Here is a 56,793-nt window from a genome sequence, read left to right as displayed (position 1 = left end):
ACTCGTCTGTCGGCTAGTATCCGCAGATGCATGCTTGACGGTCCCTCCACCCTGGCTCCTACATACCTCGTAGGAGCCGGGAGGAACATACAAGCCATGCTCGACTGTTGTTCCGGAGTCGAGCATGGCTCGACTCTACAGAAAGCAGAAACGCCGCCCTTTGGGCGGCGTTTTTTTTCAGCGACGGTCGGCGACGATGTTGCCGAAGGTGTCGGTGTAATCCTTGAACTCCGGGATGCGCTGGATCAGGTCCGCCGGAATCACGACCATGCCCTCCGGCGGTTGGATCTTCACCGGCTGCATGTTGGGATCGGCCGGTGCGGCCACCAGGGTGTTCTGGCGCAGCACCTGCAGTTTGCCGAACATGGTCTGCAGCATCTGTTTCTGCCCGTCGTCCAGCGGAATCTGGATCTCGTCCATCTTCATCGTGCCGTCGGCGAGGATGATGATGTTCGGCGCGGGCGGGCGACGCACGGTGACCATGCCTTCGCTGACGGAAATCTTGGGCTTGCCACGCTCGGCGCGGTGGTTGCGGTACTCCTGGTCACAGCCGGCCAGGCCGAGGCAGAGCAGGGCGGTCAACAGCAGAAACAGCTTCTTCATGACATTCGGTTCGGGGGCGTCCGGGGCCGCCATTGTAAGCCGGGCGGCGCACTACGGCCGGCAGCTGGACGCCGCTGCCGGCCGGGTGCGCTGATCTGTCACAGGCCTAGCGCTGGACCACGGTGTCCTTGCCGCAGTCGTCCACGTCGCCCTGGTCCATGGTCGCGTAGGGCTTGAATGCCGGCAGTTCACGTGCGAGCGCCTGCTGGCTGGCCAGCATCGCCGGAAGGCGGTCGCAGATGCGCTTGGCCTGGGCTTCGATCTTCTCGGCTTCGGCATTGATGCGCTTTTCGACACCTTCGCTGTCGCCACTGAAAATGCCCTTCAGCGCTTCGCCGGCAGCACTGGCACCCAGTTTGGCGCCGGCCAGGCCGACATCCATGCCGTCCATCGCGATGGCGACCACGTGGCCGCGGTAGTCCTGCAGATGACGGCGCTGGATATCGTTGGCGGCGATCTCCTTGCCCGCGATCAGCAGGCGGCCATCCGGCGTGATCTCCGCACGCGGCTGCTTGTCCGCCGAGATCTTGATGTTGCCCTGGGTGATATCCTTGCGGGCATCGTCCATCGCGTTCCTGACGGTCTCGCCGACGCCGCCTGTGGCTTCGGCCACACTCTTGCCAACGGTCTTGTCGGGTGCTGACGACGTGCCGCCGCAGGCGATCAGCGGCAGGGACAGCAGCACAGCGGGCAACAGGCGCAACAGGTTCATGGTGTTCCCCTGGTAGTGTCTGGAAGAGGGTTTACTTGCTGCGCGGCAGAGTGACCCGGCCGCTGACGTTGCGATGATCGACGTCACCGCTGCCGCTGTGGTCGACGGTCAGCGTGCCGCGCACGCCGTCGACGTTGATGTCGCCCGAGCCGTGGCTGCGGACATGCACATTGCCGCCGATGTCGGCCAGATCGACCCCGCCGGAGCCGACCACGCCCACTTCAACGCTGCCCTGCACGCGCTTGAACTCGATATCACCCGAGCCCACGGTATCCAGCCGCGCGTTGCCACGCACATCGCTGATCTTCAGGTCACCGGAGCCGACGGTACCGGTGCTGGCATCGCCGCTGATGTTGCGTACGGTGACGTCGCCGGAACCCAGCGACAGCAGATTCAGGGAGCTGCCGCCATCGATGTTGAGGTCGCCCGAACCCACTGCAGCGTGGATGCTGCCGCGGGTACCGCGGACCACGGCATCACCGGAACCCACGTCCACGCTCAGCGACTGTGCGTTCTCCACGCTGGCATCGCCCGAGCCGATCTTGAACTGCAGCGGCATGTTGTCCGGCACGCTGCCACGGATATCCAGCCAGGCGTAGCTGTTGCCCAGGCTGATGCCGCTTTGGCGGCCGTCGCGGCGCAGGCTCACCACCAGCTTGTCGCCGACCTTGCGCTGCTCCAGCACCAGCTGGTCCAGCCATTCCTGGCTGGACGCGCAGGCGCGGCCGTCCAGCTGGCCGCCGCCAGCGCTGGCGACCACCTTCAGGTCATGCTGATTGACCTCGAACACCACCGTCCTGGCACCAGCCACGTCCAGCTTCAGTGCGCGGGCAGCAGTAAACTTGCAGTTCGGAGCATCGGCGGCCAGCGCCGACAACGGCAACAGCAACAACGCAGAACAGGCGAGCAAAGAACGCATGGGTGGTGCCTCCGGATGGATGGGATCAGATCTCGCCGGCGCGCTTGCGCAGGCGGATGGCAAGGAAGATGAACACTGCACCGACGACGGCGCCGATCCACAGCTCCGGCATCGCCAGCGACTTCAGCTGCGAGGCGGGGGACATCAGGCTGACGACCGAGTCCAGATCGCGGCGCGATGCTTCGTCGGCGCCGAGGCGATACAGCAGGTCCATGCCGGGCACGCCGCCCAGCAGCAGGCGGCCGACGATGTTCTGCCAGAACCAGCCGGTGGTCAGGCCGAACAGCGGCATCATCTTTGTGGAGCTGACAATGATGCCGGCAAACAGCGGCAACATTACCGCCCACAGGAACGGCTTGCTCCTGGCCCATGCCGAGCACAGCAGCAGCCAGCCGGCGGTGGGCAGGGCCCACAGGGCATAGACCGGAATCCAGGCCAGGTGTCCAGCGGCCAGGGTCAGCGGGCTGGCCGGGCCCCAGATCAGGGTCATCGGGCTGCCGCCGTGCAGCAGTGCGACGGCGCTGATGATCAGCATGAAGCCGAACATGGTGAGGATGCCGGCGATGACCGCGATCAACGGTGCCACGATCAGTGCGCTGATCACCTTGGACAGCACGGTCTGCGTGTCCGACAGCGGCAACGACTTCCAGAACAGGATGCTGCGGTCACGACGATCGTCGTAGAGGGCGCCCAGGCAGTAGAAGAACACGACGAAGGCCAGCACCACGAACGGCCAGCTTGAACTGAGTACCAGAGTCAGATCCAGGCCGTTGCCAAGATCAGCAAGGTCCTTGGCACTGATGTCACGGGTGAGCAGGGCCAGGTTCAGGCCGTTGATGTTCACGTTCTCGCCATCGATGTGCAGGCCGCCGTCGCGTGCTGCACGGTTCAGCGCGAACAGGCCGAAGGCAATGCCGGCGATGCTCATCACCAGTGAGATCAGGCCCGCGATCAACGGGGCATACAGGAAGCCGCCGCGGTTCTCCCAGTACTCGCGCTTGAGCAGCCAGCGCAGGGTGCCGATCGGGCTGATGGGGTGGTTGACGGCATTCATGCGTAGGTCCCCTTCATGATGGCGACGAACAGGTCGGCCAGGCCCGGGATGCGGGTCTCGCCGAGAGAGGAAAGCTGGGTGCGCGGCACGCCATCGAACAGCATCACCGTCTTGCCGAACGCCAGGCTGCGCTCGTCGATCGGCTTCAGGGCGCGCGCGGTGTCCAGCTGGTCGGCATTGACCAGCAGCTCGGTATAGCGCTGGCCGACGTCGTCCATTTCCGCGTCGAGCACGATGCGGCCATCGCGGATGAACATCACGTCGCTGAGGATGTGCTCGATCTCCTCCACCTGGTGGGTGGTGACGATGATGGTTTTCTGTTCGTCGAAGTAGTCTTCCAGCAGGCGCTGGTAGAACTCCTTGCGGTACAGGATGTCCAGGCCGAGGGTCGGCTCGTCCAGCACCAGGATGCGGGCATCGATGGCCATCACCAGCGCCAGGTGCAGCTGCACGATCATGCCCTTGGACAGCTCGCGCACGCGCTGCTTCGGCTGCAGCTTGGTGTTGGCCAGGAAGCGCTCGCAGCGGGCGCGGTCGAAGCGCGGGTGGACGCCGGCCACGAAATCGATCGCCTCGCGCACCTTCAGCCAGCGCGGCAGCACGGCGACGTCGGCGATGAAGCAGATGTCGTTCATCAGTTCGTCGCGGTGCAGTCGCGGGTCGCGGCCGAGCACGCTCAGTTCACCCTCCACCGAGGTCAGCCCAAGAATGGCCTTCAGCGCGGTGGTCTTGCCGGCGCCATTGGGCCCGATCAGGCCGACGATGCGTCCGCTTGGAATGCTGAAACTGGCGTTGTCGAGGGCGACCGTGGTCTTGTAGGCCTTGCGCAGGCCTCGGGCGGTGATGACCGACTCACTTGCAGTGCTATTCATCAGACTTTCCCCTGGGGCAGCAATTCGTCGAGGCTCAGGCCCAGGCGCTGGATGCGCTCCAGAACCGCCGGCCATTCTTCGTTGAGGAAACGGTCGCGCTCGCTGCTGCGCAGCTGCGTGGCCGCCTGCTCGGTCATGAACATGCCCAGGCCGCGGCGCTTCTCGACCAGGCCTTCGTCGGCCAGCTCCTGGTAAGCGCGCGAAACGGTGATGGGGTTGAGTTGATAGTCGGCGGCCACCTGGCGCACCGAAGGCAGGGCATCGCCCGGCTTGAGGATTCCGTCGAGCATCATGGCGATCACGCGCTCCTTCAACTGACGGTAGATGGGAGCGCCGTCGCTCCACTGGATGTCGCTCATATTCAGCTCCGTGGGGTCAGCGGCTGGGCGAACGAGAAATACGGCATGGACAGCGCGCTGTGCAGCCGACGCGGGGGAGGGGGGGAGGAGGAGGGGGCGTTCCCTGCGGGGGAGAGAGTCGCGTCCTGCGCACTTTCAGCAGCGGCGGAAACAGGGGCGGTGGGCGTGGCCCACCAGGCCAGCACGAGCAGGGTCGAAACAGCGACGGCCGCGGGTGCGGTGAGGTTGCGACGGATCCGGACGTTCATGGCTTCCCCCTGTCTCAGGTGACTGGTGTTGTATGCAACTATAACACCGGCACGCCTACGTGCAACCCCTTGCCGTCCCCAACTGATGGCAGGGGTGGTCAGATTGCTGAAACATCCCTTTAGTCGATTGATTTAAAAGGGAAATGAATCTTCTGCAAGGGGCTTTTCGGGGCGGCCTTCCATTCAGTGATGTCCATGCTATGTCATCACTGCGCCTTCGATGGCGCCCGGGCAGCACATTCGCCACGCCGCGCAAAGCCCCGGATGGACCTGTGCCATCAGGGGCTCCAGAGCCCGGTGCTATAGTTCGGCCGATTCCCGGCCAGCACTGGCCGGGCCTTGTGAATGGCTACCGCGGACCGCCTCTGATGCCCCTGCCGACCGTTTCCACGTGCCGCCTGCGCGGCCTGTCCCTGCTGGCCCTGATGGTGGCCGGCGCCGCCGGTTCCGCCAGTGCGCTGGCGGCCGACCTGCTCGATCTGGAATACCGGCCGTTGGCCAGCAAGCAGCAGGTGAATCTGCAGCAGCGCTATCACGGGCAAGTGCTGCTGGTGGTCAACACCGCCAGCAAGTGTGGCTACACGCCGCAGTACGAAGGGCTGGAGGCGCTGCAGAAGCGCTATGCAGGCCGCGGTTTTGCGGTGCTGGGCTTTCCTTCCAATGACTTCAAGGGCCAGGAACCGGGTGACGAGAAGCAGATCCAGGACTTCTGCACCCTGACCTACGGCGTCAAGTTCCCGATGTTCGAGAAGGTGCATGTGGTCGGCACGCAGGCCACGCCGCTGTACCAGCGGTTGACCGCAGCGACCGGCGTTGCGCCGGCCTGGAACTTCCACAAGTACCTCGTGGGCCGCGATGGCAAGGTCATTGCCCAGTTCGCCAGCAAGGTGACGCCGGACGATCCGCAGCTGACCGCGGCCATCGACAAGGCGCTGGCGGCAGCCGCCACGCATTGATATCCGGCACGCATGCCTCGACATCGACGGCATGCGTGCGACAATGCTTCTTTTCGCGCCGACGTCGGCGCCCAGACACTTCCAGGAATGCAGCGAATGAAGATGGGAATGCGCGGCGCCGCGGCGTCGGTTCTGATTCTGGCGATGGGCACTTCGGGTGTCGCTCTGTCGCAACAACCGGCTGCCCCCGCAGCCGCCAAGGAGACCGCAACCTTGAATTCCCCCAAGCAGAAGCTCGGCTACGCCATCGGCCTTGATGTCGCCAAGTCGTTCACCCCGATCGCCGATGAGATCGATGTGGCCGCCCTGCGCACCGCCGTTGAGCGTTCGTTCGAGGGCCTGCAGCCGCAGATCACCCAGGAACAGGCCAAGGCTACCGATGCCGCCCTGCGCCAGGTCGTGATGGCCCGCAGCGGCCAGCAGGTGCCGGGCGTGGCACCGGGCTCGCAGCCGCCGAAGGTCGACCGCGTCAAGGTGTCGCAGATGATCGGCTCCTACTCGGTGGGTCCGTCGCTGGCGCAGCTGAAGGACGATATCGATGTCGCCTCGTTGTTTGACGCAATCAGCACCGGCCTGACCAAGGGCCAGCCGAAGATGACGGAAGCTGACGCGACCGCCACCATCCAGGCCTTCATGGGTGCCAAGCAGGCTGAAATGCAGGCCAAGGCCGCCCAGGCTGCGCAGACCAACCGCACGGAAGGCAACGCATTCCTGGCCAAGAACAAGACCCAGCCGGGCGTGGTGACCACCTCGTCGGGCCTGCAGTACCAGGTGATCCGCCCGGGTAGCGGCGAGCGCCCGCTGCCGAGCAGCAAGGTGCGCGTGAACTACGAAGGCAAGCTGCTCAACGGCACCGTGTTCGACAGTTCCTACGGCCGCCAGCCGGCCGAGTTCGGTCTGGACCAGGTGATCAAGGGCTGGACCGAAGGCGTCGCGCTGATGCCGGTCGGTTCGAAGTACCGCTTCTGGATCCCGGGCGAACTCGCCTACGGTGAGAACGGCACCCCGGGCGGCCCGATCGGCCCGAACGCGACTCTGACGTTCGACGTCGAGCTGCTGGGCGTTCTGCCGTAAGTCATTCAGGAGCGAATACGGATATGCGCGTTGCGATTTTTGGTACCGGCTACGTTGGACTGGTGACCGGTACCTGCCTGGCCGATGTTGGTCATCAGGTGGTCTGTGTCGATATCGACCAGGCCAAGGTGGATGGCCTCAACCAGGGCATCATCCCGATCTATGAACCCGGCCTGGAGCCGATGGTGAAGGCCAACCATGCCGCAGCGCGGCTGGCGTTCACCACGGATGCCGCGGCCGCCATCGATCACGGCCAGGTGGTGTTCATCGCCGTTGGTACGCCGCCGGACGAGGATGGCAGTGCCGACCTTCAATACGTGCTTGCCGTAGCCCGGACCATTGGTCGGCACATGAGTGTGCCGACCGTGGTGGTGAACAAGTCGACGGTGCCGGTCGGCACCGCCGACAAGGTGCGTGCCGCCATTGCCGAAGAGCTGGCCGCGCGTGGAGCGGACATCGCCTTCGACGTGGTGTCCAACCCGGAATTCCTGAAGGAAGGCGATGCGGTTGCGGACTGCATGCGCCCGGACCGCATCATCATCGGTGCGGCGAACGAAGAGTCGGTGGCGGTGATGCGTCGCCTGTACGCGCCGTTCAACCGCAACCACGACCGCGTGGTGGAAATGGACGTGCGTTCGGCCGAACTGACCAAGTACGCCGCCAATGCGATGCTGGCGACCAAGATTTCGTTCATGAATGAAATCGCCAACATCGCTGAACGCGTCGGTGCCGATGTCGAGCAGGTCCGCCAGGGCATTGGTTCGGATCCACGCATCGGCTGGCACTTCATCTATCCGGGCGCCGGTTACGGCGGCTCGTGCTTCCCCAAAGATGTGCAGGCATTGGCCCGTACCGCCCAGCAGTATGGCCTTGAGCCGAAGCTGCTCAATGCGGTTGAAGCGGTCAACGATGCGCAGAAGGGCCATCTGTTTGCCCTCATCCAGCGTCATTACGACAAGGGCGAGGACGAGGGCGTGCGTGGAAAGACCTTCGCCGTATGGGGTCTGGCCTTCAAGCCGAACACCGACGACATGCGTGAGGCCTCCAGCCGTCGACTGCTGGCGCAGCTGTGGGAAGGCGGTGCGACGGTGCGTGCCTACGATCCGGAGGCGATGCACGAGTCGCAGCGCATCTTCGGCGAACGCGATGACCTGGTGTTCTGCAACAGTGCCGATGAAGCGCTGCAGGGTGCTGACGCGCTGGTGGTAGTCACCGAGTGGAAGCAGTTCCGCAGCCCCGACTTCCAGAAGCTGCGCGAGCAGCTGAAGGATGCGGCGGTGTTCGACGGCCGCAACCTGTATGAGCCGGGCGAAGTGGAAGCCGCAGGTCTTGCGTACTACGGCATTGGCCGGGGGCGCTCGTTGCATGTCTGATCTGCCCACTGAACGCGAGCAGGCGCTGGAAGCGCGCCTGGTCGAGCTGGAAATGCGCGTGTCCTTCCAGGAACAGGCGCTGGCCGAGCTGAGCGACGCGCTGGCTGATGCCCGCATGCAGGGCATGCGCAACGCCGATGTGCTGCGCGTGCTGCTGGAAGACCTGGGCAAGGTCCGCAACGCACTGAATTCTTCCGATCCGGCGAGCGAACCGCCGCCGCCGCACTACTGATCCGAATCCTATGAGCGATACCCTCCGCGACCAGCTGATGGGCCTGGGCTTCAAGCCCGCGCCCAAGCCCGAGCGCAAGAATGATGGCCCCCGCCGTGATGGCCGCCCGCAGGGCAAGGGTGGCAACGGCAACGGCAATGGAAAGCCGCAGGGCGCAGGCAAGGGCGAGCACAAGCCCGGTGAGCGTCGTGGGCAGGGCCATGGCGCGGGCAAGCCCGGCGGGCATGCGCGCGGTGGCCAGAGCCAGCAGGGCCCGCGCAAGCCGCGCAGCACCGAAGAGATGGATCTGGCCAAGGCCTATGCCATCCGGGCGCAGCGGGAGAAGGAAGAGCGCATCGAGACCGAGCGCCTGAAGCAGGAAGAAGCACGCGTGCGCCGCGAGGCGAAGGCCAAGCTGGAAGAACTGCTGAAGGACAAGAGCCTCAACGCCGAGGCAGCGGACATCGCCCGCCACTTCCCGTATGGCGGCAAGATCAAGCGCATCTATGTGACCGCCGAACAGCTGACCGCGCTCAATGCCGGTGAGCTGGGTGTGGTCCAGCTCAATGGCCGCTACCTGCTGGTAACGGCCGACGTGCTGGCACAGTCCGAGGCGGTGTTCGCCGCCTCGGTGGCGCTGAAGGTCGATCCGAATGCGCCGGCCGAGGAAGATCCGTATGCGGATCCGCAGTACCAGGTGCCGGACGACCTGGTCTGGTAAAGGCGCAACCACCGCGGACGGCACTGCCCCCGCGGTTGGGGGGAAGGGATGACCGCTGATCCAAGCCGTGGCTACGTGCCGCACATTGACGGCCTGCGCGCGATTGCCGTGCTGGCCGTCATCGTGTTCCACCTGGACCCGGCCTGGTTGCCGGGCGGGTTCACCGGCGTAGACGTGTTCTTCGTCATTTCCGGGTTCGTGGTCAGCGCGTCGGTGCACCGGCTGCCGCCGTTGTCGCTGTGGCAGTCGATGCTGCGCTTCTATTCGCGACGCATCCGCCGCATCGCACCTGCGCTGATCAGCTGCCTGCTGTTGACCGCCGTCGGCAGCGTGCTGTTCATTCCCGAGTCCTGGCTCAGCGAGGCCAGTGACAAGACCGGGCTGATGGCATTCTTCGGCTTCAGCAACTGGGTGCTGGCGCTGATCGGCAACGATTATTTCGCGCCCAAGGCCGAATTCAATCCCTATACCCATACCTGGTCGCTGGGCGTGGAGGAGCAGTTCTACCTGCTGTTCCCGCTGCTGTTCCTGGCCTGGGCGCGCGGCGTGCGCGGGCGTTGGATCAGCCTTGGCCTGTTTGCCGTGGTCAGCGCGGCGTCGCTGCTGCATGCGGCGGTGCTGGGCCTGCGCGAGGCGCCGCCATCGTGGGCGTTCTACGCCACCACTACGCGGCTGTGGCAGCTGGGTGTTGGCGTACTGCTGTTCCAGCTGCTGCATGTTCGCCAGCCAGTGGATGCGGTGACGACGATTGCACTGAAGCGCGCTGCGCCCGTGTTCTCATTGCTCGCGATGGTGGCGCTGGCCTTGCTGTGCTGGGCATTGTGGACCGCACGGGCCGGACGTTCGCCGTGGCCTGATGGCCTGCTGCCGACCTTTGCGGCGGCAGGCCTGCTGTGGGCGCTGCATCATCATCCCCGGTCCTGGGTGGCACGCCTGTTGGCCAGCAGGCCGATGCGCTCCATCGGCCTGCTGTCGTACTCGCTGTATCTGTGGCACTGGCCGGTATTCGTGCTGATGCGCTGGACCGTGGGCCTGCAGACACCCCTGCAGATGAGCGCTGCGATGGCGCTGGTGCTGCTGCTGTCGTGGTTGTCGTGGCGCTGGGTGGAGCAACCGTTCCGGGGCCCCTTGGCGCAGCGTCTGCGCCCGGGTCGCTGGGTGCTGGCAGGTTCGGTTGTGCTGCTGGTCGCGGCCGGCACCCAGACGCTGCTGTACCTGCAGGCACCGCGGATATCACTGAGCACGGTCAGTCGGCATCCCGGCGACTGGTATCCCAACGGCAAGAGCGTGGCAGGCGACTATCCCGACTGCAACCTGGTGACCACCAAGCGACGCTTCGAAGGTGGCAGCATGCGGACCTATGCGCGTGGTGACTGCGATCGGCCGGTGCCTGCCGGTGCGCCGAAGCAGGTGTTCGTTGCTGGCGATTCGCATGCAATGGCCTACATCGAGCTGCTGCAGCGGCTGGCGCTTGAGAGTGGCTCGGAGGTGATTCTCTACGGTCGTGGTGGATGCCCGCAGGTGAGCCTGCAGAAGTGGCGCGGCGCGGGTGCCGGTTGCAGTGATTTCGACGCAGCGATGCTCGCCGATGTCACGCAGCGTGCGCAGCCAGGTGATGCCGTGGTGCTGGTGTCGCTGCGGATACCGCGCTTGTCCGATCAGTTCGTATTGTTCGATGCGCAGGCGCAGCTGGCGGGCGAGCTGACCCCGGAAGCCACTGCAGGGCGCGAGGCCGAAGTGGCCGAGGCGATCACCCAGTGGAAACCGTTGGCCGAGCGCGGTGTGCGAATTGTGCTGGAGGCGCCCAAACCGGTGCTGCCGGCGCCGCCGTATCGCTGCTCTGACCGCTTCAATTCACGCAACGAGGTCTGCCGCAATGGCCTGGACAGCACGCGTGAGGCGATGGAAACGCTCCGTGCGCCGATGCTGGGCAGCCTGCAGCAGGTGGTCGATGGCCTGCCAGGGGGTGTGCTGTGGGATCCGATGCCGGTGCTGTGTGATGACGTGCTGTGCCCGGCGCAGCGCGATGGCCGGCCGTTGTTCTTCGATGGCGATCACCTCAGCGCGCATGGCAACCGTGTGCTGCTGCCGTCGCTGCAGCAGGTACTGCTGCAGCAGTAGGACCGCGCCGGCGTCAGGCCTTGAAGCGGCTCCGGCGTGCGCGGATCAGTGGCAGGCTCGGTGCGAAGAAGCACAGCAGTGCGCCGACCAGGGCAAACGACACCGGACGAGAAACCGTCAAAGTCCAGCGCAATGATGAAGCGAAAAGGGGACGGAGGGGATTAAGTCGTTTTGGGCACAAACGACTTAATCCCCTCCGTCCCCTTTTTGTGTCATTCGGGGTCGTAGTCGAGGTTGGAGGCCAGCCAGCGCTCGGCCTGGGCGCGGTCCACGCCCTTGCGGCGGGCGTAGTCGCTGACCTGCTCGCGGCTGAGGCGGCCGACCACGAAGTACTGGCTCTGCGGATGGCTGAAGTAGTAGCCCGAAACGGCCGCCGTAGGCAGCATCGCAAAGCTCTCGGTCAGTTCCATGCCGGCGTTGGCTTCGGCCTGCAGCAGGTCGAACAGGCGCCGTTTCTCGCTGTGCTCCGGGCATGCCGGGTACCCTGGCGCCGGGCGGATGCCACGGTACTGCTCGTCGATCAGCGCCTCGTTGTCCAGCGTCTCGGCGTGCTCATGGCCCCAGAATTCGGTACGCACGCGCTGGTGCAGGCGCTCGGCCAGCGCTTCGGCGAAGCGATCGGCGAGGGCCTTCAGCAGAATCGCGTTGTAGTCATCGTGGTCGGCTTCGAAGCGCGCTACGTGCGCGTCGATGCCGATGCCGGCAGTGACGGCGAAGGCGCCGATCCAATCCTGCTTGCCGCTGTCGGCCGGGGCGATGAAATCGGCCAGGCAGAAATCCGGGCGCTCGGCCGGCTTGTCCACCTGCTGGCGCAGGAAGTGCAGGGTGGTTTCGCCCTGTGGGTGCTGCACGCGCACGTCGTCGCCGATGCTGTTGGCCGGCCACAGGCCGAACACGGCCTTGGCGGTCAGCCATTTCTCATTGACGATGCGCTCAAGCATCGCGCGGGCGTCCCTGTACAGATCGCTGGCCTGGGTGCCGACGATCTCGTCGGTGAGGATGGCCGGGAACTTGCCGGCCAGCTCCCAGGCCTGGAAGAACGGCGTCCAGTCGATGTAGTCGACCAGTTCGGCCAGCGGGTAGTCGTCAAATACGTGCAGGCCGGGCTGGTTCGGTGCCGGCGGCGTGTAGGTGTCCCAGCCGCCCTGGAATTTCTGCCCACGCGCGTGTTCCAGCGAAACCAGGCGCTTGGCATCGCCACGGTTGCGATGCCGCGCGCGGATCTCGGCATAGTCGGCCTCGTTGGCGGCGACGAAGGCCTCGCGCAGGTCACGCGAGATCAGCGACTGAGCCACGCCGACCGCGCGCGAGGCGTCCTTCACCCACACCGTGGGCGCCTTGTAATGTGGGTCGATCTTCAGCGCGGTGTGCGCGCGCGAGGTGGTCGCTCCACCGATCAGCAGCGGCAGGTCGAAGCCCTGGCGCTGCATCTCCCGGGCCACGTGGCTCATCTCTTCCAGTGATGGAGTGATCAGGCCGGACAGGCCGATCAGGTCGGCGTTGTGCTCGCGCGCGGCATCGAGGATCTTCTGCGCCGGCACCATCACGCCAAGGTCGACCACCTCGAAGTTGTTGCAGGCCAGGACTACGCCGACGATGTTCTTGCCGATGTCATGCACATCACCCTTCACCGTGGCCATGATGATCTTGCCGTTGCTCTTGGCGGTGTCGCCACTGCGCGCCTTCTCGGCCTCGATGTAGGGCAGCAGGTAGGCCACGGCCTTCTTCATCACGCGCGCGGATTTCACCACCTGCGGCAGGAACATCTTGCCGGCGCCGAACAGGTCGCCGACCACGTTCATGCCATCCATCAACGGACCTTCGATCACGTCCAGCGGGCGGCTGGACGCCTGCCGGGCCAGTTCGGTGTCTTCTTCCACGAAGGCATCCAGGCCGTGCACCAGCGCGTGCGCCAGGCGCTGCGCCACCGGCTTCTCGCGCCAGGCGAGGTCTTCGGTCTTCGCCGCGCCCTTCCTGCCCTTGTAGCGCTCGGCGATTTCCAGCAGGCGCTCGGTGGCATCGCTGCGGCGGTTGAGGATCACATCCTCCACGCGCTCGCGCAGTTCCGGTTCCAGTTCGTCGTAGATCGGCATGGCACCGGCGTTGACGATGCCCATGTCCATGCCGGCGGCAATGGCGTGGTACAGGAACACCGAGTGGATGGCCTGGCGCACCGTTTCGTTGCCGCGGAACGAGAACGAGACGTTGGAAACACCGCCGGACACATGGCAGTGCGGCAGCGTCTGCTTGATGATGCGGGTGGCTTCGATGAAGTCCACCGCATAGTTGTCGTGCTCTTCGATGCCGGTGGCGACGGCGAAGATGTTCGGGTCGAAGATGATGTCCTGCGGTGGGAAGCCGATCTCGTCGACCAGGATGCGGTAGGCGCGGGTGCAGATCTCGACCTTGCGTGCGCAGGTGTCAGCCTGGCCGCTTTCGTCGAAGGCCATCACCACCGCGGCCGCGCCATAGCGCAGGACCTTGCGTGCGTGCTCGCGGAACAGCGCCTCGCCTTCCTTCAGCGAGATCGAATTGACCACGCTCTTGCCCTGCAGGCACTTCAGGCCGGCCTCGATCACGCTCCACTTGGAGGAGTCGACCATCACCGGAATACGGGCGATGTCCGGCTCGGACATGATCAGGTTGAGGTAGCGGGTCATCGCCGCTTCCGAATCAATCAGGCCCTCGTCCATGTTGACGTCGAGGATCTGCGCGCCGCTGGCCACCTGCTGGCGGGCCACGTCCACCGCTTCTTCGTAGCGGCCTTCCTTGACCAGCTTGCGGAACTGCGCGCTGCCGGTGACGTTGGTGCGCTCGCCGACGTTGATGAACAGAAGGTCCGGAGTGATGACCAGAGGTTCCAGGCCGGACAGGCGGGTAGGGCGGACAGGCGTCATGGCAGGCGTCAGCTCAACAGCAATAGGGTGGGAAGTGCGGAACGGTGGCGGCGACATTCATGCGGCCTGCTCCTGGACACCGGGCAGGGCGCGCGGCGGCAGCCCGGCCACGGCCTCGGCGATTGCGCGGATATGGTCAGGGGTGGAGCCACAGCAGCCACCGACCAGGTTCAACAGGCCATCCTCGGCGAAACCGCGCAGGGTGCTGGCCATGTCCTCGGGCGTCTCGTCGTACTCGCCGAAGGCATTGGGCAGGCCTGCGTTGGGGTGTGCGCTGACGTAGCAGTCGGCGATCTGCGCAAGGGTTTCCACGTGCGGGCGCATCGCATCGGCACCCAGTGCGCAGTTCAGGCCGATCGACAATGGGCGCGCATGCGCGAGCGACGCGTGGAAGGCCTCGGCGGTCTGCCCGGACAGCGTGCGCCCAGAGGCATCGGTGATGGTGCCGGAGATCATCACGGGCAACCTTGCGCCGCGTGCATCGAAGGCCTCCTCCAGTGCATACAGCGCGGCCTTGGCATTGAGCGTGTCGAAGATGGTCTCGACCATGATGGTGTCGGCGCCGCCGTCGATCAGGCCGTCAATGGCTTCGCGGTACGTGTCGCGAAGCTCGTCGAAGCTGGTGTTGCGGAAGCCCGGATCGTTGACATCGGGGCTGATCGAGGCGGTGCGGCTGGTCGGGCCGATCACCCCGATCACGAAGCGTGGCTTGCCTGGTGTGGTTGCGGCTACTGTATCGCAGCAGGTGCGTGCCACCGCTGCGCCAGCCTTGTTCAACTCGTACACCAGGTGTTCGAGGTGGTAGTCGGCCTGGCTGACCGACGTGGCGTTGAACGTGTTGGTCTCGACCAGATCCGCGCCCGCTTCCAGGTAGGCGGTATGGATGTCGGCGACGATCTGCGGCCGGGTCAGCAGCAGCAGATCGTTGTTGCCCTTCAGGTCATGCCCTTCCTGCACGGCGTGGTCGCAAGCGGGGCCATGCACATGATCGTAGCCACCGGCGAAGCGCTCGCCGCGGTAGTCGTCTTCCTGCAGGCCATGGCGCTGGATCATGGTGCCCATCGCGCCGTCGATGATCAGGATCCGCTCGCGCAGGGCGTCGAGCAGGGCGTTGGCACGATCAGGATGCAACCAGGGCAGGGCAGGCATGGCGATCTCGGGCTCAGGGCTTGTTGGCGATCAGTGAAATCACTTCGAAGTGCGGCGGACGCTTTTCGCGGGTGACCGTCTCCAGGCTGGATACCTGCAGGCCGGCCTTGTCGACGAACCTGCGCAGCTCCTTGTCGCTGAAGCCGAGGTTGACGTGGCCGTAGGCCTCGACCGCCGCCTTGTGCTCGTGGCGGGCCAGGCTGCACAGCAGCAGGCGGCCGCCGGAGCGCAGCACGCGCGCGGCTTCGGTCACCGCCTGCGCCGGTTTGCTGGCGTAGGTCAGCGCATGCATCAGCACCACCAGGTCGAAGCTGCCGTCCTTGAACGGCAGCGCATGCATGTCGCCCTCGCGCACTTCCACATTGGGCAGGCGGCGCAGGCGCTCGCTGGCAGCGGCAACCACGCGCGCGCTGGTATCGATGCAGATGTAGCGCTTGGCATGCGGGGCGACGAGTTCGGCCAGCACGCCGTCACCGGAGGCGATGTCCAGCACGTCGCCGGTCTCCAGCAGCGGCAACGCGGTACGCGCGAGGGCTTCCCAGGTGCGGCCGGGAGAATAGTGGCGCTCCATGTCGCCGGCCACGCTGTCGGCCCAGTTCTGGTCGGAGGCACGGTGGGCCAGCACGGCGGCGACACGTTCAGCGTCCTGCCGCAGCAACGGGTCGTCGCTTCCATTGCTCAAGGCATGCCACAATGCACGCTGCGCCGGGTCCAGCTGGGCCTCGTCGAAGCGGTAATAGGCCGACACGCCCGCACGGCGGTCGCGGACCAGGCCGGCTTCCTTCAGGCGCGCCAGGTGGGTGGACACCCGCGGCTGTGCCAGCCGGGTGATCGCCGACAGTTCGGCCACGGTCAGTTCCTCCTGCTCCAGCAGCGCCAGCAGGCGCACGCGGGTGGCATCGGCGAACACCTTGAGGCGGGTCGACCAGTCTTCCAGATCCATAAATATCTACCTATCGCGATATAGAGATATATTCGCTGAGAACGCCTGCCGCGGTCAAGTCGCTGGCGTACGGAAACTGGCGGGCCCCGGTACAATCGAGGCACCTGGGCGCGCGGTGCGCGGCCCATAACTTCATGTACCCGGGAGGGTGTTGTGGATTTCAGCTTTACTGAAGAGCAGTTGATGCTGCAGGACGTGGCGCGGCGCATCGCGCAGGAAAAGATCGCCCCCAGCGCGGAGCACCATGACCGCACCGGCGAGTTCCCGCTGGACAACATCCGCCTGCTGGGCGAAAACGGCTTGATGGGCATCGAAGTGCCGACCGAATACGGTGGCGCGGGCATGGACCCGGTGGCGTACGTGTTGGCGATGGTGGAGGTCGCCGCCGCCGACGCAGCCCATTCGACCATCATGTCGGTCAACAACTCGCTGTTCTGCAACGGCATCCTCACCCACGGTACCGAGGAACAGAAGCAGAAGTATGTGCGTGCCATCGCCGAAGGCGAGGCCATCGGCGCGTTCGCGCTGACCGAGCCGCAGTCCGGTTCGGACGCCACGGCCATGCGCTGCCGCGCGGTGAAGCAGGCCGATGGCACCTTCGTCATCAACGGCAAGAAGAGCTGGATCACCTCCGGCCCGGTGGCCAAGTACATCGTGCTGTTCGCAATGAGCGAGCCGGACAAAGGCGCGCGCGGCATCACCGCCTTCATCATCGATACCGACAAGGCGGGCTTCGGTCGTGGCAAGACCGAGCCCAAGCTCGGCATCCGTGCCTCGGCCACCTGCGAGATCGAGTTCAACGATTACGTGGCACAGGCCGAAGACGTGCTGGGCCAGGAAGGCGAGGGCTTCAAGATCGCGATGAGCGTGCTCGATGCCGGCCGCATCGGTATCGCCTCGCAGGCCATCGGCATCGCCCGTGCCGCCTATGAAGCGACCCTGGCGTACGTGAAGGAGCGCAAGGCGTTCGGCGCGGCCATCGGTACCTTCCAGATGACCCAGGCCAAGATCGCCGACATGAAGTGCAAGCTGGACGCAGCGCTGCTGCTGACCCTGCGCGCGGCATGGGTGAAGGGCCAGGGCAAGCGCTTCAGCACCGAAGCAGCGGTGGCCAAGCTGACCGCCTCGGAAGCGGCGATGTGGATCACTCACCAGGCCGTGCAGATTCATGGCGGCATGGGGTATTCGAAGGAAATGCCGCTGGAGCGCTACTTCCGTGATGCCAAGATCACCGAGATCTACGAGGGCACCTCGGAAATCCAGCGCCTGGTGATCGCCCGCAACGAGACCGGACTGCGCTGAGTTCGACCGGCCGCGCCGCTGCAACGGCGGCGCGGCCAGTAGATCCACGCCATGCGTGGATACACGGTCTTCTTGGCCGAGCCATACCCGATCTGGTCCAATGCAAGCCGGTTTTTACGCGGTCTGCAAAGATGATCTATCGAGGTTGGGGATTCATGACGCTGGTGACGCCGATTGCAGCCATCCTGCTGCTGGCGTACTTCTTTCCGCATGAAGGCTCCAGGGGCAACACGCCGCTGCCCCAGGTTCTGTTGGGTGCAGGCATCGGCGCAGCGGTGAACGTATTGCTGGGTTTGTGGCTCAACCGTGCGCCCCGGCAGAAGGGTATGGCTGCACCCCATCATTTCTTCTTTGTGCCGATGCAATGGGCTGCATTGGCTCTCGTGGTGGTATGCGTGGTGGTTGCGCTGCTGCGCTGAGACGCCGGCTTGGCATGCGCCAACCTTGGTTGGCATGGATCCAGCGGCGCCAACCAAGGTCGGCGACTACCGGCTTCATGGCACGAATGAAAAAGGCCCCGGATCGCTCCGGGGCCTTTTCGTTTCAACTCACCGCCGGATCAACGATCCGGGCGGTGCGCGGCTTCCGCGTCGCGCTGGCGCTCCATGAATTCCTTGGAGGACTCATCCAGCTTGTCACCCAGCATGCGGCGCACGACCACGAAGAACACCGGGATCATCAGCAGGCCGAGCAGGGTGGCGAACAGCATGCCGCCGATCACGCCGGTGCCGATGGCGTGGCGGGAGTTGGCGCCGGCGCCGGTGGAGATCGCCATCGGGATCACGCCCATGATGAACGCGAACGAGGTCATCAGGATCGGTCGGAAACGCAGGCGTGCCGCCTCGATGGTGGCATCGCGCAGGGTCTTGCCTGCTGCGCGCTGCTCCACCGCGAACTCCACGATCAGGATCGCGTTCTTGGCGGCCAGGCCGATCACGGTGATCAGGCCGATCTTGAAGAACAGATCGTTCGGCAGGCCACGCAGCATCGACAGGCCGAGGGCGCCAAGCACGCCAAGCGGCACCACCAACAGCACCGCCACCGGGATCGACCAGCTTTCATACAACGCGGCCAGGCACAGGAACACCACCACGATCGACAGCACCAGCAGCAGCGTCGCCGCGTTGCCGGCCAGGATTTCCTGGTAGGACATGCCCGACCAGTCGTAGCCGAAGCCAGCCGGCAGATCGTCGTTGACGATGCCTTCCATGGTCTGCATCGCCTCACCCGAGCTGGTGCCCGGTGCCTGCGAGCCGACGATGTTGATCGCCGAGTAGCCGTTGTAGCGGCTCAGCGACGGCGGTGCCGACACCCATTCGGACTTGACCACCGTATTGAGCGGGATCATCGAACTGGTGCCATCGGCGTTCTTGGTCAGGCTGGAGGGGCTGTAGAAGCTCTTCAGCGATTCCTGGCCGGTGCGGTACGGACCATCGGCCTGCATGGTCACGCGCTTGATGCGGCCTTCGTAGAAGAAGTCGTTCACGTACACCGGGGCCAGCATCAGCTGGATGGTGCTGTACACGTCCGACACCGACATGCCCATCGACTGCGCCTGCACGCGGTCGACATGCAGCTGCAGCTGCGGGGCGTTTTCCAGGCCGTTCGGGCGTACGCCCACCAGATGATCGGGCTTCTGCGCAGCCTGGCCAAGCAGGATGTTGCGCGCCTGGGTCAGCTGCTCGTAGCCGGCACCGCTGCGGTCCTGCAGCCACATGTCGAAGCCGCCGAACTGGCCGAGGCCCTGCACGGTGGGCAGGTTGACCACGAAGATCTGCGCTTCCTTGATGCCGTAGAACGCGCCGTTCATGTTCTGGATGAACTCGGGCGCGGTGAACTTGCGTTCCTCCCATGGCTTCAGGCGGATGAAGCCCATGCCCACGTTCTCGCCGGAACCGACGAAGCTGAAACCGGCCACCTGCAGCATGCCTTCATAGCCATCCTGCTTTTCCAGGATGCCACGCATCTGCGCGAACACTTCGTTGGTCTGGCCCTTGGTCGAGCCCGGCGGCAACTGCACGATCGCCAGCGCATAGCCCTGGTCTTCTTCCGGCAGGAAGCTGCCCGGCATGCGGGTGAACAGGAAGCCGCACAGTGCGGTCAGCACCACGAACAGGATCATCCAGCGCGGTGCATGGCGCACCGCCGAAGTGATGTGCCCCACATAGGTATGGCTGATCTTGTCGTAGTACTTGTTGAAGGTGCGGTAGATGATGTTCGGGTTGTCGTTGTGCGTCGGCTTGAGGAAGGTCGCGCACAGCGCCGGGGTGAAGCCCAGAGCCAGGAACGCCGAGAACGCCATCGAGATGGCGATGGTCAGCGCGAACTGCTTGTAGATCTCACCGGCGGCGCCGCCCTGCAGGGCGGACGGGATGAACACCGCGGCCAGTACGACGGTGATCGCCACCACCGCGCCGGTGATCTGGGTCATCGCCTTCTGCGTGGCCGGCTTCGGCGCCAGGCCTTCCTCGGTCATGATGCGTTCGACGTTCTCGATCACCACGATCGCGTCATCGACCACGATGCCGATCGCCAGCACCATCGCGAACAGGGTCAGCTGGTTGATCGTGAAGCCGATCATCCACATGCCCAGGAAGGTGCCGAGCAGGGCCACCGGGATGACCAGGGTCGGGATCAGCGTGGCGCGGAAGTTCTGCAGGAAGATCAGCATCACCAGGAACACCAGGAACACTGCTTCAAACAGTGTCTTGACCACTTCCTGGATGGAGATCTTGACGAAGGTGGTGCTGTCGTACGGCGAGAACCAGGTCACCCCGGACGGGAAGCTGGGCTGCAGCTCGTCCATCTTGGCGCGCACCGCATCGGCCACGTTCAGGGCGTTGGCGCCCGGTAGCAGCTGGATGGCGAAGGCACCGGTCGGCTTGCCGTTGTACTGGGTGTCGAAACCGTAGTTGTTGGCACCGAAGGCAACGCGGGCGATGTCCTTCATCAGCACCCGCGAACCGTCCGGATTTGCCCGCAGGATGATGTTCTCGAACTCCTGCGGCGAACTGAAGCGGCCTTCAGCCGAGACCGTGGCGGTGAAGTGCTGGCCTTCCGGCGACGGGTCCGAACCCAGCGCACCGGCAGCGAACTGCACGTTCTGCGCACGCACCGCGGCGAGCACCTGGCTGGCCGACAGGCCATAACCCTGCATCTTCTCCGGGTTGAGCCAGATGTTCATGGCGTACTCGGAACCGAACTGCTGGGTGCTGCCGACGCCGGGAATACGCGAGACCTGATCGAGCACGCGCGAACCGACGATGTCGTTCAGGGCGTCACGGTTGATGGCCGGCGTATCGGACTGCAGCGCGATCACCATCAGGAAGCCGGCGTTGGCCTTGGCCACCACCACGCCCTGCTGGGTCACTTCCGAAGGCAGGCGTGGCGTGGCCAGCGAGACCTTGTTCTGCACCTGCACCTGGGCGATGTCCGGATCGGTACCGGTCTCGAAGGTCAGGGTGATCTGCGCACGGCCGTTGGAGGCGGACGAGGAGCTGAAGTACAGCAGGTGATCGATACCGGTCAGCTGCTGCTCGATCACCTGGGTGACCGATTTCTCGGTGGTGTCCGCACTGGCGCCCGGGTAGGTCGCCGAGACGGTGACCTGCGGCGGGGCGATGTTGGGATAGGACTCCACGCCCAGGTTGAGGATCGCGATCACGCCGCTGAGCGAGATCAGGATCGCAACCACCCAGGCGAAGACTGGATGTTCGATGAAAAATTTAGGCATGACGGAAGGTTCCCGTTACTGCTTGTTCGAATCGTTGGCGGCCGGCTTGGCCGCGTCGGCCGGTGCCTTGCCTGCGGCCGGTGCTGCGCCCGCCGGAGCGGCGCCGCCTGCGGCAGGCTTGCCGTTGGCGTCCTGCCCCGGGGTCCACGGCTTGGCCACCGCCGGTGCACCTTCCTTGACCTTCTGCACGCCGGCCACGATCACCTTGTCACCGGCGGCCAGGCCGTCGCTGACCAGCCAGTTGCCGTTCTGCGCGCCATCGGTCTTCACGTTCTTGCGCACCACCTTGCCGTCGGCACCGACCACCATCACGTAGCCGCCGGTGGTGTCGCGCAGCAGCGCCTGCTGCGGCACCAGGTAGGCGTTGTTGCGCTCGCCGAGGTTGGCCTGGAAGCTGACGAAGGCGCCGGGCAGCAGGATCTGCTGCGGGTTCGGCAGCAGCGCACGCAGCGACACCGCGCCGGTGGCCGGGTCGACCGTGGTCGAAGAAAAGTCCAGCGTGCCCGGCTCGCTGTAGGTGCTGCCGTCGGCCAGCTTGACGTTGACCGTGGCCTTGCCGTCACCGGACAGCGCCAGCGCACCCTTGGCCTGCTGCGCGCGCAGCTGGGTCAACTCGTCCACGCTCAGCGAGAAGTTCACGTACAGCGGGTCGAGCTGGTCGACAGTGGTCAGCAGGGTCACATCGCCCTGGCCGACCAGTGCGCCTTCGGTGACCTGCTGCTTGTTGGCCACACCGCTGATCGGCGCGGTCACTTCGGTATAACCCAGGCTGATGCGCGAAGAGGTCACCGCCGCTTCGGCCTGCTTGACCGCGGCCAGCGCGGTGCGCTCGGCCGATTCGGCGTTGTCCAGGTCGGATTTGGAGACGAACTGCTGCGGCGCCAGCGAACGCGCGCGGTCCGCGGCCACCTTGGCATTGGCGTAGGTGGCGCGGGCCGAGGCCAGCTGGGCCTCGGAGGCATTGAGCGAAGCACGCAGCGGCGCCGGGTCGATCAGGAACAGGGGCTGGCCCTGCTTGACCTGCGAGCCTTCCTGGTAGACGCGCTTGAGCAGTACGCCCGGCACGCGCGCGCGGACGTCGGCGCTGCGGAACGGCGACAGGCGGCCGACCAGCTCACGCTGCAGCGGCAGGGTCTGCGGCTTGGCGTCGATCACGCCCACCTCCGGCGGCGGGGGCGTCTGCTGTTCCGGCTTCTTGCAGGCAGCCAGCGCGACAGCAACGGCGCACGTCAAGGCAAGGGTGCGGAGTGGGGCGGTCATCAGGAGGAACTCCGGGGTTGGTTTGAAGACGGGGCCGCCGACGGCTGAGGCGCGAAGGCGCGCAGGAAGCTGTCGACGGAGAACTCTGCCCAGCGCCGACGCAGCTGCGCGTCATCACGATGGGGGGTATGGAAACGCTGTTTGTCGAAATCCTGACCGGCGATCATGCTCAGCAGCAGTTCGGCCATGAAGTGCGGGTCGTCATGCCGGAGCTGGCCACGCATGCAAACGGTTTCAATCCATTCAGCAAGATGAAGCGTCAGCGCGCCGGCGCCATGCCGGTACAGCGTACGCGCCTCTTCGGGAAACTGGGCCGCGTCGGCGGCGATCAGCCGACAGGCCTGCCCTACGTGCGGTTGGTTGAAATGCTCCAGGAAGTCGGTGGCGAACTGGAGCAGGCTGGCACGCAGGTCGTCAGTGCGGAGTGCACGAACCATGGCTCCGGTAGCGTGGCCGACATGGCGCTGCATCACCCGGCGCAGCAGTTCCTGCTTGTTGCCGTAGCGCGAGTACAGGGTCTGCTTGGAGCAGCCGGCATGCTGGGCCACCGCGTCCATGCTCATCTGCATGCCCTGCTGGGCCAACAGCTCGCGCACGGCATCGAACACGCGCTCATCGCGTGCGTCGAGGGCAACGGGGAGGTAGGCCGGGTTCACGCGGTGGACTATACCGTCCAGTTCAGGATTGTGGAATCGAATCGGCGTCGCCGCGTGTGTCTTCCGGTAACACGCTTTGCCGATCCTGTCGGCAGTGCTGAAGCGCGCACCAGCACCATGCCGGTGCGAACTGAATAGGCGTCTAAACCGCAGCAAACCCGAATCTGGTTATTCCGTCCTGCAGCAAGGCCTTTTCGTGCGGTAGGGCTACAATTTCATTTTCCCAACTGAGCAAGCGCATCGCTCTGCCATGAAACCGCAAAAAACCGCAGCCAAGACCGTGAAAAACAAGACCAAACCAGCAGAGTCGGAGGTCGCAGTGACCGCTGGTTTCTCCCTGGAGCCGGTGTACACGGCATTGCGCAAGCGTTACCCCGCGGCCGCACAGGCCGAAGCGGTGGCCTTCGCCACTGACTTCTACAAGCGCATGGAGTCGGACGAGTTCCCGCACCACAGCGCTGAAGAGTGGGCCGCTCTCGCGGCTGAGACGCTGGAATTCGCCCGTGCCCGCAAGGCCGGCAAGGCCAACGTCCGCGTGTTCAATCCGACCGCGAAGGCCAACGGTTGGGAATCGCCGCACACCGTGCTGCAGATCGTCAACGACGACATGCCATTCCTGGTCGACACCGTCACCATGTCGCTGGCCGAACAGGGCGTGGGTGTTCACGTGTTGGGCCACCCGGTGCTGCGCTTCACCCGCGACAAGGCCGGCAAGCTGGTCAAGGTCGGCGAGGGTGATGCCGAGTCGGTGATGCTGCTGGAGATCGACCGCCAGCCGGCCGAAGCCATGGCGGCCATCGAGCAGGCCATCAGCAAGGCGCTGGACGAAGTGCGTGCGATCGTGCGCGACTGGCAGCCGATGAAGGACAAGGCGCTGGCGCTGGCCGACGACCTGGGCAGCCGCCAGCTGCCGGTCGACGACGCGTCGCGCAAGGAAGCACAGGAATTCCTGCGCTGGGCCGCCGACAACCACTTCACCTTCTTCGGCTACCGCGAGTACCGCGTCGAGAAGCAGGGCAAGGAAGAGGTGCTGGCGCCGCTGAACGACACCGGCCTGGGCCTGATGCGCGGCAAGGACAAGTCCGCCGCACGTCCGGTCAAGACCTTGGCCGCGCAGGGCCTGAACACCACGTCCGGGCTGAAGGACGCGCTGATCCTGACCAAGACCAATGCCCGTTCGCGCGTGCACCGCGCCGGCTACATGGACTACATCGGCGTGCTGGAATTCGACGCCAAGGGCAAGATCATCGGCGAGCAGCGCTTCCTCGGCCTGTTCACCTCCAGCGCCTACAACCGTCGCCCGTGGGAAATCCCGCTGGTGCGCCAGCGCCACGAGCACGTGATGAAGCAGTCGGGCCTGGCCTCGGCCAGCCACAGCGGCAAGGCCCTGCGCCACATCCTGGAAACCCTGCCGCGCGAAGAACTGTTCCAGTCCAGCGAGGACGAACTGTTCCGCACTGCCATGGGCGTGCTGGGCCTGCAGGAGCGCGTGCGCAGCCGCCTGTTCCTGCGCCGCGACAAGTACAGCCGTTTCATCTCCGCGCTGGTCTACCTGCCGCGTGAGCGCTTCAACACCGACGTGCGCCTGCGCATCGAAGCGATGCTGAAGGACGCGCTGCACGGCGAGTACGTCGACAGCTCGGTGGTACTGGGTGAATCGCCGCTGGCCCAGGTGCACCTGATCGTGCGCCCGAAGCCGGGCGAAATGCTGGACGTCGATACCGCCGAACTGGAGCAGAAGCTGGCCCAGGTGCTGCGCAACTGGCAGGACGACCTGCGCGAAGCGCTGGTGACCCGCCATGGCGAAACCGAAGGCCTGCGCATCGCTGCCCGCATCGGCAAGGCACTGCCGGCCGGCTACATCGAAGACAACAGCACCGCCGTTGCCGCCAACGATGTCAGCCAGCTCGATGCCCTGACCGGCCCGGACGACCTGCGCCTGAGCCTGCAGGCCGTGCCGCGCGAAAGCGGCGATGGCCTGCGCCTGAAGCTGTATCGCCAGCTGGACGACATTCCGCTGTCGGACGCGCTGCCGATGATGGAAAACATGGGCCTGCGCGTGATCGCCGAGCGTCCGTACCGCCTGTCGGTCGACAACGCGCCGGTGTACGTGCAGGACTTCGAGGTCGAGTCGACCGCCGGCGCGATCGATGCCGCCAGCGTCGATGAAGCCTTCGGCGAGACCTTCGCCCGCGTCTGGCATGGCGATGCCGAGAACGACGGCTTCAACCGCCTGGTGCTGGCTGCCGGCCTGCACTGGCGCCAGGTCGCCATGCTGCGCGGCTACTGCAAGTACCTGCTGCAGACCGGCGTGCCGTTCTCGCAGGCCTACGTGGAAGGCACCTTCGCGCGCTACCCGCTGCTGGCCCGCCTGCTGGTCGAGCTGTTCGAAGCCCGCTTCGACCCGGCTACCGGCCATGAGAGCAAGGACGATATCGCCGCCGGCCAGGCCCAGCTGAAGGCCCACTTCGATGTGCTGGCTGCTGGCGACGACGCCACCCTGAAGGTGCTCAAGACCGTGGTCGACGCCCGCAAGGGTGACCGCGACGCGCAGATGCAGGCCGCGCGCGATGCGCTGCTGAAGCTGATGGACCGCGTGTCGAGCCTGGACGAGGACCGCATCCTGCGCTCGTTCATGGGCGTGATCGATGCGACCCTGCGTACCAGCTACTACCAGACCGATGCCAACGGCCAGCACGGCCATGTCATCAGCTTCAAGTTCGATTCGGCGCTGGTGCCGGACCTGCCGAAGCCGCGCCCGTACCGCGAAATCTTCGTCTACGGCCCGCGCGTGGAAGGTACCCACCTGCGCTTCGGCGCGGTCGCCCGTGGTGGCCTGCGCTGGTCGGACCGTCGCGAAGACTTCCGTACCGAAGTACTGGGCCTGGTCAAGGCGCAGATGGTCAAGAACACCGTCATCGTGCCGGTCGGCGCGAAGGGCGGCTTCTTCGCCAAGACCCCGCCGGTGAACGGCGACCGCGACGCGATCTTCGCCAACGGCGTGGCCTGCTACAAGCTGTTCATCCAGGGCCTGCTGGACATCACCGACAACATCGTCAACAACAAGATCGTGCCGCCGGTGGATGTCGTGCGCCACGACATGGACGATCCGTACCTGGTGGTGGCTGCCGACAAGGGCACCGCGACCTTCTCCGACATTGCCAACGGCCTGGCCATCGCGCACGGCTTCTGGATGGGCGATGCCTTCGCCTCCGGTGGTTCGGTGGGTTACGACCACAAGGGCATGGGCATCACCGCACGCGGTGCGTGGGAGTCGGTCAAGCGCCACTTCCGTGCGCTGGGCCGTGACAGCCAGAGCCAGGACTTCACCGCAGTCGGCGTCGGCGACATGTCCGGCGACGTGTTCGGCAACGGCATGCTGCTGTCGCGCCACATCCGCCTGGTCGCTGCGTTCGATCATCGCCACATCTTCCTGGACCCGAACCCGGATGCAGCCACCACGTTCGTCGAACGTGAGCGCCTGTTCACCGTGCCGCGTTCGAGCTGGGCGGACTACGATGCCAAGCTGATCAGCAAGGGCGGCGGCGTGTACCCGCGCAGCCTGAAGTCGATCGAGATCACCCCGCAGGTGCGTGAAGTGCTGGGCCTGGACGAGAACGTCAAGGCGCTGTCGCCGAACGACCTGATGAGCGCGATCCTGAAGGCACCGGTCGACCTGCTGTGGAACGGCGGCATCGGTACCTACGTCAAGGCCGCCAGCGAGCAGCACAGCGATGTCGGCGACCGCGCCAACAACGCGCTGCGCGTGAACGGTGGCGAGCTGCGCTGCAAGGTGGTGGGCGAGGGCGGCAACCTGGGCATGACCCAGCTGGGCCGCATCGAAGCTGCCCAGGCCGGCGTGCTGCTCAACACCGACTTCATCGACAACTCGGCCGGTGTCGACACCTCCGACCATGAAGTCAACATCAAGATCCTGCTCAACGATGTGGTGCGGGCCAAGAAGCTGACCGTCGAGCAGCGCAACAAGCTGCTGGCCTCGATGACCGATGAAGTCGCCGAGCTGGTGCTCAACGACAACTACCGCCAGAACCAGGCGCTGAGCCTGATGGAGCGGATGGCGGTCAAGCGCCTGGGTTCCAAGCAGCACTTCATCCGTACCCTGGAGCAGCAGGGCCTGCTTGATCGCCAGATCGAGTTCCTGCCGTCCGATGCCGAGCTGTCGCAGCGCAAGGCACGCGGCCAGGGCCTGACCCGTCCGGAGTTGTCGGTGCTGCTGTCCTATTCCAAGCTGGTGGCGTTCGCCCAGCTGCTGGATTCGGACATTCCGGAAGATCCGTACCTGTCCAAGGAGCTGCAGCGCTACTTCCCGACCCCGCTGCAGAAGAAGTACGCCGACGCAATGGAGCGTCACCGCCTGAAGCGCGAAATCATCGCCACGGCCGTGACCAACCAGACCATCAACCGCATGGGCGCCACCTTCCTGATGCGCATGCAGGAAGACACCGGCCGTTCCATCGCCGAGGTCGCCAAGGCCTACACCATCAGCCGTGAAACGCTGGATGCGCGTGCGCTGTGGGCACAGATCGATGCCCTCGACGGCAAGGTGCCGGAGTCGGTGCAGATCGATGCACTGGAAGTGATCTGGAAGCTGCAGCGCTCGTTCGTGCGCTGGCTGCTGTCGCGCCCGGGCGCGATGCCGGGCATCACCGAAGCGGTCAACCGCTACCAGGGGCCGTTCAACGACATCCGCGTTGCTTCGGGTGTGCTGCCGGATTCGCAGCGTCCGACCTACGAAGCCCTGGTGGCCGAGTGGAAGGAAAAGGGCCTGCCGTCCGCGCTGGCGCAGCAGCTGGCCGAACTGCACTTCCTGGAGCCGGCGTTCGACATCATCGAACTGGCCCGCACCCGCAAGCTGAAGCCGGTGGACGTGTCCAAGGTTCACTTCCGCTTGGGCGACGCCCTGCAGCTGCCGTGGCTGTTCGAGCAGGTCGACGCGCTGGAGGTCAATGGCCGTTGGCACGCCGTGGCACGTGGCGTGCTGCGTGACGAGCTGGCCGCCAACCACCGCAACCTGGCGGGCCAGGTGCTGGGCACCAAGGGCAGCAGTGCTGAAGCGAAGGTGGCGGCCTGGATGGGTCGCGACGACAACAGCCTGCGCTTCACCCTGGCGATGCTGGCCGAACTGGCCGAGCAGAAGACCCTGGACTACCCGACCGTCTCGGTCGCGGTGCAGCGCCTGGGCCAGCTGGCTGCACATGGTGCGTAAGTGATGTACCGCCGGGTTATGCCCGGCGTGTGTTGAACAGAACGGCCCCGCGAAAGCGGGGCCGTCTTGTTTTGCGGCGCATGCCTGGGACGGGTAGTGCCGGCCAGCGGCCGGCACTACCGGGTATGCTCTTGCTGGCACACCCACCCGGATCCACCGATGAGCGACACCCCCCGCATCGCTTTCCTGGCCAGCACCACCGAGCCCGCGCAGATGGCCCGCGCCGCGATGGTCTCGCGCTATGGCGATCACGCGCCGGAGCAGGCGGACGTGCTGTGCCCGCTGGGCGGCGACGGTTTCATGCTGCAGACCCTGCATCGGCACGGGCACCTGGGAAAACCGGTGTTCGGCATGAAACTGGGCACCGTCGGCTTCCTGATGAACCAGTACCGCGGCGACGACGACGTGCAGGCCCGCATTGCCCGTGCCGAACCGGCCAACCTGCGCCCGCTGGAAATGGTGGCGCTGACCGAGTCGGGCACCAGTACTGGTTCGCTGGCCTACAACGATGTGTCGCTGCTGCGCCAAACCCGGCAGGCGGCGCATATCGGCATCGACCTCAACGGCCAGGAACGTGTGGCCGAACTGATCGGAGACGGCGTGCTGGTGGCCACCCCGGCAGGCAGTACCGCCTACAACTATTCCGCGCACGGACCGGTGCTGCCGCTGGGCTCGCATACCATCGCGCTGACGCCGCTGGCCCCTTACCGGCCGCGACGCTGGCGCGGGGCGATCCTCAAGGCCGACACCGAGGTGCGTTTCCGCGTGCTTGATCCGTACAAGCGCCCGGTCAGTGTTACAGCGGATTCGCACGAGACCCGCGACGTGGTCGAGGTGACCATCCGCGAGTCGAAGGACCGCCGCGTGACCCTGCTGTTCGACCCGGAGCACAACCTGGAAGACCGGATCCTGAGCGAACAGTTCGTTTTTTGACGACAATAGGCGGCCGGCCCCGCCGACCGCTTGAAGGACCCCCACCGATGGGCGACAACTCCCCCCGTTTGCTGACCGTCGCGGTGACCTCGCGCGCCCTGTTCGACCTCGAGGAAAGCCATGCGCTGTTCGAGAGCGATGGCGTGGCGGCCTATGCCGAATTCCAGCGCCAGCACGAGGACGATATCCTCGGGCCCGGCGTGGCCTTCCCGGTGGTGCGCAAGTTGCTGGCGCTGAATCAGGGCGCCAGCCCGGAGAACCCGCGGGTCGAGGTGATCCTGCTGTCGCGCAATTCGGCCGATACCGGCCTGCGCATCTTCAATTCGATCCAGCACTACGGCCTGGGCATCATCCGCGCAACGTTCACCGCCGGCGAGCCGACCTGGCCGTACGTGAAGCCATTCGGCACCGACCTGTTCCTGTCGGCCAACCCCGAATCGGTGCGCAGCGCGCTGCGCCATGGCATCGCGGCGGCGACCATCCTGCCCAAGCCGCCGGGCGAGACCGCCGCTGCGGCGGCCGACCAGATCGATACCGGTCGCCCGGCCGGCCAGCTGCGCATCGCCTTTGACGGTGACGCCGTGATCTTCGGCGACGAGAGTGAGCGCATTTCGCGCGAGCAGGGCGTGGAAGCCTTTGGCCGCCACGAACGCGAGCGCGCCCGCGAGCCGCTCAGCGGCGGGCCGTTCCGTGGCTTCCTGTCGGCGTTGCACACGCTGCAGGAAGTGTTCCCGGCCGGCGACAGTGCGCCGATCCGTACCGCGCTGGTCACCGCGCGATCGGCACCGGCGCACGAACGGGTGATCCGCACCCTGCGTGAGTGGGGTGTGCGCCTGGACGAAGCGCTGTTCCTCGGTGGCCGCCACAAGGGCCCGTTCCTGCAGGCGTTCGGCGCCGACATCTTCTTCGATGATTCGCAGCACAACATCGACAGCGCCCGAGAGCATGTAGCCGCCGGCCACGTACCGCATGGCGTTGCCAACGAAGGATAGGGTCTGGTAGTTGCCAACCTTGGTTGGCGCCGTCCTGGATCCATGCCCACCAAGGTGGGCATCTACCAGAGCGCTGTACCCCGGTAGTCGCCAACCTTGGTTGGCATTGCCGTCAGGCCACGGGTCCGGTCACGGGCTGCCGGACATCCCCAGCTGCAGGTCCACCACCTTCCAGCGCAGGCCCTGCGGTTCCAGCACCACCTTCATCGGCGGCTGGCCGGGGCCGCGATCGACATCGATCACGAAGCGGTCCAGCGCTTCGAAATGATGTTCGGCATGCTTCAGCGGCCGTGCGGGTTCGGTCGCGCCGAAGGCATCGCCGCCCTGCAGTTCATTGCGGCCGCGCTTCCACAGCACGTGACCCTGCAGCATCGCGCCGATCCCGGTCGGGGTCACCATGGTGTCCACCGCGGCACCACCAAGCTGGTCGCCCAGCCCGTACAGCAGGGCACCGAACGGGCTGGCCGCCACATCCGGGCCGGCCTGGCGCACCAGATAGTCATTGAGCTGCGCGCGCAGGCTGCTGCGCACGCGCGGGAAATCGACGTAACGCTCCAGGCGCGCGGTGTCGCGTTGCTCAATGGCCTTGGACAGGCCATTGACGGTCATGTACGGGCCGCCGAACCACCAGGCGGCCAAGGCCAGGACCAGCAGCCCAACGAGTGCGGTGAGTTTCTTCATGCCGCCCAGACTGCCGCAACCGCAGCAGCATGGGGTGAAGACTCAATGACTGGGTGATCCGCCGCCATCACCGAAGGCGCTCACCAGCTGTTGGCGTTCGGCTGCGGTCAGTGCCTCAAGCCGCGTCGCCAGCACTTCGTCCAGGCTGCCGGTGCGGGTGGTGCCCAGGATGCCACTGGCTACGCCGGGATGGCCGAGCGCGTAGGCAAACGCGGTCTGGGCCGGGCGCTGGCTGCGGATGGCGGCGAGTGCCTTCCGCATATTGCGTGCGCTGCGCATCAGTTGACGGCTGCTCGGCTTGAGCCAGGCCCTGGCCAGGTACCAGGCATCCGCCGGTCGTGGCAGGCGCGGGCGTGGTGGCAGCAGATGGCCCTGCGCCAGCACGGTGCCGGCCAGCACGCCGATGCCCACCGCGTGCAACTGGTCGATGAGGGGTTCACGGTCCTGCTGCAGGGCGTTGTAGTCCAGAAGCACCACGTCGAACAGCGTGGGATGGTCGATCATCCAGCGCAGGGTCGATGCCGTGTGCGTATTGATGCCGGTGTGCCGGATCAGCCCACGTTCGCGCAGGCGTTGCAGCGCGGCCAGCAGGTCATCGTTGATGTCGTGCTGGCTGGCACCGTGCAGCTGGTAGATATCCAGGTAATCCAGGCCGAGGTTGCGCAGCGAAGCCTCGCAGCTGGCAGTGATGGCTGCCGGCGAGAAATTGCGTTGCTCGGCGCCGCTGACGCCGGCCTGGCCGGTCAGTGTGCCGCCCTTGCTGGAAATCACCAGCGACTCGCGCGGGTATCGCTTCAGCAACGGGCGCAGGATGCGGCCCAGCCGCGGCTCGGCGTGGAAACCGGAATAGTTGTGGCCGGTGTCCAACAGGTTCACGCCCTGTGCCAGTGCATGCTCGACCACGTGCGCTGCCGACTGTTCCGGGAAGCGGCGATGCCCCCAGAAGCCGGAGCAGCCCAGGCCCACCGGCGAAATCGGCAGGCCGGTGCGGCCCAGCGTGCGGCGTTGCTGTGCCAACGGCATCAGAATTCCAGGTCCAGCGCCGCGCACAGGTAGTCGACGAACGGGCCGAGCGCGGCCAGGTCCTTGCCCAGCGTGGACAGCAGGCGCGGGCCGGTCATGGTGGCGTCGTCCAGCGAGCGCCACATCACCCAGTTGCGGTGCTTGAGGTCGTCGATGAACTCGAAGTCGGCCGGGAAGCCGCGCGGCGGCCGCACCAGCTTTTCGCTCTCCTCGAAATCGAAACGCTTGCGCAGCGCCGGTGCATGCGCGGCGGCCTTCCAGCTGCCCGGGTTGTCGAGGATGAAGTGGCGCACGCGGCGCTGGGTCTCCGGTTCCGGATGCCACAGGCCGGCACCGACGAAGCTCTCGCCCGGCTGCAGGTGCACGTAGAACGAGGGCGCGGCCACCTCGCGGCGGCGCTCATGGAACAGGCGTGCACCCTGCCAGGTCTTGTACGGGGATTTGTCGTTGGAGAAGCGCGCGTCGCGATGGATGCGGAACAGCGAGCCGCCGACGCCGCGGGTATCGGCGCGGAAGTGGTCGCTGACCTCGGCCAGCGCCGGCTGCAGGTCACCCAGCAGGCGCAGGAATGGCTGCCGCACGTGGTCTTCATACTGCTGGCGGTGGTCGTTGAACCACGCCTTGTCGTTATGCCGCGCCAGGCTGCGCAGGAACTTGAAGCTGGCGTCCGAGAAATAGGTACTCACAAGGTCTCCTGCAGGTGCTGGCCCCAGTCGCGCAGCGATTGCAGCAGGGCCTGGCGCCGTGCATCGTCGGGCGCTTCAGCGGCCAATGCATCGAGCTGCTGCTGGTACTGGGGCAGGTTGAGTTCGCCCAGCCCGCCGTCCCCGAGCAGGCGCTGGCGGCGGTAATCCTGCCAGCGCTGGCGTTCAGCCGGTGCGAGGCTGTCGGGATGATTGCGCGCACGGTAACGGAACAGCAGCTCCGGCAGGCGTGGGTCGCGGAAGCGGCCTTCCAGTGCGGCCAGCTGCTCCGGCGCGGTGGTGCGTGCCAGCGCAAGCAGCGGCTTGTCGCCATTGCCGAGGAAGCCGTCGTAGAGCGAGGCATCGACATCGGCCACGGTGGCGGCGCGGGGCTGGTTGTAGACCTGCCGGGCCTTCTCGGCCAGCTGCGGGGCGAACGCGCGCAGGCGTTCCACCTTGGCCTCGATCGCGGCCACGTCCAGGCCGAGGCGCGCGTGGTCATCGGCGCGCAGGTGGTTCCAGGCGATCAGCGCGGGCACCTTGTTCAGGTGCACTTCCTTCAGCGGCACCCGCGCCACGCCTTCGGGCAGCTCGCTGGCGCGCATGTACAGGCGCTGTGCGATCACCTCGGCCGGCAGTTCCAGCAGATCGTCGATCTCGCCTTCCAGGTCGAACACGATCACCCGGTTGTTGATGGTCGGGTGCGCGGCCAGCGGCAGCACCGGGGCCGCGCACAGGCGACTGGCCGGGTAGCGCATGGAAATGTGCAGTACCGGCTTCATCGCGGCCACGTCCAGCAGGCTGCCGACGAAGCGTTTGTCGCGCAGCTTCAGCGCGTACTCCCACAGCCGTGGCTGCGACTGCTTGAACAGGCGTGCCATGCCGATGGTGGCGCGTACGTCGGACAGCGCTTCGTGTGCATCGCCTTCGCGCACGTTGTTGGCCTCGGCCAGGTGCTCGAGCTTGAACGAGGTGGCGCCATCCTCGCGCAGCGGCCACTGGATGCCGTCCGGGCGCATCGCGCGCATCAGCCGCAGCATGTCCAGCAGGTCCCAGCGCGAATTGCCGTTGCGCCACTCGCGTTCGTACGGGTCGTGGAAGTTGCGGAACAGGCCGTAGCGGACGAACTCATCGTCGAAGCGCAGCGTGTTGTAGCCCAGCGCACAGGTGCCGGGGCGCGACAGCTGCTCGTTGATGCGATCGAAGGCCTCGGCCTCGCTGATGCCCTCGGCCAGTGCCTGCTGCGGGGTGATGCCGGTGACCAGCGTGGCCATCGGCGAGGGCAGCAGGTCATCGGCCGGGCGCACGAAGAAGCTGACCGGCGTGTCGATTTCGTTGAGATCGGCGTCGGTACGGATCGCGGCGTACTGCGAGATGCGCGTGCGCCGCGGGTCCTGGCCGAAGGTTTCCAGGTCGTAGAACAGGAAGCTGTCAGCCATCAGTGCGCGCCCTCCAGGACCGGTAGCTGGGCGTGGATCTGTGCTTCCAGTGCGGTCCAGTCGATGTTGTCCAGTGAATCGTGACCGGCGGTGGCGGCCACCAGCATGTCGCGCTGCAGTTCGGTGCGGCGCAGCGCCTCGGCGTACGGCGTGTGCAGGAAAGTGACCATCGTGTAGTGCGGTACGAAGCGGGTCGGCCAGCGCCGCTGCAGTTCCTGTTCCAGCTCGCGCTGCAGCAGGAAGGCGGGATCGGCCACGCGGTCACGCATCTCCAGGTAGTTCTCCAGTGCCATCCGCTGGATGGCACGTGCATTCGGCTTGCGCTCGGCTTCGAACGCGGCGAACGCGCCTTCCAGATCATCCGCCTCCATCAGGTGGCGGGCCAGCGCAACGCAGTCCTCGAACGCGCAGTTCATGCCCTGGCCGTGGAACGGCACCATCGCATGCGCGGCGTCGCCGATCAGCACCGCGCGGCCCTGCTGGTGCCAGCGTTCCAGGGTGAGCGTGCCAAGCAGGCCCGGTGGATGCTGCTCCCAGTCCGCGCGCAGGTTCGGGATCAACGGCAGGGTGTCGGCGAACTCGCGCGCGAACAGCGCCTCGGCCTGCGCCCCGGTATTGACCGTGGCGAAGCTGGGGTCGCCCTGGTTGGGCAGGAACAGGGTGACGGTGAAGGTGCCTTCGTGGTTGGGCAGGGCGATGCACATGTAGTGGCCGCGCGGCCAGATGTGCAGCGCATTGCGCTCGATGCGGAAGCTGCCATCGGCAGCCGGCGGGATCTCCAGCTCCTTGTAGGAGTGGTCGAGGAAGGCGATGTCCTCGCCCAGCGGCGCACGCCGGTTCATCGCCGCGCGCAGGGCCGAACCGGCGCCGTCGGCACCGATCAGGGTGTCGAAGCGGATGTCGTGCGGGCTGTCGTCGCGGTCATCGATGAAACGCGCGTAGCCGGCGTCGAAATCGACGGTGTGCAGGCGGCGATGGAAGTGCACGGTGGCGCCAGCCTGTTCGGCCAGCTCCAGCAGCGTGGTATTCAGATCACTGCGGTGGATCGACCAGATCACTTCGCTGTCATCACGGCCATAGCGCTGCAGCTGCGGTTCGCCGTCGCGCGGGTGCACCATGCGCCCGCGCATCATCACCGCGCGTGCCATCACTTCGTCCTCCACGCCCGCCTGGCGCAGCGCATTGCGCCCGCGCTCGGCCAACGCCAGGTTGATCGAGCGGCCGCTCTCGTAGTCGGCTACGCGCGGATCGCCGCGGCGTTCGTACAAGGTGATGCGCCAGCCCTGGCGTGACAGCAGGATGGCCAGCAGGGACCCGGCAAGGCCGGCACCGATAATGCTCAACGAGCGGGAAGCGTGTGCGATCAACGAACTGTCCAGCAGTAGGGGAGGGGCCGGCTTAGAGGCCGGCCCAGGCTTCCACTTCCTCGACGAAGTGGTGCACGTCCAGGTAGCGGTTGTAGAGCGGCGTGGGCGAGATGCGGATCACGTCGGGTTCGCGCCAGTCGCCGAGCACGCCGATGCCGCGCAGATGCTCGAACAGCGCACGGCCGCGCTCGCGGCCACCGATCACGCGCAGCGACAGCTGGCAGCCGCGGCGCTGCGGGTCAGCCGGCGTGATGATGTCCAGCACGCTGGACAGGCGCGCGCGCACCAGCGCTTCGAGCATGCCGGTCAGCGCCAGCGACTTGCTGCGCAGCGCTTCCATGCCGGCACGCTCGAACAGGTCCAGCGATGCACGCAGCGGGGCCAGGCCGAGGATCGGTGGGTTGCTCAGCTGCCAGCCCTCGGCGCCGATGGCCGGCGTGAACTGCGGTGCCATCTGGAAGCGGGTGGATTCCTCATGGCCCCACCAGCCGGCAAAGCGCGGCAGGGTGGTGTCGCGGTGATGGCGCTCATGCACGAACGCGCCGGCCACCGCGCCCGGGCCGCTGTTGAGGTACTTGTAGTGGCACCACACGGCGAAATCAGGGGCCACGTCATGCAGGCGCAGCGGCAGGTTGCCGACCGAGTGTGCCAGGTCGAAGCCAATACGCGCGCCCTGCAGACGTGCGGCGCGGGTGATCGCATCGAGGTCGAAGGCCTGGCCGGTGCGGTACTGCACGCCAGGCCACAGCACCAGCACCAGGCGTGAACCGTGCTCGGCGATGGCATGCTCGATCGCGGTCAGTGAAATCGTGCCGTTGGCCTCGTCCGGCTGCACTTCCACCAGGCACTCGGCCGGGTCGAAACCATGGAAGCGGATCTGTGCTTCCACCGCGTGGCGATCGGTCGGGAATGCGCCGGCTTCCATCAGGATCACCGGACGCTCGGCCGTGGGCCGGTAGAAGCTGACCATCATCAGGTGCAGGTTCACGCTCAGCGTGTTCATTGCAACTACCTCGCTGGGCAGCGCACCGACCACGCGGGCCAGCTGCGCGCTCACCAGGCGGTGGTAGGACAGCCACTGCGTCGGGCCGGTGAAGTGGCCTTCCACCGCCAGCTCGCCCCACTGCTTCATCACTTCCTGCACGGCCGCCTGCGCGCCACGCGGCTGCAGGCCCAGCGAGTTGCCGACGAAGTAGGTCTGCTCGCCGCCGCCATGGCGCGGAATCAGGAATTCATTGCGCAGCGGGCGCAGCGGATCGGCGGCGTCCAGGGCAATGGCGTGGGTGCGGCTGAGCAGGTCGGACATGGTCGGGCAACAGGCTGCAACGGGACCGCCAGTGTAGCGCCTGGGCCAGGGCCCGGTAGCGGCCGACCCTGCACCAGCGCCGCATGACCCGGTTGTCGCCAACCTTGGTTGGCGCACGTGCAAGCAAGCGCCCACCAAGGTGGGCAACTACCAGAGCGGGGGCAAGCGCCCACCAAGGTGGGCATCTACCAGAGCGGGGGCGAGCATGCGCCCACCAGGGTGGGCGACTACCGTTCGAGGCTCAGCCGACCGCTGGCGCCGGCAGCGGGTCCACGTGCCCGCACTCGCTGCAGGTACGCAGTTCCAGGCTGGCGTGATAGCGCGCAAACACCTTGGGCAGGTCGGTTTCGATGTTCTGCAGCGGGAAATACTCTTCGTGCAGCTTGTGGTTGCAGCGCTCGCAGTGCCAGATCACGCCGTCCATCTCGTGCGGCAGGCGCTTGCGCTCGACCACCAGACCGATACCACCGGGCGGGCGCCGCGGCGAGTGCGGCACCTTTGCCGGCAGCAGGAAGATCTCGCCGGCGCGGATCGGAATGTCGCGCACTGCGCCGTCTTCCTGCACCTTCAGCACCATCTCGCCTTCGAGCTGGTAGAACCACTCCGGGCCTTCGTCGTAGTGGAAGTCGGTACGCGAGTTCGGCCCGCCCACCACCATCACGATGAAGTCGCCGTTGTCGATCATCTTGTTGCCCACCGGCGGCTTCAGCAGGTGGCGGTTTTCTTCGATCCAGGCGTGCAGGTTGATCGGCGAAGCGAGCATGGTGGTCATCCGTAAGGGATCAGTCGCGCTTGCCCTTGCGCGGGACGTAGGACAGGGCCTTTTCATAGGCGGGCTGCAGCTCTTCCTGCGAACCGACGTCGATGCCCATCTCGCGCACGCGTCCGTCCTTCAGGCTGTAGACCCAGCCGTGCACCATCAGCTTCTGGCCGCGGGCCCAGGCGTCCTGCACGATGGTCGAGCGGCACAGGTTGGCCACCTGCTCGATCACGTTCAGTTCGCACAGGCGTGCGTGCTTGAGCTCGTCGGTCTCGATCGCATCGAGGATGCCGGTGTGCTTCTGCATCACGTCGCCAACGTGGCGCAGCCAGTTGTCGGCCAGGCCGACGCGGGTGTTGTGCAGGCAGGCATGCACGCCGCCGCAGCCGTAGTGGCCGACGATCAGGATGTGCTTCACCTTCAGCTGGTCCACCGCGTACTGCACCACGCTCAGGCAGTTCAGGTCGGTGTGGGCGACCACGTTGGCGACGTTGCGGTGCACGAACACTTCACCCGGGGCCATGCCGATGATCTGGTTGGCCGGCACGCGCGAATCGGAACAGCCGATCCACAGGTATTCGGGGTGCTGCTGCTTGGCGAGCTGGTGGAAGAACTCGGGGTCTTCCTTCTCGATGCGGTCGGCCCAGTCGCGGTTGTTCTGCAGCAGTTTGTGGATGTCTTTCATGTATGGGTCCCTGGCGTCGGGTGGGGGCTCGCCGCAGCCGTCCGGCTGCGTCGTCGCGGGAATCTGGGGCGTTCAGTCGCTGCGGGCGGCCTGTTCGCGGTGCCAGCGCATCCACTGCGCCAACTCGGTGGAAGCGGGGGTGCCCAACTGTTCCAGTTCGGCGATCACCGCGCGCTGGTTCGCATCGGGATGGTTCTGGCTCAGCTTGAGCTTCAGCTGCACCTGTTCGACCTGGAAGCGGAAGCCGACGATGGCGCGCAGCTCCGGGCCATGTTCGGCACGCGTGGCATCGAACTGCCAGGCCTGGCCGACACTCGCTTCGAAGCGGTCGCTGATCGCGCCGACCAGTTCGGCCAGCGCTTCGGCATCGTCGAACGTCTGCAGCTGGCCGCGCAGTTCGGCGGCGGCGTAGTTCCAGGTGGGTACCCGCGCAGCGGGCTCCTTGTCCGGATACCAGCTGGCCGAGACGTAGCCATGCGGACCATCGATCAGTACCTTGGCCGCGCCGCGGTGGCGCGACTGCGGGTTGGCGCGCGCCCAGTGGCCGCGCAGTTCGATCTGGTCGCCGTCACGCCGGTACAGCACCGGCATCCGGGTCAGCTCCGGCAGGCCATCGCTGCCGGGCGTGAGCACGGTAACGAACGGGTCGCGCGCCAGCAGGCGGTCCAGCCAGAGCAGATCGGTCTCGGCGAAGGCGCGCGGGGTGAACATGCAGGGGTCAGGCGCGCCCGCCCAGCGACTGGATCATGCGGCCGCGCAGGCCCTCGTCGCTGTCGGCCTGCGGCGGCTGCACTTCGTGCAGGCTGAAGCCGCGCACCAGCGCGTCTTCTTCGTCCAGACCGTCGTACTCGACGAATTCGGCGTCGAACAGCTGCGAACGCGCGGTGTCTTCGCTGTCATAGCTCAGCGTGTTGCCGTCGCTGTCGAGCACTTCGGCGGTGCCGGCCGGGCGCACGCGCAGGCGCGCCCAGATCAGGGTGTTGCCGAGGCTGGCCAGCCACCAGCTGTCGCGCGAGGCGGTGATGTCATTCATGGATGTGTTACCAGAGCGAGGCCAGCCAGAGCAGGGCGGCCATGCCCAGTCCGGCCAGCAGGGTCAGCAGCGATACCCAGGCCGGCGTCGCCAGCCCGGACAGCGAGCGGTCCGGCTGCTGGCGATAGTCACGGCGCAGCAGCCAGGCCAGGGCATCGGGCTTGAGGAAGGCGCCGCTGCCGAAGCGCTCGGCGAGCGCCGGATGGCGATCGCGTACGTGCACCAGGGTCAGCGGCCAGAAGATCACGAAGGCACTGAACCCGGCCACTGCAACGCCGACGAAACAGAGGGCGAAGAACAGGGTCATGGGAGCGGTACCTCCGTGGTCGTGTGGGGCTTAGAAGTCCGCGCTGCCCGGGGCGCGCGGGTAGGGGATCGCATCGCGGATGTTGGACAGCCCGCAGACGTACACCACCAGGCGTTCGAAGCCCAGGCCGAAGCCGGCGTGCGGCACCGAACCATAGCGGCGGAAATCGCGATACCAGCTGTAGTGCTCACGATCCAGGCCGAACTGGGCCATGCGCGCGTCCAGCACGTCCAGGCGCTCTTCGCGCTGGCTGCCGCCGATGATCTCGCCGATGCCCGGGGCCAGCACGTCCATCGCGGCAACGGTCTTGCCGTCGTCGTTCAGGCGCATGTAGAAGGCCTTGATGTGCTCCGGATAGTTGGTCACCACCACCGGGCGGCCGACGTGTTCTTCGGTCAGCCAGCGCTCGTGCTCGGTCTGCAGGTCCAGGCCCCATTCGACCGGGAAGTCGAACTTCTTGCCGGACTTCTGCAGCAGGCTGACCGCATCGGTGTAGTCGATGCGCTCGAACGGCGCATTGATGAAGTCTTCCAGCTTGGTGATCGCGTTCTTGTCCACGCGCTCGGCGATGAAGGCCAGGTCGTCGCCACGCTCGTTCAGCACCGCACGGAACAGGTACTTCAGGAACTCTTCGGCCAGGCGCGCGTCTTCGGCCAGGTCGGCGAAGGCGATTTCCGGCTCGATCATCCAGAACTCCGCCAGGTGGCGGGTGGTGTGGCTGTTCTCGGCGCGGAAGGTCGGGCCGAAGGTGTAGACCTTGCTCAGCGCCAGGCAGTAGGCCTCGACGTTCAGCTGGCCGGACACGGTCAGGAAGGTTTCCTTGCCGAAGAAGTCGCGGCTGAAATCGATCGCGCCCTTCTCGTCACGCGGCAGGTTCACCATGTCCAGGGTGGACACGCGGAACATCTGGCCGGCGCCTTCGGCGTCGGAGGTGGTGATGATCGGGGTGCTGATCCAGTTGAAGCCGTTCTCGTGGAAGAAGCGGTGCACGGCCTGGGCCAGGCAGTTGCGGATGCGGGTGACCGCGCCGAACAGGTTGGTGCGCGGGCGCAGGTGCGCCACTTCGCGCAGGAACTCCGGCGACATCGGCTTGGGCTGGATCGGGTAGGTGAGCGGGTCTTCGACCCAGCCGACCACTTCCAGCGCGCTGGCCTGGATCTCGAACGACTGGCCCTTGCCCTGCGACTTCACCAGAGTGCCGGTGGCGATGACCGAGCAGCCGCTGGTCAGGCGCTTGATCTCATCGAAGTTGGCCAGGCTGTCGCCGGCCACGACCTGGATCGGCGCGAAGCAGGAGCCGTCGCTCACATTCACGAAGGCCAGATTCGCTGAACCGCGCACCGTGCGCACCCATCCGCGTACCGTGACTTCGCCGCCTTCCGGGATCTTCCCGGCAAGCGCATGTTCAACGCTGACCACCGTCATGACTTGAATCCTCTGCTGATCGACTCGATCTGTGAACACGGGAGTTTACCGGTTGCAGCGTTCTGCTTGCGAGGCATTTTTCGTGGCAACGGCTCCTTATAATGTCCCCGTACCTCTGGAGTAGCCCCATGGCCGTCAGCCTGACCCCCATTGCCTTCGAGCGCGTGCAGCGCTTTGTCGCCCAGACCCCCGGCGCGCTGGGCCTGCGTTTCGGCGTGACCAAGACCGGTTGCTCGGGCTGGGGTCACATCACCGACCTGGCCCGCGACGAGCGCGAGGGCGATACCGTGTTCGACCAGGACGGCGTGAAGATCTACGTCGATGCCAAGAGCCTGGCGCTGGTGGACGGCACCGTGATCGACTTCGGCAAGCACGGCCTGAGCGAAACGTTCACGTTCAGCAACCCGAACGCCACCGCCGAGTGTGGCTGCGGTGAAAGCTTCACCACCGACGCCGACAAGGCCTGAGGGCTGGTTCTGGCGTCCGCCGGGCATGGCCGGGCGGTGGTAGATGCCGACCTTGGTCGGCAGGGAAGGGATCCACGGATGGAACGACCGCTTTTCATTTATCACCCCAACGCCTACGCCCTCTCCTTCGAAGAGGTCGACGGGGTCTGCGACTGCTGTGGTCAGCCGCGCACACTGCGCTACCGGGGGCCGTTCTACTCCGTTCTGGGTCCCGATTACCTGTGCCCCTGGTGTATCGCCGATGGCAGGGCGGCGGCCAGTTACGAGGGTGAATTCACCGGCTGGAGCGATATCGAGGGGGTATCCCCGGATCCGGCCGATCCGCCGCCGACCATCGCCCGCGAGCTGCTGCTGGAGATCTGCGAGCGCACCCCGGGCTACTCGTCCTGGCAGCAGTCGGTCTGGCTCAGCCATTGTGAGCGGCCCTGCGCCTTCCTCGGTTACGCCGGTAGCGAGGACCTCCAGCCCATCCTCGACGAGGTCCGGCCCGACGTGGTCGAGGTCAACCCGCGCGACGCCGACTGGGTGCTGGACCACCTGAGCCGGGACGGGGAGATGATTGGCTGCCTGTTCCAATGCCTGGAATGCGGCCAGCACCGCCTTCATGTGGATCTGGGGTAGCCCGGTTCAGGTTGCCCTGTGGCCCGCCGGTTGCCCGGCCACCCCATCTGCGCCATAATGCGCGGCTTCCTGCCTTCCTGGCGGGAATCCTTGCCCCACCGCGGTCTCAACGGCGGGGGGCTGTCCGGCCGCGAGGCCACATCCGAAAGGTAGAAAAAACATGAGTCGTCATTACGAAATCGTGTTCATGGTCCACCCGGACCAGAGCGAGCAGGTCCCGGCCATGATCGAGCGCTACAAGTCGCTGGTCGAGAACGGCAACGGCACCATCCACCGTCTGGAAGACTGGGGCCGCCGCCAGCTGGCGTACCCGATCCAGAACCTGGTGAAGGCCCACTACGTGCTGATGAATATCGAAGCCGACCAGGCCGTTCTGAACGAACTGACCGAGAGCTTCCGGTTCAACGACGCCGTGCTGCGCAACCTGGTCATCAAGCGTGACGAGGCTGACACCGAGCAGTCGCTGATCATGAAGAGCAAGGACGAGAAGGGTGACAAGCCGGAGCGCGGTGAGCGCCGTCGTCGTGACGACGAAGAAGGCGAGTCCAACAACACCGCTGACAACGAAGCCGGCGACGACGCCGCTTCCGCCGCCTAAGGAGCCTTCCCATGTCCAAGTTCTTCCGTCGCCGCAAGTTCTGCAAGTTCACTGCTGAAGGTGTGAAGGAGATCGACTACAAGGATCTCAACACCCTGCGCCAGTACCTGACCGAGAACGGCAAGATCGTGCCGAGCCGCGTCACCGGTACCAAGTCGAAGTACCAGCGCCAGCTGGCGACCGCCGTCAAGCGCGCTCGCTTCCTGGCCCTGATCCCGTACACCGACAACCACGACGTCTGATGCCAGCGGGGCGGCCCGGCGCCGCCCCCGCTGTGCCAGCTATTCGGACAGCCTTTGTTGCGGGGCATCGCCTCGCTAACGAATAACTTATCTGGAGCAATACCATGCAGCTGATCCTCCTGCAGAAAGTCACCAACCTCGGCAACCTGGGCGACCTGGTCGACGTGAAGCCGGGCTACGGCCGTAACTTCCTCGTGCCGCAGGGCAAGGCCGTGCCGGCCACCGAGAGCAACAAGGCCGAGTTCGAAGCCAAGCGCGCCGAATACGAAGCCAAGGCCCAGGCCATCCACGCTGACGCCGAAGGCCGCAAGGCCAAGCTGGAAGGCGCGAGCGTGACCATCGCCGCCAACGCTTCGACCGAAGGCAAGCTGTACGGCTCGGTTGGCCCGCGCGACATCGCCGAGGCCTTCACCGCCGCCGGCCTGCCGCTGGAAAAGAGCGAAGTGATCCTGGGCGAAGGCGCCTTCCGCAACATCGGCGAATACGACGTGCTGGTCCACCTGCACGCTGACGTCGAGACCACCGTCAAGGTCGTCGTCGTCGCCGAAGCCTGATCCCACGCCGCAAGGCCTGGCATCACCGCAGAACGGGCGCCCGCAAGGGTGCCCGTTTTGTTTTGGGCGAGCGCGGGACATGTAGAGTCGAGCCATGCTCGACTTGATCTTCGCCCTGCATCACTTCCTGCTAGACGGCCTCAACCAGGAAGTGGCGCTCAAACTCCGCGAGTGCACTGGCAGCATCTGTCCGCAGCTGCTCGTGCTGGAGCAGTTCTCCGGCGCGACGCGCCCGTTCGATCATCATGCCGATACAGGTCGCCATGTCTGCTGATACAACGGGCACGAGGGCGTTTCTGTCGATGGTTTTCCAGGGCTGGCAGGCGTAGACCATATCCATGGTCAATAGCTGCTTTTTTAGGAACAGCTTCAAGCGGTCTGGTCCACTCGGTTCGAATGCCACAATCGTCCCGGAGACCCGAAGAACGACTCCGAATTTGGTGATGGATCGAAGATAGTTCCCCGTCACATGACGATCGAAGCAGATGTTCAGCTGTCTCTGGAGTGGGGCAAAAAGAGCGCCTGACGGCGGATCGCCGTAATGGCCGCTGATCTGTATCTGCATGGGCAGCTCTCAAGTGGTCTGGATGACGAATCGACCGCAATCCATCGAAGGTGAGGGAATGTTGCGATCAAGCAATAGATAGCCCATTCCGCCGATCAGGATTCCTCGATGCGTCGGTGCTGCCCGGTTCAATCGGGAGCCGTTGATCTGGAGGATGAATTCCCGTCCATCGGTGCAATCGTCCTGAAGCCAGACGGGAATTCCGCCAATCTTGGCGATTCCGTTCGCGGCGTCATCCGGGATGGAGGCCGTGGCAGTGGTGATCAGGCGCGGATAAAAAGGGGGCGCTGCGCTGTCTGGACCGGATTCGTGGGGTGCGTAAGCGATGACACGTCCGCCAGTCAGTAGAGCGGTTTCGATGTAGGCATCGTCAATAACGTCATAAGGCGTGAAGATCGACACGCAGAGATCAGCTCTGATTTCGATCTTCTGGGCATGCGTTTGAACGAAGGGTGCAGGCAGGCTCGCAAGATGAAGCATCGGCTTCGCCTTTGCGTCGCAAGGCCAGGGAGTATCGGGAGGCAGGTATGGATTGCCTCCAAGAAAGGCGCGATCCCGGGCTTGGCCAAGGTGCTCAAACTTCAGCTCCTGGTAGGAAGGCTGGCTGGGGCTGTTCATCGGTCCATGCTGCAGCCTGGAGACGTGGCTGGCTAGGCTGACTCAAAAAATACATTTTAAAATCAAATATTTGGTTCATTGGGGAGGGGACTGCGCGGTCCGAAAGCGACATTCAAGCGTGAAACGGAGTACGTGTACGGGCATTCTCGGCCGGTCATCCCGCCCGTGGAACATTCGCGCCGTTATACTCATTCCATTGTGTCACCCTTGGCTTCATTGAATTCTTTTGAAATCAATGGCTTGAGGTGCTGGCTGACCTGACATCCACAATACGGACGCCCCCAAAGCGCCTGTTGGAACCCAATCACGCCATGCGTCTTTCCACGATCAAGCTGTCCGGCTTCAAGTCGTTCGTCGATCCGACCACCCTGCACCTGCCGACCAACATGACCGGCGTGGTGGGCCCCAATGGCTGCGGCAAGTCGAACATCATCGACGCCGTGCGCTGGGTCATGGGCGAGAGCTCGGCCAGCCGCCTGCGTGGCGACTCGCTGACCGACGTGATCTTCTCCGGCTCCAACGCCCGCAAGCCGGTGTCGCAGGCCACGGTTGAGCTGATCTTCGACAATTCCGACCACACGATCTCGGGCGAGTACGCCTCGTTCAACGAAATCTCGGTCAAGCGCACGGTCAGCCGCGACGGCACCAGCAACTATTACCTCAACGGCACCAAGTGCCGTCGCCGCGACATCACCGACCTGTTCCTCGGCACCGGCCTGGGCCCGCGCAGCTACTCGATCATCGAACAGGGCATGATCAGCCAGATCATCGAGGCGCGCCCGGAAGACCTGCGCGTGTACCTGGAGGAGGCGGCCGGCATCTCCAAGTACAAGGAGCGCCGCAAGGAGACCGAGACCCGCATCCGCCACACCCGCGAGAACCTGGACCGGCTGGGCGACCTGCGCGACGAGATCAGCAAGCAGCTCGAACACCTCAAGCGCCAGGCCAAGCAGGCCGAGCAGTACCAGGCGCTGCAGGAAGAGCGCCGGATCAAGGATGCCGAGTGGAAGGCGCTGGAATTCCGTGGCCTCGATGGGCGCCTGTCGAAGCTGCGCGAAGGCCTGTCGCAGGAAGAGACCAAGCTGCAGCAGCTGATCGCCGATCAGCGCGACGCAGAGGCCCGCATCGAGACCTCGCGCGTGCGTCGCGAAGAGGCCGCCGATGCGCTCAACACCGCGCAGGCGGCGGTCTATCAGGTCGGCAGCACCCTGGCCCGCTTGGAGCAGCAGATCCAGCACCAGCGCGAGCTGTCGCAGCGCCTGCACAAGGCGCGCGACGAAACCCAGCAGGCCCTGGCCGAACTGGGGCAGCACATCAGTGGCGACGAGGCCAAGCTGAGGGTGCTGCGGGAGGCGGTAGAGGCCGCCACCCCGCAGCTGGAAGAACTGCAGGAAGAAAACGAGATAAAGCAGGAAAGCCTGCGCGAGGCTGAAGACCGGCTGGCCAGCTGGCAGCAGCGCTGGGAACAGCACACCTCGCAGAGTTCGGAAGCCTCGCGCGCCGGCGACGTCGAGCGCACGCGCGTGGACTACCTGGACAAGCAGATCCTCGATGCCGACCGGCGTCGTGAAGCCTTGTCCGCCGAGCGCGCCGGGCTGGACGTGGATGCGCTGGAAGAAGCCTTCGAGCAGCTGCACCTGCAGCACGACACGCAGAAGACCGCGCTGGATGAACTGAGCGAAGACGTCGAGCTGCGCAAGCAGGGCGTGGCGGCGGTGCAGGAACAGCAGCGCAATGGCCAGAACGAACTGGCCGAACTGCGCAAGCAGGCCAATGGCCTGCGCGGTCGCCTGGCTTCGCTGGAAACCCTGCAGCAGGCTGCGCTGGGCCAGGAGCAGGGCGCGGCCGTGGCCTGGCTGAAGGCGCGTGGGCTGGACTCGGCGGCGCGTGTCGGCGAACGCCTGGATGTCGATGCCGGTTGGGAAAACGCGGTGGAAAGCGCGCTCGGCCAGTTGATCGAAGGCGTGCTGGTCGATGACCCGGCCAGCCTGGTCGACGCGCTGGGCGAACTGGGCGAGGGCCACATTGCGCTGGTCGCCAACGATGGCGCGGACCTGGAGGTCGCGCCGACCTCGCTGGCTGCACGCGTGCGTGGCCCGGCAGCGATCCGGCGCCTGCTGGCGCACCTGCACGGTGCCAGGGATCTGTCCGAGGCCAAGGTGCTGCAGGCCAGCCTTCCGGAAGGCGATTCGATCATCACCCAGAGTGGCGAGCGCCTGGGCCAGGGCTGGCTGCGCGTATCGCGCTCCGGTGCCGCCGAGCAGGGCGCGCTGCTGCGCGAACGTGAGATCCAGGAGCTGCGTGAGCAGATCGAGCAGCTGCAGGACCGCGAGGCCGAACTGGAAGAACAGCTGGCCGGCTTCCGAGAGCAGCTGCAGGCTGCCGAACAGCAGCGCGAAGACGCGCAGCGTGCGCTGTACCAGGCCCATCGTGCGGTGTCCGAACTGGCCGGCCAGCTTCAGGGCCAGCAGGGCAAGGTGGAGGCAGCGCGCACGCGCATCGATCGCATCGAGGGCGAGCTGAAGCAGCTGCAGGAAACCATTGAAGCCAACAACGAACAAGCGCGTGAAGCGCGCTCGCGGTTGGAGAACGCGGTCAGCAGCATGGGCGACCTGGAATCGACCCGGCAGCGGCTGGAGGGAGAGCGCCGCCAGCTGACCGAGGCCCGCGACCTGGCCCGCGACGCCGCACGTGCGGTGCGCGAGCGCTCGCATTCGCTGGCCCTGACCCTGGAATCGCAGCGTGCGCAGCTGGCTTCACTGAGCCAGGCGCTGGAACGCATGGGTACCCAGCGCGGACAGCTGGATTCGCGACTGGGCGAACTGCACTCGCAGCTGGATGAAGGTGATTCGCCGGTCGAATCGCTGCAGGCCGAGCACCAGAACGCACTGGAAGAGCGCGTGCGGGCCGATCGCGTGCTGACCGAGGCGCGCACGCTGCTGGACGGCATCGACGCCGAGCTGCGCAATTACGAGCAGACCCGCCACCAGCGCGACGAACAGGCGCTGGCCCAGCGCGAGCGTATTTCGCAGCGCAAGCTGGACCAGCAGGCGCTGGTGCTCAGCGCGGACACCCTGCAGGGCGCGGTGGAGAAGGCCGGCTTCGTGCTGCAGGACGTGCTCAACGCACTGCCCGAGGACGCCCGCCTGGGCGACTGGGAGCAGGCCGTGCATCAGATCGATGGGCGCATGCGCCGGCTGGAGCCGGTCAACCTGGCCGCCATCCACGAGTACGGCGAGGCTTCGCAGCGCTCGGACTACCTGGATTCGCAGCACACCGACCTGACCACGGCGCTGGAAACCCTTGAGGATGCCATCCGCAAGATCGACCGCGAGACCCGCGGTCGTTTCAAGGACACCTTCGATCGTGTCAACGCTGGCGTGCAGGCGCTGTACCCGCGCCTGTTCGGTGGCGGCCACGCCTACCTGGAACTGACCGGTGAAGACCTGCTCGACACCGGTGTGACCATCATGGCGCGTCCGCCGGGCAAGCGCGTGTCCAGCATCTCGCTGCTGTCCGGCGGCGAGAAGGCGATGACCGCGGTGGCGCTGGTGTTCGCCATCTTCCAGCTCAACCCCGCGCCGTTCTGCCTGCTGGACGAGGTGGACGCGCCGCTGGACGAAGCCAACGTCGGCCGCCTGGCCAACATGGTCAAGGAAATGAGCGAAAAGGTGCAGTTCCTGTTCGTCAGCCACAACAAAGCGACGATGGAGGCCGCGCACCAGCTGTCGGGCGTGACCATGCGCGAGCCGGGCGTCAGCCGCCTGGTCAGCGTGGACCTGGAAGAAGCCGCGCGATTGGCGGGCGCGGCCTGACGTGCCATCCTAGTTACCTGAATGAACTAGCCGGAGAACCTATCGAATGTCCGACACGGCACTGTTGCGCATCGGCATCCTGGCCGCCGGCCTGCTGTTGATCGCCGCGATCTTCCTGTTTGGCCGTCCGAAAAAGAAGCCCCAGGGGCGCCGCGTGGAAGGCGCGGAACCGACCAGCGGCGAGCGCCGCGAACCGGTACTGGGCGAAGACGGCGTCGCCGTGGCCGATGGCCGCGTCGAACCGGGCATGGGCACGGAAGGCGAGCAGGCCGAGCTTGGCCTGGCCGACACCGACGCCGGCGCGGCCAGCGACCTTGGCAAGCGCGCCACCCAGGACTTCGACAAGATCGTGTCGCTGTTCGTGGCCGCTCGCGTCGGCGAACAGCTGCGTGGTGAGGACATCGTGGTGGCGGCGGAGAAGACCGGCCTGGTGTTCGGCCACATGAACGTGTTCCACCGCCTGGTGGAAGGCCACCCCGAGCGCGGCCCGATCTTCTCGATGGCCAGCATCATGAAGCCGGGCAGCTTCGACATGGCCAACATCCGCGCCATGGAGACCCCGGCCATCGCCTTCTTCCTGACCCTGCCGGCGCCGCTGACCGCGCTGGATGCCTGGGAGAAGATGCTGCCCACCGTGCAGCGCATGGCCGAGCTGCTCGACGGCGTGGTGCTGGACGACAGCCGCAACGCTCTCGGCCGGCAGCGCATCGCGCACATCCGTGACGAACTGCGTGCCTATGATCGCCAGCACCAGGCGCCGCCGCTGACCAAGACCCCGCGCTGGTGAGCGCCCTGGTGTGCCGACCAGCGGTCGGCACCCACAACAGTAGATCCACGCTATGCGTGGATGGGGCGAACCAAGGTTCGCCCCCACCAACAGGGTTAGGCCGGTACGCCGGCGACCTTGGCAAATGCCCCGCGGAACGCGGCCATCTCGTCCTCGGTGCCGACGGTCACGCGCACGCGCTGTGGCCAGATCGGCCAGCTGCGTCCGATCACCACGCCGTTGTCCGCCATCGCCTTGGCGAACGCGCTGCCATCGCGTTGCACGTCGACCACGAAGCAGTTCGCTTCCGACGGCACGCAGCTGAAACCACGCTTGCCCAGCCATGCGATGGTGGCCTGGCGCACCTTGGCATTCTGCAGGCGGCGCTGTGGAATCAACTGCGGATCGCGCAGGCTGGCCAGTGCCGCCGCCAGCGCCGGAACCGGCAGCGGGTTGTCGCCCAGGCTGGCCAGTTCGCGCAGGCGGTCGGGATGTGCGGTCGCCACGCCCAGGCGCAGGCCGGCCATGCCATATAGCTTGGAGAACGTGCGCAACACGATCAGGTCATCGCGCTGCGCCACCTGCGCGATCAGGCTCGGCTGTTCGCTGTACTGCAGATACGCCTCGTCCAACAGCACGCGGGTGGAAGCGGGCTTGTGGGCCAGCAGCCAGGCGAGCTCATCCGGTGGGCTGATCGAGCCGGTCGGGTTGTTGGGGTTGCACACATACAGCAGCCCGGTCGGGCGTGCGTGTGCGGCGGCGACCATCGCACGCAGGTCGTGTGCACCGTCCTCGTGCAGCGGCACTTTCTGCACGTGTGCACCGTGTGCGGCGGCGACCTCGCCCAGCGTCTCGAAGGTCGGGTCGGCCACTACCAGCCCCGCCTGCGGGCCGGTCCATAGCACGGCGGCGCGGTTCAGCGGCTCGCTGGAACCCGGATACAGCCGCACGTGATCAGCCGGGATGCGCGCCTGCTCGATGAACGCATCGCGCACCTGGCCCGCCAGTTCGAAGCGGTAGCGGCCGCAACCGGCGATGCTGTCGCGCGCCGCCTGCTGGGCGGCGGGCGAGGGGCCGTACGGGCATTCGTTGAAGTTCAGTAGTACGGCGCCTTCGGCAGGGGCTGGGGCGGCGGCTGTCGCGGGTTGGGCATGGCCGAGCTGCGGTAGGCCGGTGCCGGCGACGGCGAGGCCGGCTCCGGCCAGTTGCAGGAAGCGTCGACGGGAGGCAGGCAGGGTCACGGGTGGGATTCCGAGGGGCAACCGTCGCACGCTAGCGCTGGTGGGGGTGGGCGGCAAGCTGCTCTTTGTGGAGTCGAACCATGTTCGACTGCAGATGTGCCAACCAAGGTTGGCACCTACCAGAGCGGGGGGAGTGGTTGGCGCGTACCAGAGCGGGGGAGTGGTTGGCACGTACCAGGGCGGGGGAGCGCCAGTCGAGCAAGCTCGACGCTACGAAGGCGGGGCCGTTACCGGGCCTGACAGCCGGGCGCGGTAGAATCCCCGGCCATCCCAGAACCACCGGATCCCGATGAGCCCCAGCCCCGCCGAACGCGCCGAAGACCTTCGCCGGCAGATCGCCCAGGCCAACCGCGCCTACCATGAGCTGGACGCGCCGGAGATCCCCGACGTCGACTACGATCGGATGGTGCGCGAGCTGGAAGCGCTGGAGCGCGAGCATCCGGAGCTGGCCCGTGCCGACAGCCCGACCCAGCAGGTCGGTGCGCGCCCGTCCGGTCGCTTCCCGGAAGTGCGCCACGCGGTGCCGATGCTGTCGCTGTCCAATGCCTTCAGCGATGAGGAAGTGGCGGATTTCGTACGCCGCATCGATGAGCGCCTGGGCCGTCGCAGCCTGCGGTTCTCGGCCGAGCCGAAGATGGACGGCCTGGCGATCAGCCTGCGCTACGAAGACGGGCATTTCGTGCTCGGCGCGACCCGTGGCGATGGCAGTACCGGCGAGGACGTTACCGCCAACCTGCGCGAGATCGGTGATATTCCCAAGCGGCTGCACGGCAAGGACTGGCCGGATGTGCTGGAGGTGCGTGGCGAGGTCTACATGGCCCGCGCCGACTTCGAGTCCTACAACGAACGTGCGCGCCTGCAGGGCGGCAAGGTGCTGGCCAACCCGCGCAACGCCGCCGCCGGTTCGCTGCGCCAGCTCGACCCGAAGATCAGTGCCCAGCGCAGGCTGAGTTTCTTCGCCTACGGCACCGGCGAAGTGCAGGGCGGCGAGCTGCCGGACACCCATTCGGGCACCCTGGCCCAGCTCGGCGCCTGGGGCTTCCCGGTCAGTGAGCTGTGCAAAGTGGTGGAGGGCACCGACGGCCTGCTCGGTTACTACCGCACTATCGGTGAACGCCGCGACGGCCTGCCGTTTGATATCGATGGTGTGGTCTACAAGCTGGATGACCGTGCGGGTCAGCAGGCGATGGGCTTCGTCTCCCGTGCGCCGCGCTGGGCCATCGCGCACAAGTTCCCTGCGCAGGAACAGAGCACAACGGTGGAGGCGATCGAGATCCAGATCGGCCGCACCGGTGCAGCCACACCGGTCGCGCGGCTGGCGCCGGTGGCGGTGGCCGGCGTGATCGTGTCCAACGCCACGTTGCACAACGCCGACCAGATCGCACGCCTGGATGTGCGCGTGGGTGACAGCGTGATCGTGCGCCGCGCCGGTGATGTGATTCCGGAAGTGGTCAGCGTCATCCTTGATCGCCGCCCGCCGGGCACCACGCCGTGGCAGATGCCGACGCGCTGCCCGGTGTGCGGCTCGGAAATCGTGCGCGAGGAAGGTGCTGCCGCATGGCGCTGCTCGGGCGAACTGTCCTGCCCGGCGCAGCGCAAGGAAGCCATCGCCCATTTCGCCTCGCGTCGCGCGATGGATATCGATGGCCTGGGTGACAAGTACATCGAAACTCTGGTCGACGCCGGCATCGTCAGAAGCGTGGCCGATTTGTACCGCCTCAACCGTGACCAGCTGCTGCATCTGAAGCTGGTGCTGGATGCCGAGGACCCTTCCGCACTGGCGGCTGCGCTGAAGCTGCACCTGCCCGCCGAAGGCAGTGGTGCGGTGCTCAATGCGGTGCTCAAGCTGGACGGCAACGATCCGGGCTGGCGCGCGCAGGCGCTGGCGCAGCCGGCCAGCTTCGAATGGAACACGAAGAAGATCGCCACCAAGTGGGCCGACAACCTGATCGCGGCGATCGACGCCAGCCGTGCGGCCACGCTGGAGCGCCTGCTGTTCGCGCTTGGCATCGAGCACGTGGGTGAGAGCACGGCCAAGGCGCTGGCGCAGTGGTTTGGTGACCTGGAGCTGATCCGCCACCTGCCGTGGCCGTTGTTCAAGCGTGTGCCGGACATCGGCGGCGAAGTGGCGCGTTCGCTGGGCCACTTCTTCGAGCAGCAGGGCAACCAGCAGGCCATCGATGACCTGCTGCAGGTCGGTCAGGTGCGCATCAGCGATGTGCATGCGCCCAGTGCCAAGCTGCGCGAAGGGCTGGATCTGGCGCAGCTTCTGGTCGAATCGGAAATCCCGGGCATCACCCGCCTGCGCGCCGAAAAACTGGTCGCTGCGCTTTCCGGCGCGCAAGCAGTGCTCGACGCCGAGCATGGCCAGTTCGTCAACGCCGGCCTGCCCGATGACACTGCACGCGGCCTGGCTGCGTGGCTCGATGCAGATGGCCATGGCGCGATGCTGCTGGCGGCCGAGAAGGCGATGCAGCAGATCCTGGCCAAGGCGCCGGCGCTGGCCGAGATCGTGGCCGGCCCGCTGGATGGGCAGACCGTGGTGCTGACCGGCACCCTGGCCCAGCTCACCCGCGATGCCGCCAAGGAACGCCTGGAAGCGCTGGGTGCCAAGGTCTCCGGCAGCGTGTCGAAGAAGACCAGCTTCGTGGTGGCCGGTACCGAGGCCGGCTCCAAGCTGGACAAGGCGCAGTCGCTGGGCGTGCCGGTATGGGACGAAGACCGCCTGCTGGCCTACCTCGCCGAACACGAATGATGACCCCGCCGGGTGCCTGGCGCCCGGCATGATACACAAAGGAACACCGATGCAGACCGCTCCGCTGGATTTCCGCCTGGCCACCCGTGCCGACGAAGAACTGTTGATCGCGTTGATGCGCGAGTTCTATGCCGAAGACAAGATCGACTTCGACGACGCGCGCGTGCGTCGCGGCGTGGACGCGCTGCTGGCCGATCCGCGCAATGGCGAGGTGCTGCTGTGGCTGGACGAGGCCGCCGAGGTGGTGGGCTACGCAGTGATCGCGATGGGTTTCAGCTTGGAGCAGGGCGGCCACTTCATGTTGCTGGACGAGCTGTACCTGAGCCACCGCGCGCGCGGCCGCGGCCGCGGCAAGCAGGCGCTGGCCATCTGCGAACAGCGCGCTCGCGGGCGTGGCGTCAGCCGCCTGCGCCTGGAAGTGAACCATCACAACGAGCTGGCCCGTCGCCTCTATCTGGCGAGCGGTTACATCGATGACACCCGCGATCTGCTGACCCTGCCGCTGGACCACCCGCGCCCGGAGGGCATCCTGTGAGCGAGGCCCTGCTGCGCGCGCTGCAGCAGCGCGCCGCGCTCAATGCGCTGGTCCGCCGCTTCTTCGCCGAACGCGATGTGCTGGAGGTGGAGACGCCGATCCTGTCGGTGGCCGGCAACACCGAGCCGAACATCGACAGCTTCCACACCGATTTCACCGGCCATGTCGATGCCGGTGGCCGCCGCCGCTGGCTGCGCACCTCGCCGGAGTATCCGCTCAAGCGCCTGCTGGCGGCGGGCGTGGGTGACTGTTACGAACTGGGCCGGGTGTTCCGCAACGGCGAGGCGGGCGGCCGCCACAATCCGGAATTCACCATGCTGGAGTGGTACCGGGTCGGTTGGGACCACCATCGTCTGGTGCAGGAAACCGCCGAGCTGGTCGGCCAGGCGCTGGCCCTGGTCGGGCGCAGTGCGACGCTGCGTGTGCTCAGTTACCGCGAGCTGTTCCAGCAGTACGTGGGTGTGGATCCGTTCGATGCCGATGAGGCCGCGTTGCGTGCCGCGCTGGGCGAGGTACATATCGACCCGGTCGGGCTGACCCGCGATGACTGGCTGGATCTGCTGATGACCCATCATATCCAGCCGCATTTCGATGACGCGGTGATGACCGTGGTCCATGATTGGCCTGCCAGCCAGGCCGCACTGGCACGCATTCGAGCCGGCACGCCGCCGCTGGCCGAGCGTTTCGAGCTTTATCTGGGGGCCGTGGAACTGGCCAACGGCTATCACGAACTGAACGACGCGCACGAACAGCGTGCGCGATTCCAGCGTGACCTGCAGCGCCGCCATGAGCGGGGCCAGGTGCAACCGTCCGTGGATGAGGCGCTGCTGTCGGCGTTGCCATCGATGCCTGCCTGCGCTGGCGTGGCGGTGGGTGTCGATCGGTTGTTGATGGCGATGAACCGCACGCCGCGTATCGCCGATGTGCTGGCCTACGACTTCGCCCACGCGTGAGCGCGGTGCGCACGTTCCTGAACATCGAAGACTGAACGGAATTCCGCGTTTCCGCGCTTGCTTCGGTAAGCAGGATGATGCTCTTATCACGGCAGATGCCGGACACTGGCACGCAGTTCATCCATTCCTGCTGGGGAAGGCTTTGGTCAAGTGGTTTGCGGTTGTCGCTGCACCGGTGTACTCCATCGCGCTCTGGGGTGCCTGGCTGCCGTCATCGGCGTCGGCCCAGCAGGCGGGCTATGACGGCGAAGTGGTGACCTGCGAATCGCGCGACATGGGCTGGGTGCATTGCGATATCGACGTCAGCAATGGCATCGACCTTGTGCGCCAGTTGTCCAGCAACAGTTGCATCCGTGGCAGCGAATGGGGCACCGACCGCAGTGGCGTGTGGGTCACCCTTGGCTGCCGCGCAGAGTTCCGTGCGCGTCGTGCGGAAGGTGCAGCGCCTGCGGCAACGGAAGGCAAGCGCCTGGTCCGCCGTGTGGTGCGCTGCGAATCCAATGGCCGCCCGCAGAGTTGCCCGGTGCGCCTGGACGGGGCGCCGGTGCGCCTGCTGCGCCAGCTGTCGGTGCTGCCGTGCCGCGAAGGGCAGGGCTGGGGCTACAAGCGCAATGAAGTCTGGACCAGCCGTGGTTGCCAGGGCGATTTCGAAGTGGCTGACGAGGACGGCCGTTTTGTCGACGTGCCACGCCGCCTGACCTGCGAGTCGAAGTCGAAGAAGCGCCGCTTCTGTGGGGCGAGCATTTCGGTCGGCGCGGTCGTTACCGAGCAGTTGTCCAGCACCCCGTGCGAGGAAGGCAACACCTGGGGCTGGAACCGCAACGGGATCTGGGTGGACGGCGGCTGCCGCGCCGAATTCTCGGTGAATTGAGCCCGGGCAGGCTCCAACCACGCGGGGCGTGGCCCTACAATGGGCCCATGAACACTGCCTCCGACATCGACTACGCCCGTTATGACCACATCCGCCCGATCCTCTGGACCGGAGATGCCCTGCAACTGCTGGACCAGCGCAAGCTGCCGTTCGTGGTCGAGCACGTGGTCTGCCATGACAGTGACGAAGTTGCCAGCGCCATCCACGCGCTGACCGTGCGTGGCGCGCCGGCGATCGGCATTGCCGCAGCCTGGGGTGTGGTGCTGGCGGCGCGGGACGTGCAGGCCGCTGATGGCGCGCATGCGCTTCAGCAGTTGGAGCCGGCGCTGCAGCGCCTGAACGCATCGCGCCCGACCGCCGTCAATCTGGCCTGGGCGCTGGCGCGCATGCGTCGCTGCCTGAACGTCGCCGGCGCCGACTGGAAGGCTCTGCTGGAAGCCGAAGCGCAGGCCATTGCCGAGGAGGACCTGGCCGCCAACCGCCACATGGGCGCACTGGGCGCGGGCCTGATCGAGGCCGGCAGCGGCGTGCTGACCCACTGCAACACCGGCTCGCTGGCCACCGCCGGCTTCGGGACGGCACTGGGCGTGATCCGTGCCGGCATGGCCCAGCACCGCATCGCCCGCGTGTTCGCCGGCGAGACCCGTCCGTGGCTGCAGGGCGCACGCCTGACCGTGTGGGAACTGCAGCAGGATGGCATCGACGCCACCCTGATCGCCGATTCGGCAGCCTCGCACCTGATGAAGACCGGCGCCGTGCAGTGGGTGATCGTCGGTGCAGACCGCATCTGCGCCAACGGCGATACCGCCAACAAGATCGGCACCTATCAGCTGGCCATCGCCGCTCGCCACCACGGGGTCAAGTTCATGGTGGTGGCGCCGTCCTCGACCGTGGACATGGAGACCGTGGATGGCAGCCAGATCGAGATCGAGCAGCGCGACCCGGGCGAGCTGTACGGCGTGGGCGGTACCCGCACCGTGGCCGAAGGCATCGCCGCCTGGAACCCGGTGTTCGACGTCACCCCGGGTGAACTGATCGATGCCATCGTGACCGAGCGCGGGGTGATCCTGAACCCGACCATCGAGAACATGCGCGCCGCCTTTGGTGGCTGAGGCACAGGGGAGGGGGCAGCGTGACCTCCGCCCCCGGTAGTGCCGGCCGTTGGCCG

At 66.1% G+C, this 56,793-nt stretch carries 51 protein-coding genes; 23 read left to right on the top strand and 28 right to left on the bottom strand.

Annotated features, from left to right (window positions below; translation table 11 throughout):
• Positions 1-177: 177 nt before the first annotated feature.
• The 7 genes from ACMZ91_RS16990 to ACMZ91_RS16960 all read right to left on the bottom strand — a co-directional run bounded on the left by ACMZ91_RS16990 (position 178) and on the right by ACMZ91_RS16960 (position 4,767).
• Entirely contained in the window at positions 178-603 is a 426-nt protein-coding gene (locus ACMZ91_RS16990; protein WP_032130459.1) for a hypothetical protein, read from the bottom strand.
• Positions 604-709: 106 nt separating this feature from the next.
• Positions 710-1,315 carry a YggN family protein gene (locus ACMZ91_RS16985; RefSeq protein ID WP_049463146.1) on the bottom strand — a complete coding sequence of 202 codons (606 nt, stop codon included), beginning with the start codon at positions 1,313-1,315 and terminating at the stop codon, positions 710-712.
• 31 nt (positions 1,316-1,346) lie between these two features.
• Positions 1,347-2,234, bottom strand: coding sequence for a DUF4097 family beta strand repeat-containing protein (locus ACMZ91_RS16980; protein ID WP_032130457.1), 888 nt, complete (start codon positions 2,232-2,234; stop codon positions 1,347-1,349).
• Positions 2,235-2,259: 25 nt separating this feature from the next.
• Positions 2,260-3,288, bottom strand: coding sequence for an ABC-2 transporter permease (locus tag ACMZ91_RS16975; protein WP_201116784.1), 1,029 nt, complete (start codon positions 3,286-3,288; stop codon positions 2,260-2,262).
• A complete protein-coding gene (locus tag ACMZ91_RS16970) occupies positions 3,285-4,160 on the bottom strand; it encodes an ABC transporter ATP-binding protein (RefSeq protein ID WP_032130455.1) in 876 nt (291 codons plus the stop codon). Before ACMZ91_RS16970 ends, ACMZ91_RS16975 begins: the two co-directional genes overlap by 4 nt.
• Positions 4,160-4,519 (bottom strand): GntR family transcriptional regulator, encoded by a 360-nt coding sequence (locus ACMZ91_RS16965; protein ID WP_006453095.1) that lies wholly within the window; start codon positions 4,517-4,519, stop codon positions 4,160-4,162. Before ACMZ91_RS16965 ends, ACMZ91_RS16970 begins: the two co-directional genes overlap by 1 nt.
• 2 nt (positions 4,520-4,521) lie before the next feature.
• Positions 4,522-4,767: a hypothetical protein gene (locus ACMZ91_RS16960; RefSeq protein ID WP_080355172.1), complete on the bottom strand. Its 246-nt coding sequence runs from the start codon at positions 4,765-4,767 to the stop codon at positions 4,522-4,524.
• 368 nt (positions 4,768-5,135) lie between these two features.
• Between ACMZ91_RS16960 and ACMZ91_RS16955 the strand changes: the two genes are divergently transcribed.
• From ACMZ91_RS16955 to ACMZ91_RS16930, 6 genes are all read left to right on the top strand, one after another.
• Positions 5,136-5,723: a glutathione peroxidase gene (locus tag ACMZ91_RS16955; protein WP_414577597.1), complete on the top strand. Its 588-nt coding sequence runs from the start codon at positions 5,136-5,138 to the stop codon at positions 5,721-5,723.
• 96 nt (positions 5,724-5,819) lie between these two features.
• On the top strand, positions 5,820-6,797 hold the full coding sequence (locus ACMZ91_RS16950; RefSeq protein WP_019337358.1) for an FKBP-type peptidyl-prolyl cis-trans isomerase: 978 nt from the start codon (positions 5,820-5,822) through the stop codon (positions 6,795-6,797).
• A 23-nt stretch (positions 6,798-6,820) separates the two neighbouring features.
• Positions 6,821-8,170, top strand: coding sequence for a UDP-glucose dehydrogenase family protein (locus tag ACMZ91_RS16945; protein ID WP_032127659.1), 1,350 nt, complete (start codon positions 6,821-6,823; stop codon positions 8,168-8,170).
• On the top strand, positions 8,163-8,402 hold the full coding sequence (locus ACMZ91_RS16940) for a SlyX family protein (protein ID WP_019660397.1): 240 nt from the start codon (positions 8,163-8,165) through the stop codon (positions 8,400-8,402). Before ACMZ91_RS16945 ends, ACMZ91_RS16940 begins: the two co-directional genes overlap by 8 nt.
• Before the next feature lie 10 nt (positions 8,403-8,412).
• A complete protein-coding gene (locus tag ACMZ91_RS16935) occupies positions 8,413-9,102 on the top strand; it encodes a DUF2058 domain-containing protein (protein WP_180845361.1) in 690 nt (229 codons plus the stop codon).
• 48 nt (positions 9,103-9,150) lie between these two features.
• Entirely contained in the window at positions 9,151-11,223 is a 2,073-nt protein-coding gene (locus ACMZ91_RS16930; RefSeq protein ID WP_414577599.1) for an acyltransferase family protein, read from the top strand.
• Between the two features lie 212 nt (positions 11,224-11,435).
• Here ACMZ91_RS16930 and metH read toward each other — a convergent pair whose 3' ends face one another.
• Genes metH through ACMZ91_RS16915 form a run of 3 tightly spaced genes read right to left on the bottom strand, consistent with a single transcriptional unit; the run spans position 11,436 to position 16,212 of the window.
• On the bottom strand, positions 11,436-14,120 hold the full coding sequence (gene metH, locus ACMZ91_RS16925; protein ID WP_414577601.1) for a methionine synthase: 2,685 nt from the start codon (positions 14,118-14,120) through the stop codon (positions 11,436-11,438).
• A gap of 57 nt (positions 14,121-14,177) precedes the next feature.
• A complete protein-coding gene (locus tag ACMZ91_RS16920; protein WP_414577603.1) occupies positions 14,178-15,269 on the bottom strand; it encodes a homocysteine S-methyltransferase family protein in 1,092 nt (363 codons plus the stop codon).
• 13 nt (positions 15,270-15,282) lie between these two features.
• Positions 15,283-16,212 (bottom strand): ArsR/SmtB family transcription factor, encoded by a 930-nt coding sequence (locus ACMZ91_RS16915; RefSeq protein WP_032127664.1) that lies wholly within the window; start codon positions 16,210-16,212, stop codon positions 15,283-15,285.
• A gap of 153 nt (positions 16,213-16,365) precedes the next feature.
• Between ACMZ91_RS16915 and ACMZ91_RS16910 the strand changes: the two genes are divergently transcribed.
• Both ACMZ91_RS16910 and ACMZ91_RS16905 read left to right on the top strand, forming a co-directional pair.
• A complete protein-coding gene (locus tag ACMZ91_RS16910) occupies positions 16,366-17,514 on the top strand; it encodes an acyl-CoA dehydrogenase family protein (RefSeq protein WP_049400221.1) in 1,149 nt (382 codons plus the stop codon).
• Positions 17,515-17,669: 155 nt separating this feature from the next.
• Positions 17,670-17,933, top strand: coding sequence for a hypothetical protein (locus ACMZ91_RS16905; protein WP_080355173.1), 264 nt, complete (start codon positions 17,670-17,672; stop codon positions 17,931-17,933).
• 140 nt (positions 17,934-18,073) lie between these two features.
• On the opposite strand, the gene ACMZ91_RS16900 is transcribed toward ACMZ91_RS16905, so the two are convergent.
• From ACMZ91_RS16900 to ACMZ91_RS16890, 3 genes are read right to left on the bottom strand one after another with little or no spacing between them, the layout of a single operon-like run.
• Positions 18,074-21,247: a multidrug efflux RND transporter permease subunit gene (locus tag ACMZ91_RS16900; RefSeq protein WP_107433071.1), complete on the bottom strand. Its 3,174-nt coding sequence runs from the start codon at positions 21,245-21,247 to the stop codon at positions 18,074-18,076.
• A gap of 15 nt (positions 21,248-21,262) precedes the next feature.
• Positions 21,263-22,507 (bottom strand): efflux RND transporter periplasmic adaptor subunit, encoded by a 1,245-nt coding sequence (locus tag ACMZ91_RS16895; RefSeq protein WP_414577605.1) that lies wholly within the window; start codon positions 22,505-22,507, stop codon positions 21,263-21,265.
• Positions 22,507-23,163, bottom strand: coding sequence for a TetR/AcrR family transcriptional regulator (locus ACMZ91_RS16890; RefSeq protein WP_032127669.1), 657 nt, complete (start codon positions 23,161-23,163; stop codon positions 22,507-22,509). The genes ACMZ91_RS16895 and ACMZ91_RS16890 overlap by 1 nt, the downstream gene beginning before the upstream one ends.
• Positions 23,164-23,413: 250 nt before the next feature.
• Here ACMZ91_RS16890 and ACMZ91_RS16885 point away from each other — a divergent pair, with 250 nt between their 5' ends.
• The 3 genes from ACMZ91_RS16885 (at position 23,414) to ACMZ91_RS16875 (ending at position 30,315) form a co-directional block, all read left to right on the top strand.
• Entirely contained in the window at positions 23,414-28,390 is a 4,977-nt protein-coding gene (locus ACMZ91_RS16885; RefSeq protein WP_149909403.1) for an NAD-glutamate dehydrogenase, read from the top strand.
• Between the two features lie 159 nt (positions 28,391-28,549).
• Positions 28,550-29,323, top strand: a complete 774-nt coding sequence (locus tag ACMZ91_RS16880) for an NAD kinase (RefSeq protein WP_006376667.1) — start codon at positions 28,550-28,552, stop codon at positions 29,321-29,323.
• A 47-nt stretch (positions 29,324-29,370) separates the two neighbouring features.
• A complete protein-coding gene (locus tag ACMZ91_RS16875) occupies positions 29,371-30,315 on the top strand; it encodes a 5'-nucleotidase (protein ID WP_005417414.1) in 945 nt (314 codons plus the stop codon).
• A gap of 129 nt (positions 30,316-30,444) precedes the next feature.
• Here the strand turns inward: ACMZ91_RS16875 and ACMZ91_RS16870 are convergent, their stop codons facing one another.
• The 12 genes from ACMZ91_RS16870 to asnS form a co-directional block, all read right to left on the bottom strand.
• Entirely contained in the window at positions 30,445-30,996 is a 552-nt protein-coding gene (locus ACMZ91_RS16870) for a DUF2939 domain-containing protein (protein WP_071227460.1), read from the bottom strand.
• Positions 30,997-31,038: 42 nt separating this feature from the next.
• Complete coding sequence (locus ACMZ91_RS16865) at positions 31,039-32,019, bottom strand: aldo/keto reductase (RefSeq protein WP_414577606.1); 981 nt, start codon at positions 32,017-32,019, stop codon at positions 31,039-31,041.
• The gene (locus ACMZ91_RS16860; protein WP_032127674.1) at positions 32,019-32,705 is read right to left on the bottom strand and encodes a DUF2461 domain-containing protein; all 687 of its coding nucleotides are present in this window, start codon (positions 32,703-32,705) and stop codon (positions 32,019-32,021) included. The genes ACMZ91_RS16865 and ACMZ91_RS16860 overlap by 1 nt, the downstream gene beginning before the upstream one ends.
• Positions 32,702-34,141 carry an exodeoxyribonuclease I gene (sbcB, locus tag ACMZ91_RS16855; RefSeq protein ID WP_182266389.1) on the bottom strand — a complete coding sequence of 480 codons (1,440 nt, stop codon included), beginning with the start codon at positions 34,139-34,141 and terminating at the stop codon, positions 32,702-32,704. The genes ACMZ91_RS16860 and sbcB overlap by 4 nt, the downstream gene beginning before the upstream one ends.
• Positions 34,141-35,508: an FAD-dependent oxidoreductase gene (locus ACMZ91_RS16850; protein ID WP_134951557.1), complete on the bottom strand. Its 1,368-nt coding sequence runs from the start codon at positions 35,506-35,508 to the stop codon at positions 34,141-34,143. The genes sbcB and ACMZ91_RS16850 overlap by 1 nt, the downstream gene beginning before the upstream one ends.
• A gap of 31 nt (positions 35,509-35,539) precedes the next feature.
• A complete protein-coding gene (kynU, locus tag ACMZ91_RS16845; RefSeq protein WP_414577609.1) occupies positions 35,540-36,814 on the bottom strand; it encodes a kynureninase in 1,275 nt (424 codons plus the stop codon).
• A gap of 241 nt (positions 36,815-37,055) precedes the next feature.
• Positions 37,056-37,577: a 3-hydroxyanthranilate 3,4-dioxygenase gene (locus ACMZ91_RS16840; RefSeq protein ID WP_032127723.1), complete on the bottom strand. Its 522-nt coding sequence runs from the start codon at positions 37,575-37,577 to the stop codon at positions 37,056-37,058.
• A gap of 19 nt (positions 37,578-37,596) precedes the next feature.
• Entirely contained in the window at positions 37,597-38,259 is a 663-nt protein-coding gene (gene can / locus ACMZ91_RS16835) for a carbonate dehydratase (protein WP_014037740.1), read from the bottom strand.
• Positions 38,260-38,331: 72 nt separating this feature from the next.
• Complete coding sequence (locus ACMZ91_RS16830) at positions 38,332-38,970, bottom strand: FMN-binding negative transcriptional regulator (protein WP_049463163.1); 639 nt, start codon at positions 38,968-38,970, stop codon at positions 38,332-38,334.
• Between the two features lie 7 nt (positions 38,971-38,977).
• Positions 38,978-39,292 (bottom strand): hypothetical protein, encoded by a 315-nt coding sequence (locus tag ACMZ91_RS16825; protein WP_006453002.1) that lies wholly within the window; start codon positions 39,290-39,292, stop codon positions 38,978-38,980.
• Positions 39,293-39,299: 7 nt separating this feature from the next.
• Complete coding sequence (locus ACMZ91_RS16820; protein WP_005417403.1) at positions 39,300-39,599, bottom strand: hypothetical protein; 300 nt, start codon at positions 39,597-39,599, stop codon at positions 39,300-39,302.
• A gap of 30 nt (positions 39,600-39,629) precedes the next feature.
• Positions 39,630-41,024: an asparagine--tRNA ligase gene (gene asnS / locus ACMZ91_RS16815; RefSeq protein WP_032127679.1), complete on the bottom strand. Its 1,395-nt coding sequence runs from the start codon at positions 41,022-41,024 to the stop codon at positions 39,630-39,632.
• Positions 41,025-41,152: 128 nt separating this feature from the next.
• Here asnS and ACMZ91_RS16810 point away from each other — a divergent pair, with 128 nt between their 5' ends.
• The 5 genes from ACMZ91_RS16810 to rplI all read left to right on the top strand — a co-directional run bounded on the left by ACMZ91_RS16810 (position 41,153) and on the right by rplI (position 43,506).
• A complete protein-coding gene (locus ACMZ91_RS16810) occupies positions 41,153-41,491 on the top strand; it encodes a HesB/IscA family protein (protein ID WP_006376495.1) in 339 nt (112 codons plus the stop codon).
• 78 nt (positions 41,492-41,569) lie between these two features.
• On the top strand, positions 41,570-42,112 hold the full coding sequence (locus tag ACMZ91_RS16805; RefSeq protein WP_414577612.1) for a CbrC family protein: 543 nt from the start codon (positions 41,570-41,572) through the stop codon (positions 42,110-42,112).
• A gap of 160 nt (positions 42,113-42,272) precedes the next feature.
• Entirely contained in the window at positions 42,273-42,710 is a 438-nt protein-coding gene (rpsF, locus tag ACMZ91_RS16800; protein WP_005410228.1) for a 30S ribosomal protein S6, read from the top strand.
• Positions 42,711-42,721: 11 nt separating this feature from the next.
• Entirely contained in the window at positions 42,722-42,952 is a 231-nt protein-coding gene (gene rpsR, locus ACMZ91_RS16795) for a 30S ribosomal protein S18 (RefSeq protein WP_002804494.1), read from the top strand.
• 104 nt (positions 42,953-43,056) lie between these two features.
• The gene (rplI, locus tag ACMZ91_RS16790) at positions 43,057-43,506 is read left to right on the top strand and encodes a 50S ribosomal protein L9 (RefSeq protein ID WP_005410227.1); all 450 of its coding nucleotides are present in this window, start codon (positions 43,057-43,059) and stop codon (positions 43,504-43,506) included.
• A 130-nt stretch (positions 43,507-43,636) separates the two neighbouring features.
• Here the strand turns inward: rplI and ACMZ91_RS16785 are convergent, their stop codons facing one another.
• Together ACMZ91_RS16785 and ACMZ91_RS16780 are read right to left on the bottom strand one after the other, a co-directional pair.
• Positions 43,637-44,071 carry a hypothetical protein gene (locus tag ACMZ91_RS16785; protein WP_277778221.1) on the bottom strand — a complete coding sequence of 145 codons (435 nt, stop codon included), beginning with the start codon at positions 44,069-44,071 and terminating at the stop codon, positions 43,637-43,639.
• A gap of 9 nt (positions 44,072-44,080) precedes the next feature.
• A complete protein-coding gene (locus ACMZ91_RS16780) occupies positions 44,081-44,689 on the bottom strand; it encodes a DUF1963 domain-containing protein (RefSeq protein WP_277778220.1) in 609 nt (202 codons plus the stop codon).
• Between the two features lie 311 nt (positions 44,690-45,000).
• Between ACMZ91_RS16780 and smc the strand changes: the two genes are divergently transcribed.
• Positions 45,001-48,504, top strand: a complete 3,504-nt coding sequence (smc, locus tag ACMZ91_RS16775; protein ID WP_414577614.1) for a chromosome segregation protein SMC — start codon at positions 45,001-45,003, stop codon at positions 48,502-48,504.
• 46 nt (positions 48,505-48,550) lie between these two features.
• Positions 48,551-49,291: a cell division protein ZipA gene (gene zipA / locus ACMZ91_RS16770; RefSeq protein WP_414577616.1), complete on the top strand. Its 741-nt coding sequence runs from the start codon at positions 48,551-48,553 to the stop codon at positions 49,289-49,291.
• A gap of 95 nt (positions 49,292-49,386) precedes the next feature.
• On the opposite strand, the gene ACMZ91_RS16765 is transcribed toward zipA, so the two are convergent.
• Positions 49,387-50,511: a pyridoxal phosphate-dependent aminotransferase gene (locus ACMZ91_RS16765; RefSeq protein ID WP_414577618.1), complete on the bottom strand. Its 1,125-nt coding sequence runs from the start codon at positions 50,509-50,511 to the stop codon at positions 49,387-49,389.
• 283 nt (positions 50,512-50,794) lie between these two features.
• Between ACMZ91_RS16765 and ligA the strand changes: the two genes are divergently transcribed.
• The 5 genes from ligA (at position 50,795) to mtnA (ending at position 56,737) form a co-directional block, all read left to right on the top strand.
• On the top strand, positions 50,795-53,266 hold the full coding sequence (gene ligA, locus ACMZ91_RS16760; RefSeq protein WP_414577621.1) for an NAD-dependent DNA ligase LigA: 2,472 nt from the start codon (positions 50,795-50,797) through the stop codon (positions 53,264-53,266).
• Positions 53,267-53,315: 49 nt separating this feature from the next.
• Entirely contained in the window at positions 53,316-53,801 is a 486-nt protein-coding gene (locus ACMZ91_RS16755; protein ID WP_032127684.1) for a GNAT family N-acetyltransferase, read from the top strand.
• Positions 53,798-54,754 (top strand): EF-P lysine aminoacylase EpmA, encoded by a 957-nt coding sequence (gene epmA / locus ACMZ91_RS16750; RefSeq protein WP_049463171.1) that lies wholly within the window; start codon positions 53,798-53,800, stop codon positions 54,752-54,754. Before ACMZ91_RS16755 ends, epmA begins: the two co-directional genes overlap by 4 nt.
• A 142-nt stretch (positions 54,755-54,896) precedes the next feature.
• Entirely contained in the window at positions 54,897-55,625 is a 729-nt protein-coding gene (locus ACMZ91_RS16745) for a DUF3011 domain-containing protein (RefSeq protein WP_032127686.1), read from the top strand.
• Positions 55,626-55,672: 47 nt separating this feature from the next.
• Complete coding sequence (gene mtnA, locus ACMZ91_RS16740) at positions 55,673-56,737, top strand: S-methyl-5-thioribose-1-phosphate isomerase (RefSeq protein WP_049400195.1); 1,065 nt, start codon at positions 55,673-55,675, stop codon at positions 56,735-56,737.
• The last annotated feature ends 56 nt before the right edge of the window (positions 56,738-56,793 follow it).

Source organism: Stenotrophomonas sp. FR024 (genome assembly GCF_047500745.2).
In the GTDB taxonomy this organism is placed as follows: Bacteria; Pseudomonadota; Gammaproteobacteria; order Xanthomonadales; family Xanthomonadaceae; genus Stenotrophomonas; species Stenotrophomonas maltophilia_A.
The sequence above is the reverse complement of the archived record's forward strand: the minus strand, read 5'-3'. Positions and strand labels throughout refer to the sequence as shown.

Excerpts from the sequence above, each read along its gene's own strand:
- ACMZ91_RS16840 (WP_032127723.1), bottom strand. The coding sequence starts at position 37,577 with ATGCTCGCTTCGCCGATCAACCTGCACGCCTGGATCGAAGAAAACCGC.
- metH (WP_414577601.1), bottom strand. The coding sequence starts at position 14,120 with ATGACGCCTGTCCGCCCTACCCGCCTGTCCGGCCTGGAACCTCTGGTC.
- ACMZ91_RS16975 (WP_201116784.1), bottom strand. The coding sequence starts at position 3,288 with ATGAATGCCGTCAACCACCCCATCAGCCCGATCGGCACCCTGCGCTGG.
- ACMZ91_RS16920 (WP_414577603.1), bottom strand. The coding sequence starts at position 15,269 with ATGCCTGCCCTGCCCTGGTTGCATCCTGATCGTGCCAACGCCCTGCTC.
- ACMZ91_RS16810 (WP_006376495.1), top strand. The coding sequence starts at position 41,153 with ATGGCCGTCAGCCTGACCCCCATTGCCTTCGAGCGCGTGCAGCGCTTT.
- ACMZ91_RS16945 (WP_032127659.1), top strand. The coding sequence starts at position 6,821 with ATGCGCGTTGCGATTTTTGGTACCGGCTACGTTGGACTGGTGACCGGT.
- ACMZ91_RS16820 (WP_005417403.1), bottom strand. The coding sequence starts at position 39,599 with ATGACCCTGTTCTTCGCCCTCTGTTTCGTCGGCGTTGCAGTGGCCGGG.
- ACMZ91_RS16970 (WP_032130455.1), bottom strand. The coding sequence starts at position 4,160 with ATGAATAGCACTGCAAGTGAGTCGGTCATCACCGCCCGAGGCCTGCGC.
- ACMZ91_RS16955 (WP_414577597.1), top strand. The coding sequence starts at position 5,136 with ATGCCCCTGCCGACCGTTTCCACGTGCCGCCTGCGCGGCCTGTCCCTG.
- ACMZ91_RS16755 (WP_032127684.1), top strand. The coding sequence starts at position 53,316 with ATGCAGACCGCTCCGCTGGATTTCCGCCTGGCCACCCGTGCCGACGAA.
- ACMZ91_RS16960 (WP_080355172.1), bottom strand. The coding sequence starts at position 4,767 with ATGAACGTCCGGATCCGTCGCAACCTCACCGCACCCGCGGCCGTCGCT.
- ACMZ91_RS16865 (WP_414577606.1), bottom strand. The coding sequence starts at position 32,019 with ATGCCGTTGGCACAGCAACGCCGCACGCTGGGCCGCACCGGCCTGCCG.
- kynU (WP_414577609.1), bottom strand. The coding sequence starts at position 36,814 with ATGTCCGACCTGCTCAGCCGCACCCACGCCATTGCCCTGGACGCCGCC.
- ACMZ91_RS16935 (WP_180845361.1), top strand. The coding sequence starts at position 8,413 with ATGAGCGATACCCTCCGCGACCAGCTGATGGGCCTGGGCTTCAAGCCC.
- rpsF (WP_005410228.1), top strand. The coding sequence starts at position 42,273 with ATGAGTCGTCATTACGAAATCGTGTTCATGGTCCACCCGGACCAGAGC.
- ACMZ91_RS16885 (WP_149909403.1), top strand. The coding sequence starts at position 23,414 with ATGAAACCGCAAAAAACCGCAGCCAAGACCGTGAAAAACAAGACCAAA.
- ACMZ91_RS16895 (WP_414577605.1), bottom strand. The coding sequence starts at position 22,507 with ATGACCGCCCCACTCCGCACCCTTGCCTTGACGTGCGCCGTTGCTGTC.
- ACMZ91_RS16825 (WP_006453002.1), bottom strand. The coding sequence starts at position 39,292 with ATGAATGACATCACCGCCTCGCGCGACAGCTGGTGGCTGGCCAGCCTC.
- ACMZ91_RS16880 (WP_006376667.1), top strand. The coding sequence starts at position 28,550 with ATGAGCGACACCCCCCGCATCGCTTTCCTGGCCAGCACCACCGAGCCC.
- ACMZ91_RS16805 (WP_414577612.1), top strand. The coding sequence starts at position 41,570 with ATGGAACGACCGCTTTTCATTTATCACCCCAACGCCTACGCCCTCTCC.
- can (WP_014037740.1), bottom strand. The coding sequence starts at position 38,259 with ATGAAAGACATCCACAAACTGCTGCAGAACAACCGCGACTGGGCCGAC.
- ACMZ91_RS16875 (WP_005417414.1), top strand. The coding sequence starts at position 29,371 with ATGGGCGACAACTCCCCCCGTTTGCTGACCGTCGCGGTGACCTCGCGC.
- ACMZ91_RS16985 (WP_049463146.1), bottom strand. The coding sequence starts at position 1,315 with ATGAACCTGTTGCGCCTGTTGCCCGCTGTGCTGCTGTCCCTGCCGCTG.
- mtnA (WP_049400195.1), top strand. The coding sequence starts at position 55,673 with ATGAACACTGCCTCCGACATCGACTACGCCCGTTATGACCACATCCGC.
- ACMZ91_RS16785 (WP_277778221.1), bottom strand. The coding sequence starts at position 44,071 with ATGCAGATACAGATCAGCGGCCATTACGGCGATCCGCCGTCAGGCGCT.
- ACMZ91_RS16780 (WP_277778220.1), bottom strand. The coding sequence starts at position 44,689 with ATGAACAGCCCCAGCCAGCCTTCCTACCAGGAGCTGAAGTTTGAGCAC.
- ACMZ91_RS16950 (WP_019337358.1), top strand. The coding sequence starts at position 5,820 with ATGAAGATGGGAATGCGCGGCGCCGCGGCGTCGGTTCTGATTCTGGCG.
- ACMZ91_RS16905 (WP_080355173.1), top strand. The coding sequence starts at position 17,670 with ATGACGCTGGTGACGCCGATTGCAGCCATCCTGCTGCTGGCGTACTTC.
- ACMZ91_RS16940 (WP_019660397.1), top strand. The coding sequence starts at position 8,163 with ATGTCTGATCTGCCCACTGAACGCGAGCAGGCGCTGGAAGCGCGCCTG.
- ACMZ91_RS16965 (WP_006453095.1), bottom strand. The coding sequence starts at position 4,519 with ATGAGCGACATCCAGTGGAGCGACGGCGCTCCCATCTACCGTCAGTTG.
- ACMZ91_RS16870 (WP_071227460.1), bottom strand. The coding sequence starts at position 30,996 with ATGAAGAAACTCACCGCACTCGTTGGGCTGCTGGTCCTGGCCTTGGCC.
- sbcB (WP_182266389.1), bottom strand. The coding sequence starts at position 34,141 with ATGGCTGACAGCTTCCTGTTCTACGACCTGGAAACCTTCGGCCAGGAC.
- ACMZ91_RS16980 (WP_032130457.1), bottom strand. The coding sequence starts at position 2,234 with ATGCGTTCTTTGCTCGCCTGTTCTGCGTTGTTGCTGTTGCCGTTGTCG.
- asnS (WP_032127679.1), bottom strand. The coding sequence starts at position 41,024 with ATGACGGTGGTCAGCGTTGAACATGCGCTTGCCGGGAAGATCCCGGAA.
- zipA (WP_414577616.1), top strand. The coding sequence starts at position 48,551 with ATGTCCGACACGGCACTGTTGCGCATCGGCATCCTGGCCGCCGGCCTG.
- rplI (WP_005410227.1), top strand. The coding sequence starts at position 43,057 with ATGCAGCTGATCCTCCTGCAGAAAGTCACCAACCTCGGCAACCTGGGC.
- ACMZ91_RS16900 (WP_107433071.1), bottom strand. The coding sequence starts at position 21,247 with ATGCCTAAATTTTTCATCGAACATCCAGTCTTCGCCTGGGTGGTTGCG.
- ACMZ91_RS16830 (WP_049463163.1), bottom strand. The coding sequence starts at position 38,970 with ATGTTCACCCCGCGCGCCTTCGCCGAGACCGATCTGCTCTGGCTGGAC.
- ACMZ91_RS16915 (WP_032127664.1), bottom strand. The coding sequence starts at position 16,212 with ATGGATCTGGAAGACTGGTCGACCCGCCTCAAGGTGTTCGCCGATGCC.
- ACMZ91_RS16990 (WP_032130459.1), bottom strand. The coding sequence starts at position 603 with ATGAAGAAGCTGTTTCTGCTGTTGACCGCCCTGCTCTGCCTCGGCCTG.
- smc (WP_414577614.1), top strand. The coding sequence starts at position 45,001 with ATGCGTCTTTCCACGATCAAGCTGTCCGGCTTCAAGTCGTTCGTCGAT.
- rpsR (WP_002804494.1), top strand. The coding sequence starts at position 42,722 with ATGTCCAAGTTCTTCCGTCGCCGCAAGTTCTGCAAGTTCACTGCTGAA.
- ACMZ91_RS16930 (WP_414577599.1), top strand. The coding sequence starts at position 9,151 with ATGACCGCTGATCCAAGCCGTGGCTACGTGCCGCACATTGACGGCCTG.